Genomic DNA, 57,671 nt, shown 5'->3' with positions numbered 1-57,671 from the left:
GCTGGACGACCGGCTCCGGCCGGTGCCGCCGGGACGGGTCGGCGCCATCTACGTGGCCGGCGAGCAGGTGTCCCTCGGCTACCTGGGCCGGCCCGGTCTCACCGCCGCACGGTTCGTCGCCGACCCCTTCGCGAACGACGGCTCCCGGATGTACCACACGGGCGACCTCGCCCGCCGCACCCTCGACGGGGAGCTGGAGTTCGCCGGGCGCGCCGACGACCAGGTGCAGCTCAAGGGCTTCCGCATCGAACTCGGCGAGGTCGAGGCGGCGGTCAGAGAGCTCGACGGTGTGGTCGACGTGGCCGTCACCCCGGCCGACGGCGGTGACCACCTCGTCGCACACGTCGTGGGCCGGGCCCCCACCGGCCTCGCCGCGCTGCTCCGCGAGAAGCTGCCCGCGCACATGGTGCCCGGCCAGGTGCTGACGGTCGGCGCACTGCCCCTCACGGTCAACGGCAAACTGGACCGCAAGGCGCTGGCGGCGCACGCCGCCGCACGTCAGGACGAGGCTCCGGTGGCGGCGGACGGGTCCGCGCGGGCCCGGCTGACCGCGATCTTCGCCGAGGCGCTGCCGGGCACCGCCGTGGACGAGGACACCGACTTCTTCATGGCCGGCGGCGACAGCATCGTCGCGATCACCGTGATCAACCGGGCCAGGGCATCCGGTCTGGCCATCGCGCCCCGGGACGTGTTCCTGTTCAAGACCCCGCGCGCCATCGCCGAGGAGCTGCGCTCGCGTGCGCCCCGGACCGCCGCACCGCAGCGGGAACGCCGCGAGGACGGCCCGTTCGCGCCGACGCCCATCATGCTGCGCCGGCGTGAACTGGGCGGCTCGCTCGCCCGGTTCGCCCAGGCCAGGGTTCTGGTGACGGCCGAGGGCACCACCCTCTCCGACGTCGAACGCGCCGCGAACGCCCTCGTGGCCGCACACCCCGCCCTGCGGCTGTGGCTGGACACCACCCACGGCGTCTGGACCCCGCGCACCGAACCCTTCCACGAGGTCACCGTCACACCGTCGGACAGCGACGACCCCACGGCCGCCGCCGAAGGGGCGGCCGGGCGCCTGGACCCCGAGTCCGGCGTCGTCGTCGCGTTCACCTGGCTGCCGGCCACCCGCACCCTCGTGGTCACCGCGCACCACCTCGCGGTCGACGCCGTGTCCTGGCTGATCGTCCTCGACGACCTGGCCACCGCCCTGCGCGGGGAACCCCTCGCACCCGGAACCACCCCCTACGCCGAGTACGCCGACGCGCTCACCGCCCGGGCCGCCCGCACGACCGGGAGCCTGGGCGACTGGATCACGGTGCTCGAAGCGCCCGCGCCGCTGCCCGGGCCCGCACCGGGGAAGCTGCGCGGGACCACCGTCGTCCTGGCCCCCGAGGTGAGCGACCGGGTGACGCGCACCGCACCCGCCGCGCTCGGCATCGGCCTCACCGAGCTGCTGTGCGGCGCCCTGCGCACCGCGCTGACCCGCGTCCAGCCCGTGCCCACCGATCTCGCGATCGACCTGGAGCGGCACGGCCGGGTGCCGGCCCTGGAACACCACGACTACACCCGCACGGTCGGCTGGTTCACCTCCATCGCCCCCGTACGGCTCACCGCCCACACCGACCCCGTCGCGGCCGCCCGGGAGGTCACCGAGCGCCGGCCCGACGAATCCGGGCACGTCGCCTACGGTTGGCTCAGGTACCTCAACCCGCAGACGGCCCCCCTACTCACCGCCCACCCACAGGTCCTCTTCAACTACCTCGGCAGGGGCGGCGAGTCCGACGTCCCGCACCTCACCGGCGGCGAGGGCGACAGCCCGTACGCCGTCGAGGTCAACGCCTGGACCGACGCGGCCACCGGCAGCCTGCACGCCGCGTTCACCCTCGCCGACGGCATCCCCGACGCCCTCACCGGGCACTGGCGGGCCGCGCTCGAACACATCGCGGACACCGCCGCGACCGCCGAGCGCACGGCCCCGGTCACCCCTCTCCAGCGCGGCCTGTACTTCCAGGCCCAGCTGGCCGGCACCGCCGGGCACTACGTCGCGCAGAGCTACTTCACCTTCGACCGGCGCCTCGACACCGACGCACTCGCCGAGGCCATGGCGTACGTCATCGCCCGGCACCCCGTCGCCGGGGCCGGGTTCACCACCGACGACGACGGCAACCCGGTCCAGATCCTGAAGGCCGGCACCCGGGTCGGTGTCCGCACCGTCCACCTGGCCACGGACGCCGAGGCCGACGCGCTGCGCGCCCGGGACCGCGACACCGGCTTCGACCCCGGCGAGCCGCCGCTGATCCGGCTGACCGTCGTGCGGCTGCCCGGCGACCGCGACGGCCTGCTGCTCAGCTACCACCTGTTGCTGTGGGACGGCTGGTCCCGCGAGATCCTCCTGCGGGACCTCTTCGACGCCTACCGGGCCGTCGTGGCGGGGGAGCGACCGGACGACCCGACGCCGCGCACGCCCGGCTTCGAGGACTACGCCCGCACCCTCGCGGCCAGGGACCCCGCCGCGTCGGAACGCTTCTGGGCGGAGCACCTGAGCGGCCTCACCGGCCCGACGCTGCTCGCCGGACCCCGGCCCGCGCAGACCGACGCCCTGCCGCACGCGCTCGTGCACACCCTGTCCGCCGAAGAGTCCGAGCGGCTACGGGAAGCCGCGCGGGTGCACGGCGTCACGCTGAACACCGTGCTCACCGGGGCGTTCGGCCTGCTGCTCGGCGCCCACACCGGCCGCGGCGACGCCGTGTTCGGCGTGACCGTCTCCGGACGCGAGGGCGAGGGCCTCGCCGGCATCGTCGGCGTGCTCCTCAACACCGTGCCCATGTGGACCCGCGCCCGGCCGCACGACACCGCCGCGGAGTACCTCGCGGCCGTCCAGACCGCCCGGGTCGAGGCGATGGACCACGAGCATCTCGGGCTCGGCGAGATCCAGCGGGCCGCCGGCCACGACACCCTGTTCGACAATCTCTTCGTGCTCCAGAACTTCCTGGACCTGGACGCACTCGCCGAGATGAACGCCACCCACGGCATCACATCGGTCGCGGCCGACGACTCGACGCACTACCCGTTCACCTGGGTCGTCACGCCCGGCGAGCGGCTCACCGTCAAGCTGGAACACCGCGACGACGACCCCGCCGGCGCCCGCCGCCTCCTCGACGGCTACCTGCGGGTGCTGCGGGACCTGGCCGGGGCCACGGGACCGCTGGGCGCCCTGCCCGGCCTCGAACCGGCACCCGCACCCGCCGCCCGCACGGATATCGGCACGGACACCGTCGTCGACCGTTTCGACCGGGCCGCGGACCGCCATCCCGAGCGCGTCGCCCTCGTCGCCGACGGCTCGGCCCTGACCTTCGGTGAACTGCGCGACCGCAGCCGCGCGGTGGCCGGGGTGCTCGCCGGGCGCGGCATCGGACCGGAGAGGTCCGTGGGCCTCGCCGTCCCCCGCTCCCTCGACTCGATCGTGGCGCTGTTCGCCGTGCTGCGCACCGGGGCCGCCTACGTGCCGCTGGAGCTGGACCATCCCGACGAACGGATCGGGGCCATCGTCGCGGACGCCCGGCCCGAGGTGATCCTCACCGTGAGCGCCGTCGCGCCCCGGCTGACCGGTGAACTGATCGAGCTGGACCGCCCGTTGCCGGCCGCCGGGCCGTACACCACGTTCGCGCCCGACGACCCCGGCCGCCTGCGGCACCCCGCGTACACGATCTACACCTCTGGCTCGACCGGGCGGCCCAAGGGCGTCGTGACCGAGTACGCCGGGCTCACCAACATGCTCGTCAACCACCAGCGGCGGATCTTCGAACCGGTCCTCGCGGAGCACGGCCACCGCACCTTCCGGATCGCGCACACCGTGTCCTTCGCGTTCGACATGTCGTGGGAGGAACTGCTGTGGCTGGCCGACGGCCACGAGGTGCACATCTGTGACGAGGAACTGCGCCGCGACGCGCCCCGGCTGGTCGCGTACTGCCTCGCGCACGGCATCGACGTCGTCAACGTCACCCCGACCTACGCCCAGCAACTGGTGGCGGAGGGGCTGCTCGACAGCCCGGAGCGGCGCCCGGCCCTGGTGCTGCTGGGCGGTGAGGCCGTCACCCCGGGGCTGTGGCGGCGGCTCGCGGAGACGGAGGGGACGGCCGGCTACAACCTCTACGGGCCCACCGAGTACACCATCAACACACTCGGCGTCGGCACCTTCGAGTGCCAGGACCCGGTCGTGGGCGTGGCCATCGACAACACCGATGTGTACGTCCTGGACCCGTGGCTGCGCCCGCTGCCCGACAACGTCCCCGGCGAGCTGTACGTCTCGGGCATCGGCATCGCCCGCGGATACCTCGGGCAGCCCGCCCAGACCTCCCACCGGTTCGTCGCCTGCCCCTTCGGTGCGCCCGGCGAGCGGATGTACCGGACCGGGGACCTGGTGGTGCGGCGGCCGGACGGGGATCTGGCGTACCTGGGCCGCACCGACCAGCAGGTCAAGATCCGCGGCCACCGGGTCGAACCCGGCGAGGTCGAGGCCGCGTTCGCCGCGCACCCGGCGGTACGGTTCGCCGCCGCGGTCGCCCAGCGCGACCCCCAGGCCGACGGGGCGTACCGGCTGGCCGCCTACCTCGTGCTGGACGGTGCCGGCCTGGCCGCCGTCGCCGCCGAAGTGGGCGCCGCGCTCCCCGACTTCCTGCGCCCCTCGCACTACGCCGAGGTCGACAGCATCCCGCTGACCGTCAACGGCAAGGCCGACACCAGGGCGCTGCCCGAGCCCAAGCCCCTGGGCGTGCTGACCGGGGCGGGGGAGCGCGCACCGGAGACCGGCACGGAGATCACGGTGTGCGAGTTCTTCGCCGAGGCGCTGGACCTGGACGACGACGAGGTGAGCGCGGTCAGCGACTTCGTGTCCCTCGGCGGTCACTCCATGCTGGCGGTCCGGCTGACCGGGCTGCTGAGACGGGAGTACGGTCCAGTGATCACCATCCGCGACCTGCTGACCCTGCGAACCCCCGAAGCGATTGCCGGCCACCTCGATGAACACTCCTGACACCCAGCGGCCCCGCCGGGGCGCCGACATCCTGCGCACCGCCCTGCGGCGCAACGTCGGCGCCATGGCCCGGGGCACCGTCCTCATGGGCCTGTACCAGGCCGGTGAGACCGCCTTCCCCATCGCACTCGGCCTGATCGTCGAGCACACCCTGCAACACCGCAGCCTCGGTTCGCTCGGGGTGTCGATCGGCGCCCTGGCCGTGATCATCACGACGGTCTCGCTGTCCTGGCGGTTCGGGATGCGAGCCCTGCAGAAGGCCAACACCACCGAGGCACACCGCTGGCGGGTGCGGGTCGCGGCCTGCGGCCTCCAGCCGGTGGCCCGGGACGTGGACCTGAAGTCGGGCGAGGTGCTGACCATCGCCACCGAGGACGCCGACCAGACCGCCGACATCATCGAGGTGGTGCCGCTGCTGATCAGCTCGATGGTCGCGGTCCTGGTCGCCGCCGTCGCTCTCGGTCTGGCCGACCTGCGGCTCGGACTGCTGGTGATCGTGGGCACCGTCGCGATCCTGTCGGTGCTGAGCGTGATGTCCCGGCGGATCGGCGCCAGTACCCAGGAACAGCAGGCCCGGGTGGCGCGGGCCGGAGCCAAGGTCGCCGACCTGATCACCGGCCTGCGCCCGCTGCACGGCTTCGGCGGCAACCACGCCGCGTTCCGCTCCTACCGCCGCGTCAGCGCCGAGGCGAAGCAGCAGTCGGTCACCGTCGCCCGCGTCAACGGGGTGTACGCGGGCACCGCGCTCGCCCTCAACGCGGGCCTGGCCACCGCCGTCACCCTGACCGCCGGTTACCTGGCCTTCGACGGCCGGATCAACATCGGGGAACTCGTCATGGCGGTCGGCCTCGCGCAGTTCATCATGGAGCCGCTCAAGATGTTCTCCGAGATGCCCAAGTACGTGATGATGGCGCGTGCTTCGGCCGAGCGCATGGCGCTGGTCCTCGCCGCCCCGCCGGTCGGCACCCCCGGGTCCGGACGTCCGGCTCCGGGCGGGCCGCTGGAGATCGACTGCGTCCGGTACGGGGAGCTGCGCCGGCTGAAGTTCGAGGTGGCCGCGGGGGAGTTCGTGGCCGTCACCGCCTACCGGCCGCGCGCGGCGGCCGACTTCGCGGCGATCCTCGCCGTACGCGTCCCGCCCGGGGCGTACGAGGGAGTGGTGCGGGTCGGCGGGCAGGACCTCGCGGAGCTGTCGGCCGAGGCGATCCGGGAGCACCTGCTGGTGAACCCGTACGACGGGGAGATCTTCGCCGGCACCCTGCGGACCAACATCGACCCGTCGGGCACCAGCCGCACGGTCCCCGAGGCCGTCGAGGCGTCCATGCTGACCGATGTCGTCGCCCTCCACCGCGAGGGGCTCGACTACGCGATCCGCGACCGCGGGGCCAACCTCTCCGGGGGACAGCGCCAGCGCCTCTCCCTGGCGCGCGCCCTCGCGGCCGATACGGATGTCCTGGTGCTGCACAACCCGACCACCGCCGTGGACGCGGTGACCGAGCAGCTCATCGCGCGCAACATCGCGAAGCTCCGCCGGGGCCGTACCACCGTGGTGATCACCAGCAGCCCGGCCGTCCTGGACGCCGCCGACCGGGTCCTCGTGCTGGACGACGGCGTCATCACGGCCGAGGACACCCACCGCAACCTGCTGGCCACCGACGAGGCGTACTGCCTGGCGGTGGCCAGATGACATGACCTCAGGCCAGCGCCCAGGCGACGTCCCGCAGCAGGGCGTGCCGCCAGCCCGCACGGTCGTGGCCGGACGCGGACCGCGACACCCGTACGGTCGCACCGGCCCGCTCCGTCAGGGCCTCGACCACCTCGCAGTGGGGGAGCATCCGCGTCTCGTGCTCGCCCACGTCGAAGGCGATCCGCAGGCCCGGGAGGCCGGGGCCCTCCCGCAGCCGGGCGGCGGCGGCGCCGCCCGCCGGGCCGTCCAGCGGGTCCGTACGGTGCGCGAGGCCGGGGGCCCACCAGAACGACCCCGACTGGCAGGCCACCCGCGACACCAGGCCGGGGAACTCCAGGGCGGCGTACAGGGCGCTCAGCCCGCCGAGGCTCTGCCCGGCGACCACCAGCCGGTCCGGGTCCGAGGGCTCCCCGCACCCCGCGACCAGCGGCAGGAGTTCGTCCCGGACCGCCTCCCACAGCTCGGGCCGCCACGCGAACTCGGCCGCCCGGTCCTTGGCCGGCAGGAAGACGAGCGTGACCGGCTCCATGGCGCCGCCCGCGACGGCCGCCTCGAACGCCGTCATGGCGGGGTGCAGATACAGCCAGTCGTCCCCGTCGAGGAGCAGCACCACGGGCCCGCCACCGCCCACCGGATGGACCCGCACGGTGCGGCGCCCGCCGAGCCGCGCGGACGTCCAGCGCAGCCGGGTGGCCGGCACCGGCAGGATGTCGTCCACGCCGACGAGGGGCCAGTACGGCTGCGCCGGGGCGTCCGGGGTGGCGGCGATCGAGCGGTCGCCCCCGGCTGCGGAGGGATTGAGCGGGTCCGCGTGCGCTCCCTCGTCCGTGATGAACCGGTAGGTCACCCGCAGGCGCGCGGGCATCGGCACCTCGGCGTACCAGCAGTCCGTGGCACCCCACCGGCGCAGGGGCACCGGCTGCGACCAGCTCTCGAAGGCGATGTCGGCAGGGGAGCCGCGCCGGAGGAACAGCGTCACCCAGCCGCCGCCCTCGGCGCGCCGGGGCACCGGGCTCCGGGCCGCCGCCCAGAACGCGTCGGTGCCGGGCTCGCCGGGCAGTCCGAATCCGGCGAAGGGGCCTGTCGCGCCGGCCGCGAGGCCGGTCATGACCGGATCCGTTCGGTCACCGGGAGGCATGAGGGGTCTCCTTGTGCTGAGGGAAAGGGAGAGGCTAAGCTCACGATTTATTAGGCGAGCCTAACCTAAGCTATTTTTCTCCTGACGAACTGACGCGCACTCTCGACGCGGCCGTCACCGGCCCGTTGGCCCGAGGAGGTACCGCCCGTATGAGCACCAACCCGTTCGACGACCCCGAAGGCCGTTTCCTGGTCCTGGTGAACGACGAGGGCCAGCACTCCCTGTGGCCGTCCTTCGCCGAGGTGCCCGGGGGCTGGACGGTCGCCTTCGATGAGAACACGCGCGAGGCGTGCCTCGCCTACGTCGAGGCCAACTGGACCGATCTGCGGCCCCGTTCGCTCTCCGCGATGATGGACGCCTGACCTCCCGTTCCTGACGCGCTCCGGCGGCCGGCCCGCCGGAGCGCTCCCGTTTCGTGGAACCGAGGAAGGACAGCCTTGACCACGGCCACGCCGAGCCCCCTCCCGCCACCCTGCCCGCCGGCGGCCCGCGCGCCGGCACTCCGTATCCGTACGGCCGGAGCCGATGACGCCGCCGGGCTCGCGGAACTCTCCCGGCCCTTCGCGCGGTCGGGGGAGCTGCGCGAGCGGCCGGACGCCCTGTATGCCGCCCGCGTGGCGGAATTCCTCGTCGCGGCCGGTCCCGGCGGCGGGCTGGAGGGCTGTGCGGGCCTGCGGGTGTACGCGGACGGGCCGGCGGGGGAGCCGGCCCCCACGGGTGTCCTGTACAACTTCTGCGTGGCCGGGCACCGGCAGGGGCGCGGCGTGGGAGCGGCGCTCCTGCGGACCGCGCTGGCCCTGGCGCACACCCAGTCGCTCGGCGCCCTGTTCACCGCGACCACCGGGGACGGCCGGCTGTTTCGCCGGTACGGCTTCACGCCGGTGACGGCACGTCAGGCACCCCGCGTCTGGGCGGAATCCCTGGACCCCCGGCGCAACGCGCTGATTCTCGCCCGCACTCTGTGAGCGGGGGCGCCGGGCCGGACGCGCGGGAGCGTCCGGCCCGGCGCCGCTCGCGTCAGACCGTGCTCGTGACGTGGTCCGCCGAGGTGCCGGGGACCACGGTCGTGCCGGCGCCGTTGTCGCCCAGGACGCCCCGCAGCACCGCGTGCGGCACCCGGCCGTCGAGGATGTCCGCCCGGCCCACCCCGCCCCGCACGGCCCGCAGGCAGCCCTCCATCTTGGGCAGCATGCCGCTCGCCAGACCCGGCAGCAGCCCGTCCAGCGCGTCCGCCGTCAGCCGCCCGATCACCTCGGTGCTGCGCGGCCAGTCGGCGTACAGCCCCGCCACGTCCGTGAGGATCACGAGCCGCTCGGCCCCCAGCGCCACGGCCAGGGCGGACGCGGCGAGATCGGCGTTGACGTTGTAGACCTGCCCGTCGGCACCCCTCGCCACGGGGGAGACCACCGGTATGTGACCGCGCGTCAGGAGGGTGCGCACCATGTCCGGGTTCACCTCCACGATGTCCCCGACCTGGCCGATGTCCACCGCCACGCCGTCCACCCAGGCGGGCCGCCGTACGGCCGTCAAGGTGTGCGCGTCCTCGCCGGTCATGCCCACCGCGTAGGGGCCGTGGCTGTTGATGTGGCCCACCAGTTCGCGCTGGACCCGGCCGGAGAGCACCATGCGCACGACGTCCATGGTCTCCGCCGTGGTCACCCGCAGACCCGCCTCGAAACGGCTCTCCAGGCCGAGGCGGTCGAGCATCGCGCTGATCTGCGGGCCGCCCCCGTGCACGACGACCGGGCGCAGACCCTCGCACCACAACTCCACGACATCCTGGGCGAACGCCTGTTGCAGGCTCGCGTCGACCATGGCGTTGCCGCCGAACTTGATGACGACGGCCGGTCTCAGATCCTCTTCCATTTAGCTTAGCCTAACCTTAATTGGCTCGGCGTTGGTGGCGAAAAGGCCCGCCGGCGGAGCTGTCGCCCCGACGGCGGGCCGGGCCGGGTGGAACCCGGCGAAGGCTCAGCCGATCTCGATGAGCAGATCGCCCGCCTCGACCTGCTGGACCCGGCCGATGGCGAGGCGGCGCACCACCCCGGCGGACTGGGCGGTGATCGAGGCCTCCATCTTCATCGCCTCGATGGTGGCCACGGTCTGACCCGCCGACACCGAAGCGCCCTCCTCCACCTGGAGCGTGACCACCCCGGCGAACGGCGCCGCGACATGACCGGCGTTGGCGCGGTCCGCCTTCTCCGCCGCCTTCACCTCGGTCGCCACCGACCTGTCCCGCACCGACACCGGACGCAACTGGCCGTTGAGCGTGGCCAGTACGCTGCGGAAACCGCGCTCGTCCGGTTCGGACACGGCCTCCAGCTCGATCAGCAGCGTGACCCCGCGATCGAGCGTGACGGTGTGCTCGGTCTCCGTCTCCAGCCCGTACAGGAAGTCCGGTGTCGGCAGCACCGAGGTGTCGCCGTACGCCTCCCGGTGGGCGTTGAACTCCTTGGTCGGGCCGGGGAACAGCAGCCGGTTCAGCGTCGCGCGCGGCGTCTCGCGCAGCGCCGCGCGGTCCTCGTCCGACAGGTACGGCGTCTGCGCCCTCGTAGGACGGCCCTGCAGGGCCCTGGTGCGGAACGGCTCGGGCCAGCCGCCGGGCGGGTCGCCCAGCTCACCGCGGAGGAAACCGATCACCGAGTCCGGCACGTCGAACCTGCCCGGGTCCGACTCGAAGTCCGAGGCCTCGACACCCGCGCCCACCAGGTGCAGCGCCAGGTCACCCACCACCTTCGACGACGGCGTCACCTTCACCAGCCGGCCCAGCATGCGGTCGGCCGCCGCGTAGCAGTCCTCGATGAGCTCGAAGCGGTCGCCGAGGCCCAGCGCGATGGCCTGCTGGCGCAGGTTGGACAGCTGACCGCCCGGGATCTCGTGGTGGTAGATCCGGCCGGTCGGAGACGCGAGCCCCGACTCGAAGGGGGCGTACACCTTGCGGGTCGCCTCCCAGTACGGCTCCAGGTCGCCGACCGCCTGGAGCGAGAGGCCCGTCGCGCGCTCCGTGTGATCCGTGGCGGCCACCAGCGCGGACAGCGGGGGCTGGCTGGTGGTGCCGGCCATCGACGCGACGGCCGCGTCCACCGCGTCCACCCCCGCGTCGATCGCGGCGATCAGCGTGCCCAGCTGCCCGCCGGCCGTGTCATGGGTGTGCAGGTGGACCGGCAGGTCGAACCGCTCGCGCAACGCGGTGACCAGGGTGCGCGCGGCGGGCGGGCGCAGCAGCCCGGCCATGTCCTTGATGGCGAGCACATGCGCGCCCGCCTCGACGATCTGCTCCGCGAGCCGCAGGTAGTAGTCCAGCGTGTACAGCGTCTCGCCGGGGTCGGACAGATCGGCGGTGTAGCACAGGGCCACCTCGGCGAGCGAGGTGCCGGTGGCGCGCACCGCGTCGATCGCCGGACGCATCTGCGACACGTCGTTGAGGGCGTCGAAGATCCGGAAGATGTCCATCCCGGCCGACGCCGCCTCGGAGACGAACGCCTCGGTGACCTCGGTCGGGTAGGGCGTGTACCCGACCGTGTTGCGGCCGCGCAGCAGCATCTGCGTACAGATGTTGGGCACCGCCTCACGGAGCTTGACCAGCCGCTCCCACGGGTCCTCGGCGAGGAACCGCAGCGCCACGTCGTAGGTGGCGCCGCCCCAGCACTCCAGGCTCAGCAACTGCGGGACGGTGTGCGCGACATGCGGCGCGACGGCCAGCAGGTCGCGGGTGCGCACCCGGGTGGCGAGCAGGGACTGATGGGCGTCGCGGAACGTGGTGTCGGTGACCGCGACGGCCGGCTGGGCGCGCAGCTCGGCGGCGAACGCCTCCGGGCCCAGCTCGGCGAGGCGCTGACGCGAGCCGGGCGGCGGCGTGCCCGGCGGCAGCGCGGGCAGCTTCCCGGCCGGGTCGATGACCGAGGGGCGGGGGCCGTAGGGCCGGTTGACCGTGGTCTCGGCGAGGTAGCTGAGCATCCGGCTGCCGCGGTCCGCGGAGGGCCGGGCCCGGATCAGCTCGGGATGGGTGTCGATGAAGCTGGTCGTGACGCGCCCCGCCCGGAAGTCCGGGTGGTCGAGCACGGCGCCCAGGAACGGCAGGTTGGTCGCCACCCCGCGGATGCGGAACTCGGCGATCGCCCGGCGTGCCCGGCGCGCCGCGTTGGCGAAGTCGTGGCCGTGGCAGGTGAGCTTGACCAGCATCGAGTCGAAGTGGGCGGACACCTCCGCACCCGTGTGGACCGTGCCGCCGTCCAGCCGGACGCCGGGGCCGCCGGGGGAGCGGTAGGCGGAGATCGTGCCGGTGTCCGGACGGAACCCGTTGGCCGGGTCCTCCGTCGTGATCCGGCACTGCATCGCGGTGCCGGTGAGTGTGATGTCGTCCTGGGAGAGGTGCAGTTGGGGCAGCGTCAGGCCGGCGGCGATCCGCAGCTGCGCGATCACCAGGTCGCGCCCGGTGACCTGCTCGGTCACCGTGTGCTCGACCTGGATGCGCGGATTCATCTCGATGAAGACGTGGTTGCCGCGCTCGTCGACGAGGAATTCGACGGTGCCCGCGTTGACGTACCCGATGTGCCGGGCGAAGGCGACCGCGTCCGCGCAGATCCGCTCGCGCAGGGCCGGGTCCAGATTCGGGGCGGGCGCGATCTCCACCACCTTCTGGTGGCGGCGCTGGAGCGAACAGTCCCGCTCGTAGAGGTGTACGACGTTGCCCTCGGCGTCGGCGAGGATCTGCACCTCGATGTGGCGCGGGTTGATCACCGCCTGTTCCAGGAAGACCGTCGCGTCACCGAACGCGGACCGCGCCTCGCGCATCGCCGCGTCGATCGCCTCGCGCAGCTCCGCCGGCTCGGCCACCCGGCGCATGCCGCGCCCGCCGCCACCGGCGACCGCCTTGACGAAGACGGGAAAGCCGATGTCCTCGGAGGCCGCGACGAGGGTGTCCACGTCCTCGGACGGTTCGGACGACTTCAGCACCGGAACACCGGCCTCCCGGGCCGCCGCCACCGCACGGGACTTGTTGCCCGTCAGGTTCAGCACCGACGCCGGAGGCCCCACGAAGGTGATCCCGGCCGCCGAGCACGCCGCCGCCAGGTCCGGGTTCTCCGACAGGAAGCCGTAACCCGGGTAGATCGCGTCCGCCCCCGCCCTGCGCGCGGCCTCGACCACCTCGTCCACCGACAGGTACGCCCGCACCGGGTGCCCGGGCTCCCCGATCCGGTAGGCCTCGTCGGCCTTGGCCCGGTGGAGGGAGTTGCGGTCCTCGTACGGGAACACGGCCACGGTGGAGACGCCGAGCTCGAACGCCGCGCGGAACGCGCGGATGGCGATCTCCCCGCGGTTGGCGACCAATACCTTGTCGAACATCAAACTCCCCAGTCGTGTCACGAGCGAGTGGCGTCAGGAGGGACGGAAGCACGGGCGGTCCGGCTCGGGCACGCGAAGCCGCGTCGCGGGGCCGCGAGGCGGCGGCGAGGGGCTCCGTGACTCTCCGGGACCGAAGTGTTCGTCACCGTACCCGAGACTTCCCCGGAGATCGCGGGCACAAAAGATGGCCTGTGTCACGTCCCGGAAACCTTGCCCGGGTGCGGCCACCGGGGAGCGGGGCCATGCTGGGGTCATGGCCGACCACGCCGGCTCCGAGCCCGTCGCCGCAGTCCGGCGCGCACTGCGGCTCCTGGAGGCCGCCGGAGAACACGAGGGCGACGCCACCGGGGAGCAGTTGGCCCGGGAGGCGGGAATCGCCCCGGCCGAAGCCGGCGCACTGCTGCCCATGCTGGTGCGGGACGGCTATCTGACGGAGCCGGACGACCACACGTACGCCCTCGCCGGCACCGCCTCCGGCCCCCCGGCCGGACATGGCGCCAAGGAACTTCCCGGGCGCGTCCGGCCCGTCCTCAGTGCCCTGCGCGACGAACTCTCGGCCGCCTCCTACCTCACCCTGTACGAGGACGGCGAGATCCGGATCATGGAGATCGCGGACAGCGCGCGGACCCCCCGCGTGGACCTCTGGGTGGGGGTCGAGGAGGCCGGACACGCCACGGCCCTCGGCAAGAGCGTGCTGCGCGAACTGGACGAGGAGGCGCGCGCCGACTACCTCTCCCGGCACGCCCTGACCGGCCTCACACCCCGGACCATCACGCACCCGGACGAGCTGATCGCGCAGCTCGACGGCTCACCCGCCCCGGTCGTCATGGACCGCGAGGAGTACGTGCGCGGCACCACCTGCGTGGCGGTGCCGGTCTACAACGGCGAGCAGGTCGGCTCCCTCGGCATCTCGTTCCGGTCGGACCGGATGTACCGGACCACCCGCGTCCGGGAGGGCCTGCTGGCGGCCGCCCTGCGGGTGTCCAGGGACCTCTCGCTGCCCGGCTGAGCGGGCCGGGCTCACCCCAGCCGGGTCAGATCCGGCCGCAGCCGCTGCCACACCGGATGACGCAGGCGGCCGGCGGCGGTCCACTGCGAAGCGCTGACCTCAGCGACCAGCCGCGGCTCCACCCAGTGCGCTCCGGCCACATCGACCGGGCCGGCGAACGGGGACCCCGGGCGGCCGATCACCTCCAGATACGACCTCAGCTCCGCCAGCTCCCGGTCGGACATCCCCGACCCGACGGAGCCCGCGTACCGCAGACCGGCCGGGTCGTCCACACCGACCAGCACCGCCCCCGGCACACCCGCGGGCGCCCCGTTCCGCTGGGTCCAGCCGCCGATGACCACATCATGCGTCTCGACCCGCTTCGTCTTGCGCCAGTCGGGTGAACGGACACCCGGCATGTACGGCGAGGACAGCCGCTTGGCGACGACCCCCTCCAGGCCCCCGCGCACGACGGTCTCCCACGCTTTGGCGCCGTGCCCGTGCACATAGGACGGCACCGACCAGTGCGGACCGGCGGACAGCAGGGCGGACAGCGCCGCGCGGCGCTCCTCGTAGGCCAGGGCCGACAGCGGGCGGCCGTCGAGGAACATCACGTCGAACACCACCAGATGCGCGGGGAAGTCCAGCGCCAGCCGGGCGGCGCGGCGCGCGTTCATGATGCCCATCCGGCGCTGGAGCAGCCCGAAGTCGGACCGCCCCGACGCGTCCAGGGCCACGATCTCGCCGTCCAGGACCGCGCTGTGCCCCCGCAGCACGTCGCCCAGGGCATGCAGCTCCGGATAGGTGGGCGTGACGTCGTTGTGCGCCCGGGAGGTCAGCCGGAGCGTGCCGTCGCCCGGGGTCGAGACGACACAGCGGGCACCGTCCCACTTCGCCTCGAACGCCCACCCCGTGTCGGGCACGGGCAGGGGACCGGGAACAGCCAGCATCGGTGCGATCGACGGGGGCGCCCCGGCTGCGTCCGGGGGGTGGGGGGCCATAGTCTCCATGATCGAACGCCCGGCGGATCTTCGCAGTCCGGGACGCGCCCGGCACCGCCCCGCCCGGCCCCACCGTCTCAGGCCGTCAGGGCCGACACCCTGAGCGTCCCCGCGAGCACCCGCCACAGCGCCCAGGCGCCGGCACGGCTCGCCGCCCCGCAGACCGTGCTGCGGGTGCACGAGGTCTCCCGGTCCTGCCAGGCGGCGACGTCCAGGTAGTGGAAGCCGAGGGTACGGCTGAAGGTGAACCGGATGTGCAGCCCCTCGCCCAGATCGTGGCCCGCCAGCGTGGCGATCCGCAGATGGTCGCCGGCGGCGGACTCCACCCGCACGGGATTGCCGCCCAGCAGGTCGCACGCGTCGCCGGTACGGACACGGTCCGGGCAGTCCCCGCTCACCGGGAACAGCTGGAAGTGTTCGGTCAGCTGCCTGCGGACATCCTCCGGGGCGGTGAACGGGTGCAGACCCAGCGAGTAGCCGTACCAGTACAGCATCGCGCTTCTGTCCGGGCAGGCGCGACGGTCCGGCTCACAGACCCCGGCCGGGTGCCGCGGGCCGTCCGGGGCGGCGGCCCGCCGGACGGCCCCGGACGACCCGGTGTACGCGTACGCGGGCACCGCCGACACGGCGAGAGCCAGGGCCAGACAGGGCGCCGCCCCGCGCACCAGGGCGCGCCGTCCGCCCCGCCGCTCACCGGACACGGCTCAGCCCGGGGACTCGTCCGGCACCGGGTGCTCGGGGTGCACCCCGGCATTGCGCGGTGCGCCCCGGCCCGAACCGGACTCGTCCGGGTCGGGCGCCCCGTGCGCGTCGTCCTTGCCGCGGCCCGCGGAGGGCGGCGGCGGCACGTCCATCGGGTCCTCGCCCTCCTGGACCTGCTGGTCGGGCAGGTCGGCGGGCACCGGAGGCGGGCTCGGCGACGCACCGGAGTGGACGGGTCCCTCTGCTCTGCGGTCGGTCATGAAGATCCTCCGTCGTTTGTCCCCGCGGGCGGGCGGCGGGGCATCGGTCGCCTCGCGCGAGCGGGTACCCACGGCACGTCGGACAATTCATTGTGGGCCGGTCGGCGCCCGACGGCACCTCTGCCGCCCTCTGCCGCCCCCGGGCGGGCCCGGCGACCGACGCCCTCTCAGCGCCGCCGGGCGAGCAGGAACATCTGGGGTTCGGGGACGGCCGCCGGAAGGGCCGGGACGAACATGCTGCTCTCCCGGGACAGGACCGTGAAGCCGGCCCCCTCCACCATCGTCGTGAACTCGTCCTCGCCGAAGCTGGTCACCTCCACCGGCTGGCCCATGAACGTCCCGCTGACCCCCTCCACGTCCAGCGGCACCGTCGCCACGGCCAGATGGCCCCCGGGCCGCAGCACCCGCCCGGCCACCCGGAACACCTCCGCCTGCTCCTCGCGCGACATCTGCAAGAGGGCGAAGTACACGCACACCGCGTCGAAACCGCCCTCCTCCAGCGGGAGTTCCCGGACGTCGGCGCAGCGGAACTCGGCGGCCGGCACCTGCCGGGCCGCGATGTCCACCATGACCGGCGACACGTCGACACCCAGCACCGTGTGGCCGGCCTCGGCGAGCGTCTGGGCGGTCGGCCGGCCCGTGCCGCTGCCGATGTCCAGCACCCGGCTGTGCGGAGGCAGGACCTCCAGCAACTGCTCCAGCGAGGCGCGGTGCGCGGCCGAGCCGGCGAACGCCTCCTCGTATTCGGTCCCCAGTGCGTCGAACACCGCCGCCGCGGTGCGAGGTTCTCCCGCTGACATGGCCCATTCCTTCCTGCTCCGGTACTGCTCCGGCGCTCTCCTACTTCTACTGCAACGCGTGTACCGCCGCACCGAAAACGCGCGGTGCGAGGTGGGCGCCCGGCACGATCAGCCGGGCCGTGGCGGGCCGCCGGGCCGCCGCCAGCAGCCCCGCCGTCAGCAACCGGTGGCGCAGGGTCAGCCGCTGCCAGCGTGCGGGGTAGGCCTGCGGCCGGCCGGCGGCGAGTGCTTCCACCGCGGCGGAGGCCGTCGCCACGGCCAGCGCGACCCCCTCACCGGTCAGCGCGTCCAGATACCCCGCCGCGTCCCCGACCAGCAGCACCCGGCCGGCCCGCCGCGCCCGCGCCCGCCGCCGCAGCGGCCCGGCACCCCGTACGGGGCCTGCCTCCCGGCCGCGCAGAGAGGCGGCCAGGCGGGGGAAGGCGGCCAGATGCCCCGCGTACGGCAGCCGCTCGCGGCTGAGCACGGCCACCCCCACCGAACCGTCCCCGAGCGGCGTCACGTACGCCTCGCCGTGCCGGGACCAGTGGACCTCCACGAACCCGGTCCACGGGGCGACGCGGTAGTGCCGGCGCAGCCCGTACCGGCGGACCGGCGCCGCGGGCCCGTCGAGGCCCAGCTCCCGGCGCAGCGGCGAGTGCAGCCCGTCGGCGGCGATCAGCCAGCGGGCCGTCAGGCCGGCCGCCTCCACCCGGTCCCCGCCCTGCCGCACCCCGGCGACCTTGCCCGGGACGATCCGGACGCCCAGTTCCAGGGCCCGCAGGTGCAGCGCGGCGTGCAGCGCGGTGCGCCGGACCCCCAGCCCCGTCCCGCCACGGAAGGGCGCGACCGCGCTGCGGGGCCCCTCCACATACCGGATGCCGTGCAACGGATGCCCGGCCACCGGGACGCCCAGGGCCTTCAGCGCCGCCACACCACTCGGCATGATGCCCTCACCGCACGCCTTGTCGATGGGAGCGGTCCTCGGCTCCACGACCACCGTCTCCATGCCGAGCCCGGCGGCCCGGATCGCCGCCGCCAGCCCCGCCGGGCCGCCGCCCGCGACCAGCAGGTCGATCATGCCGGTGCGCCCGCCGGGGACACGGAGGCGAGCGCGGTCTCCTCGCACCGCACCCGCACGGCCATCAGAAGGGCGTTGAGCACGGTGAACACCACGGCCGTCACCCACGCGCCGTGGACCAGCGGCAGGGCGACTCCCTCAGCGGCGACGGCCACGTAATTGGGGTGGCGCAGCAGGCGGTACGGTCCGCCCGTCACCAGCGGCAGGCCGGGTACGACGACGACCCGGGTGTTCCAGCGGGGCCCGAGCGTACGGACGCACCACCAGCGCAGCGCCTGCGCGGCCAGGACCACCGCCACCATCGCCCAGCCGAGCAGCGGAACGAACGGCCTGCCCGCCGTCCCCGCCTCCACCAGGCAGCCTGCCAGCAGCGCCGTGTGCAGGGCGACCATCGCCGGATAGTGGCCCCGACCCGACTCCACACCGCCCCTGGCCCGCGCCCAGCGGGTGTGGCGCACGGCGAGGGCGAGTTCGGCGACGCGCTCACCGGCCACGGCCAGCACCAGCGCGGCGTACCAGATCATGAGTCCTCCGACCTACCAGCGCAGCAGCACCAGTTCGCAGCAGAATCCCGGGCCCATCGCCATCAGCAGACCCGGCGAACCACGCTCGGGCCGGCGCTGCTCCAGCGTGTCGCGCAGCACGTGCAGCACCGAGGAGGAGGACAGGTTGCCCACCTCGGCCAGCGACCGCCAGGTGACGTCGAGCGCCCCCTCCGGGAGCGAGAGGACATCGGACACGGCCTCCAGGACCTTCGGCCCGCCCGGGTGGCACACCCAGTGCGCCACATCCTTCGGCTTCAGCCCGTGCTCCGCGAGGAAGCCACGCACATCGTCCGCCAGATAGCGGCGCACCACGTCCGGCACACCGGGGTCGAGCAGCACCTTGAAGCCCGAATCGCGGATGTCCCAGCCCATCACGTGCTCGGTGTCCGGATACATCCGGCTGCGCGTGGCCACCACCTCCGGCCCGTCGCCGGGGCCCCGGCCCGCGCCGAGTGCGACCACGGCCGCCGCCCCGTCACCGAACAGCGCGGTCGCCACCAGGTTCGCGGGCGTCGCGTCCCGCCGCTGGAAGGTGAGCGAGCACAGTTCGACGGAGAGCAGGACCGCGACGTCCTCGGGCCGGCCGAGGAGGTAGTCGTGCAGCCGGGCCACCCCGGCCGCCCCGGCCACACAGCCGAGGCCGAACACCGGCAGCCGCTTCACATCGGGGCGCAGCCCGAGCCGCCCCACCAGCCGGGCGTCCACGGAGGGTGCCGCCACCCCCGTCACGGACGTGAACATCAGCAGGTCCACGTCCTCGGGACGCAGCCCGGCCGTCCGCAGCGCCCCGCGCAGCGCGTCGGCGCCCAGGTCCACCGCCGCGCCGATGAACACGTCATTGGCGTCCCCGAAGCCGTCCAGCTCCCCGTACCGCTCCAGGGGCAGCACCATGTTCCGGGTCCGCACCCGCGCGTTCGCGTGCAGCCGGTCCAGGACACGCCGGTCGGCACCGGGGGGCAGACAGGTACGGGCCACCATGTCGGTGACCTCCCGCTGGGTGTGGCGGTACGGGGCGAGAGTGCCGTGCACGGCTGCGATCCGGGTCATCCCGGGTCCCGCTGAGGAGGCGTCATGCGCTCATCCCTGCCCCGGGAGTTGGACGAACCACCGCAAACAACCCGTGCGGGTGTCATCCTCCGGCCGCTCCCGGTGCCTACGATCACGGCATGGGCACCCCCGACCCCCCGCGCTCCTGCGCCGCGCCCGCGTGGCCGTTCCCGCGCACGCTCGCGCTGGCCCGCTCGTGCCACCCGGGCCCGGCGGCCGCGGTGACCGTGATCGCGGCGGTCCTCGGCACGGGGGCGGGCCTGGACGGCGCCCGCACCGCCCTGCTCGTCGCGGCGGTGCTGAGCGGCCAGCTGTCGGTGGGGTGGTGCAACGACGCGTACGACGCCCGGCGGGACGCCGCGGCCGGCCGCGGCGGCAAACCGGTGGCCGACGGGTCGGTGAGCCGGCGGACGGTGTGGGCGGCGGCCTTCACCGCGGCACTGCTGTGCGTTCCCCTCTCCCTGGCCTGCGGCCCGCTCGCCGGAACCGTGCACCTGACGGCGGTGGCCGCCGCCTGGTCCTACAACCTGAAGCTGAAGGCCACGGTCCTGTCCTGGCTGCCGTACGCGATCGGCTTCGCCGCCCTGCCGGCCCTGGCCGCGCTGACCGTGCCCGGCGGCCCCGGGCCCGCCTGGTGGCTGGTGACCGCCGGCGCCCTGCTCGGAGTGGCCGCCCATTTCGCCGACGTCCTCCCCGACATCGAGGACGACCTGCGCGGCGGCGTACGCGGACTGCCGCAGCGCCTCGGCCCCACCGCCACCCGCCTCCTGCTCCCCGTCCCCCTCCTGGCGGCATCGGCAATCCTCGCCCTCGCCCCGCCGGGCCCACCCGGCCCCGCCGGCACACTGACACTCGCCCTGGCAATCCCGGCACTCCTGGCAGGCCTCCTCCTCGCCCGCCACCGCCGCAAGGCCCCCCTGGCCGCCGCCGCCCTCATCGCACTGGCCGACGTGGCGCTCCTGGCGGCGCGGGGGTCGGGCCGGGCGTGAGGGGGCTTCACACCGCCCGCAGCCACGCGCCGATCCGCCGGAGGCCCGCGCCGGTCAGCCCGGCGGCGGGGTCGACGCGGTGCAGCAGGGCCGGGCCGGTGCGACGGGCGGCCACCCAGCGCCGGTCCGTCGCGGTGATCTCGTCGTCGACCCAGACGAAGGGGCGTCCGGCCGCCCGGTCCACCAGCGTGCGCGTCTTCCAGTGCAGCCCGGCCCGCGCGTCCCGCTCCTCCTGCTCCGGTGACTCGGGCCAGGCGACCACGTCGAGGTCCGGCAGCCCGAGCCGTGGCGAGACGACCGTGTTCGCCTCGTCCGCCCACGTCGTCGCCCAGACGAGCTGACAGGGCAGCGCGGCGAGCAGCGGTCCGAGCGCGGGATCGATCCGGGCGAGCAGCGGATGCGTGCCCGCCCCGGGCGGAAGCGGGACCTGCGGGTACGTCCGGTGACCGCCGGCGCGCGGGCCGAACGGGATGAGAGGGCCGTCGACGTCGAGGAAGAGCAGCGGCAACGCGTCCGGGGCGGTCACCGGGGCACCGTACCCGCGACCGGTCAGCGTCCGCCCGCCACGCGCAGGACCGTTCCCGTCGCGTACGACGCGTCGTCCGAGAGCAGCCAGGCGACGGCGCCCGCGATCTCCTCGGGCTGTCCGGGGCGGCCCAGGGGGATGCCGGGGCCGAGCTTGTCGGGGCGTTCGGGGTCCGCGTGGAATTCGGTGCGGATCACTCCGGGCGCCACCGCGTTGACGCGGATGCCCGCCGGGCCGGTCTCCTTGGACAGGCCGACGGTCATCGTGTCGACGGCCCCCTTGGCGGCGGCGTAGTGCACGTACTCGCCGGGGCTGCCCAAGGTGGCGGCGGCCGAGGACACGTTCACGATCGCCCCGCCGCCCGTACGCGTCATGTCGCGCACCGCACGCCGCGCGCAGAGCAGGTAGCCGAGGACGTTGACCTCCAGGGCGCGCCGCATCCCCGCCGCGTCGGCGTCGGCGAGCGGGCCCACCGGGCCGCTCACGCCCGCGTTGTTGACCAGGCCGGTGACCGGGCCCAGCTCGGCGGCGGCCGTGTCGAAGAGCCGGTCGACGTCCGCCTCGTCGGCGGTGTCCGTCCGGACCGTCACGCAACGCCGGCCGCTCGCGCGCACCGCGTCGGCGACGGACTCGGCGGCCGCGGAGTCGGAGCGGTAGGCCAGGGCGATGTCGTGGCCCTCGTCCGCCAGTCGTACGCAGACCGCCGCACCGATGCCGCGGCTGCCGCCGGTGACCACGGTGACACGCTGGCTGTTCATGGCAGGCTCCTCGCTTCGCGCCGTCGTGCGGCCATCGTAGGCGGGATGATCAAGCCGCCGGCCACGGGGCCGGGCCGCCCCGGGAACGCGGCGGTGGACTGCCACCCACTCATGGAAGAGTGACAGTCCACCGGTCTGTGTGCGGTGCCGCTACACGGGGAGGCCGCTGTTCTCCCGGCCGTCCTGCTGCTCGCTCCGCTCCCGCAGCTTCCGGGCCTTCTCCTGGAGCCGGCGGCGCTGCTCCGGGTCGCTGGTGCGCTCGGCGGCCTCGGCCATGTGCCGGGCGCGCTCGTTGTCTCGTGCGGCGCTCATCGTCACTCCTCGGGACGGTAGGGAAGAGCGGGCACCTTCAGAGAAGCAGCGCACCGTGAGCAGCGCACGACGAAGCGTCACACGCCGTGATGGGCGCAGGTGGGGGAGGGTGGCGGAGCCGGCCCCCGGCGCTGGCATGATCGGGGGTATGAACGAGCGCATGATCGCCGCGTGTGACGGGGCGTCGAAGGGTAATCCGGGGCCCGCGGCCTGGGCCTATGTGGTGGCCGACGCCGAGGGTGTACCGCGGCGGTGGGAGGCGGGGCCGCTCGGCACCGCCACGAACAACGTCGCCGAGCTCACCGCCCTGCGGGAACTGCTGGAGTCGGTCGGCACGGCCGCGTCGCTCGAAGTGCGGATGGACTCGCAGTACGCGATGAACGCCGTCACCAAGTGGCTGCCCGGCTGGAAGCGCAACGGCTGGAAGACCTCGGCAGGGAAGCCCGTCGCCAACCGCGAGCTGGTGACCCGCATCGACGAACTCCTCGGCGAGCGGACCGTGCGGTTCGTCTACGTGCCCGCCCACCAGGTGGACGGCGACCCGCTGAACGCGATCGCCGACCAGGCCGCCAGCGAAGCGGCCGTCGGCCAGTGCGCCGCCGGCACCTCGCACGGCTCGGCCACGCCCGTCCCCGCGCCCTCCCGCGCCACCGAGGGCCGGCGGACCGGTGCCGCGGTGAAGCGGACCGGGAGCACGGCGAAGAAGGCCGGGAGCACGGGGCGCGCGGGTGCCACCATCCGCGCCAAGTTCGCCGGCCGGTGCCACTGCGGAAAGCCGTACGCCGCCAAGGACATGATCGCGAAGAACGACCACGGCTGGGGCCACCCGGAGTGCCGGACCGCCCCCGCCTGACCGCCCGCCGCACGCCGGGGAGGCCCGGCGTGCGGCGCGCAGGGGCCAACTCCCCCCGTACACACACCGGGTGGCGTGAACCCGCCCGCGCGGGGGCCGGGCCGTGCCATGATGCGGCTGCGGTGGGGAACGCCGACACGCTGGGGGGCGGATGGAACGCACGTCGACGGTGCTGCGGGAACTGCGCGGGGCGCAGAAACCGGCCAAGGGGGTGTCGCTCTACTCGCGGTACGTCAACCGGCCCGCCGGGCGGATCCTCGCCGCCGCCGCGTTCAGGCTGAGGATGACGCCCAATCAGGTCACGCTCGTCAGCGCGGCGTTCACCTTCGCGGCCCTGGCCGGTGTGGCGCTGGCCCGCCCGGGTCCGTGGACGGGTGTGCTGGTCTACCTGGGGCTCGCCGTGGGCTTCGCCCTGGACTCGGCCGACGGGCAGCTCGCCCGGCTGACCGGGCGCGGCGGGCCCGACGGCGAATGGCTGGACCACGTCGTGGACTGCGCCAAGATGATCCTCGTCCACACCGCCGTACTGATCTCGTTCCACCGCGGCTTCGCGCTGCCCTCCGACGGCTGGCTGCTGCTGCCGCTCGGCTTCCTGTTCGTCGCCGTGCTGACCTTCTGCGCCGGTCTCCTGCGCGAACAGCTCGGCAGGGCGGCGGCCCGGGGCGGCTCCAAGGGCCCGCACGGCTCCGCGCCGGCCTCCCGGCTGCGGGCGGTGGCCCTGCTGCCCGCCGACTACGGGGTGTTCTGCCTGGTGTTCCTGCTGCTCGGCGACGAGACGGCCTTCCGGACCGGCTACGCCGTGCTCGCCGCCGTGCACGCGGTGTTCCTCGCGCTGTTCCTCGGCAAGTGGTTCAGGGAGCTGAGAGCGCTCCGGGCGTACTGACCAGGGTGTCCAGCGCCCGGCGCAGCTGGGTACTGGACGTGTGCACGGTGTACGGGAAGTAGACGACCTCCACGCCCACCTCGGCGAAGTCGCGTTCGAGCCGCCTGCCCTTGTCCGTGTCCCGCCAGTCGTCCCCCTTGAAGATGACGTCGAACCTGACCTGCTGCCACGTCTCGACCTTGTCCGGGACGGTCTCGACGAACGCCGCGTCCACGTACCGCACGCTCCGTACGATCTCCAGCCGCTCCGGCAGCGGGATCACCGGCCGGTGTCCCTTCGCGAGCACGGCCATCTCGTCCGACACGACCCCCGCCACCAGGTAGTCGCACTGGCTGCGGGCATGCCGGAGGATATTGAGGTGACCCACGTGGAACAGGTCGTAGACCCCCGGCGCGTAGCCGACCCTGTGCACCATCCGTTCTCTCCCCCCACGCGGACGTGACGTCCGCTGCCCACCGGAAGGTTTCCGGACATGGCATCCGGTCCGGTGGGATTTCGGTATCGGTGTTGATGGTGCAACGACCTTACTGTGGAGACCACTTGCTCATCTCGTGAACGGATAAGCTCGCTTTTGGGGCTGTTCCTCGGTGGAACACACGTGGCTCCGGGGGGAAGGGCGAACGTCCGGTGGCAGACGAAGAGCACCGCAGACCGTTGGAGCACCGCCGCCTGCTGGTGGTCTCCACCAACTACGCGCCGGAACTGACCGGCATCGGCCCGTACGCCGCCCAGCTCGCCGAGCACTGGGCCGCGCGCGGCGCCGACACCCATGTGCTGACGGGCATGCCGCACTACCCGTCCTGGCGCACCGAGGAGCCCTACCGGGGGGTGTGGCGGACCGAGGAGCACCGCGCGGGCGTCACCGTCCACCGGCGCCGCCACTACGTGCCGCCCCGGCAGAGCGCGTTACGCAGGGCCGCGTTCGAGGCGAGCGTCCTCGCGCACGGCCTTGCCGCACCGCCCAGGCAGCGGCCCGACGCGGTGATCTCCCAGATGCCGAGCCTCGCCGGCGGTGTCATCGGCGCCCGGCTCGCCCGCCGCCACCGGGTGCCCTACCTCCCCGTCGTCCAGGACCTGATGGGCGCTGCCGCCGCCCAGAGCGGCATCCGGGGCGGCGGCCGGGCGGCGGCCCTCGCCTCCCGGGCCGAGCGGTACGCCCTGGGCGCCGCCACCCTCGTCGGCGTCATCCACGAGAGCTTCGTCCCCCGTGTCACCGCCTACGGGGTCGACCCCGGGCGCATCCGCCTCGTCCCCAACTGGAGCCATGTGCGGGCGCCTTCGGCCGACCGGGCGGCCACCAGGGCCAGGCTCGGCTGGCGCGAGGGGACGCCCGTCGTCCTGCACTCCGGCAACATGGGCCTCAAACAGGGCCTGGAGGTCCTGGTCGACGCGGCCCGGCTCGCCCCGGAGATCCGCATCGTCCTGATGGGCGACGGCAACCAGCGCGACACCCTGTGGGCCCGCGCGGCCGGGCTGCCCAACCTCGACTTCCTCCCGCCCGCCGACGCCGAGGAGTTCACGGACATCCTGGCCGCCGCCGACGTCCTCGCCGTCACCCAGCGCGCCTCGGTGCTCGACATGAGCGTGCCCTCCAAGCTGACCTCCTACTTCGTCTCGGGACGCCCCGTCGTCGCCTCCGTCGCCGACGAGGGCGGCACCGCCCAGGAGGTGCGCCGCTCCGGGGCCGGGCTCCTCGTCGCCCCCGAGGACCCGGCCGCGGTGCTCGGCGCCGTCCGCAAGCTCGTCGAGTCACCCGCCGAGGCCGACGGACTCGGCGCCCACGGACCGCGGTACGTGGCACGCCACCTCGGCCGGGAGGCCGCGCTCGCCCGCTTCGACGCCCTGCTCACCGAGGCCCTTCAGGACGACCGAGGGAGACCACGCCCGTGACCCACCCCATCCGCGCGCTCGACGACCAGGACGAACCCGCGCTGCTCAGGGACCAGTTCCGCCAGCTCCTGCGCTACCGGGCCCTCCTCGTCATCGGTGTGCTCGTGGGCCTCCTCGGCAGTGCCTGGCTCGGCCTGGGCGGCGAGGACACCTACGCCGCGACCGGTGAGGTCTCCGTGCGCTCCGCCACCTCCGACCCCTTCGCCGCGGGCGCCTCCGCCGACAAGGGCATCAACATCGGCTCCGAACGCCAGACCGCCGTCAGCGACGCCGTCGGCACGGTGGCGTCCGGCACTCTCACCAAACTGGGCGACACCGTGGAGGTCGGGGAACTGCTCTCCGGGCTCCAGGTCACCAACCCGCCCAACACCCTCGTCCTCAAGTTCTCCTACACCGCCCGCACCCCCGAACAGGCCAGGGCCAGGGCCGAGGCGCTCGCCGAGGCCTACCTGGAGATCCGCAGGGAGCGCACCGAGGACAGCATCGACAACATGATCGACGGCTACCGCGCCCAGCTCAAACCGCTCACCGAGCAGCGCGACCGGCTCGCCGCGCAGGAGACCGGCACCGGGGGCGACGACGTCACCAGCGCACGCGCCAACCTCATCGTCGCCATCTCCGCGCTCAACCAGAAGATCTCCGAACTGCGCGCGCTGGACACCACACCCGGCTACCTCAACAAGAAGCCCGTCGCCCCGACGCACCCCACCGGGGCCGGGCTCCCCCTGCTGCTCGGACTCGGCGCTGTCGTCGGACTCGCCCTCGGCCTGCTGATGTCCTGGGTGCGCCTCGTCTTCGACCCGGCGGTCCGCTCCACCAGGGAACTCGTCCGCTCGCTCGGGGCCCCGCTGCTCGGCACCCTGCCCAGGGAGCGCGCGGCGGCCCGCGCCCTGCTCGCGATCGGGCGCCCCGGCAGCAGGCTCGCCGAGGAGTACCGGGCGGTCGCCTTCCGGCTCGCGTACGACACCTCCTTCGCCGAACGCCGCCGCCTCCTGGTCACCACCCCCCGCGGCGACAACGACACCGCCAAGGCGGCCGCCGTCAATCTGGCCGCCGCCTTCGCCGAGATGGGCCGGGACGTCCTGCTGGTCGAGGCCGATCTGCGGACCCCGTCCCTGGCCGGCGAACTCGCCGCCGCGGCCCCCGGCCCGGGGCCGCGCTGGGCGACGGGACAGGAGAACCACAACTGGCCCGCCGACAGCCGGGCCAACGTGGACGTACCGGGCTCGGGCGCCTTCACCCTGGTCGCCGGCCGCCGCACCGACAACGTGCCGCGCGCCCTGACCTCCACACCCGTCACCCGCATCCTCGCCGAGGGAGGCAGACCCGGGGCCGTCGTCATCGTGCTCGCCCCGCCCGTCCTCTCGTACGCCGACGCCGTCGCGCTCGTCGACCGCGTCGAAGACGTCGTGGTCGTCTGCCGGCCGCGCGAGGTGCACCGCAGCGACCTGGAACGTATCCGCGAGATCATCGGCGCCGCGGGCGGCTCGGTGCTCGGCACCCTGCTCCACCCCGGATACGGCCGGCCGGTTCGGCGGGCCCGCCGCAAGGCCGCCGTACGCCCGGCCGGGCAGCCGGCCGGGCAGGAACACGCCGACCGGAGGCGGTACGGGGAGCCCGACCCGTCGGGCCGCACCGGCGACCCTGCCGAAACGATGGGCCTGCGCGCCCTGGACGGCGGCCCCGGCGGCCCCGGACGCGGCGGCGGCCGCAACAGCGCCGCAGGACGCAGATGAGGGCCCGCACCGCGATCGCCTGCTCGGTCGCGGACCAGGGGGTGGCGGCCCTCACCAACATCCTGGTCCTGGTGGTCGCCGCCCGGCTCTCCTCCGTCTCCGGCTTCGCCCGCTTCTCCGCCGTCTACCTCGTCTTCACCGTCCTCCTGGGCGTGTCCGGCGCCTACACCGGCCAGCCCCTCGTCCTGCGCCGGGGGGACGGCGAGGAGACCCGCGGCGCCTGCCGGTCCGCCGCCGGATTCACCCTGCTCGCCGCCACCGCCATCGGCTGGCCGCTCGCCGCCGTCTGCGCCCTGCTGCCGGGCGCCACCGCCCAGGCCCTGATGGCGCTGGGACTCGTGCTGCCCGTCGTCCTCGGGCAGGACACCGCCCGCTACGTCTTCGCCACCCTGCACGCCCAGCACCTCGCCCTGGCCGCCGACACCCTCCGGCTCGTCTGCGTCATCGGCGCGCTGGCCGTCCAGCCGCACGGGGCACCGGCCGCCCGGCTGATCGCCGTGTGGGGGCTCTCCGCGCTGCCCGCGCTCCTGCTGTCGGCGGCCGCACTGCACCGCAGGACCGCCGGGAGCCCCGTGTCGCTGAGGCCGCTGCTGCGCAAGGGGCACCTCGGCCGCCGGTTCGTCGTCGAGTTCGGCGTGGGCAACGCCACCTCCCAGCTCTCCGTGCTCGGCCTCGGAGCGGTCGGCAACCCGCTCGTCGTCGGTGCCCTGCGCGGCGCCACCACCCTCTTCGGACCGCTCAACGTGCTGTTCACCTCCGCCACCGGCTTCGGCCCCCCGCTCCTGGGACGGCTCGACACCGACCGGCTCCGGGTGCGCGCCACCGCCGCCCTGGCCGTCGCCCTGGCCCTGACCGCGGCCGCCTGGGCGACCGTCCTCGCCCTGCTGCCCGGTTCCGTCGGCCGCCACCTGCTCGGCGAGACCTGGCCCACCGCCGCGGCGCTGCTCCCGGCCACCGGCAGCCAGTACGCGGCGATGGCCGTCGGCACCTGCGGGCTGCTCGCCCTCAGGCTCCTCGACCCGCGCACCACGCTCGCCATCCAGATCGTCTTCTCGCTCGCCGCGGTCGTCTTCCTCGCCGGCGGCTACCTGCTGGGCGGGGTGCTGGGCGCCGCCTGGGGCCTGTGTCTGGGGTCCGTGTGCAAGGCGGTCGCCACCTGGACCCGGGTGGCCCGGCTGGCCCGCGACGGCGCTCGGGCCGGGGCGCCCGTCAGCGCGGGCGCCGCCCCGGCCGGAAACTCGTGACCAGCGCCAGGCACAGGGCCGCGATGGCCAGCTTGCCCGCCGCCTGCAACAGCGGGCCGCGCAGGAGGATGAAGGTGTATCCGGCGATCAGCGGCGCCGCGACCGCCAGCACACTGCCCGGTCCCGGCCCGTCCCGGGAGACCGCCCGCGCGTAACGGCGGTCGGTGCGCGCCGCCCCGTACCCCGTCAGCGCCAGACCGCCGATCATCCCGGCCGCCCCGAAGTCCACCCACAGCTCCGTCCACAGCGGCGCGGAGAGGTTGGTCATGTTCATCCCCATCCACTGCCCGACGCGCACCCCCGTGTCCTCCGGCTTGCCGCTCCACGCCGCCCGGGGCACGAAGAAGAAGGCGGAGCCGGCGAGCTGCCGGCCGTAGGTGTGCCCACGGGTGCCGACCCAGGAGATGGTGTTGGCGAACATGACCGTCTGGTCGTAGTCCTTGGTGGCCAGCGGCTCGAAGACCGACGAGGACTGGACCGGCCGGTACCCCTCGTCGTCGTAACGGAACCGGTCCGCGTACGGGAACAGCACCAGCGCGCCGGCCACCCCCAGCGCCAGCACCGACCGGTACATCGCCGCGCTGCTCGGGAACGCCGTGAACAGCAGCGAGATCAGCACCGTCAGGAACCAGTAACGGGCGTTGGAGACCGGGTTGTTCACGACCAGGTTGACGAGCGCGAGGGCGCACCAGACCAGCACGGTGGACGGCGAGCGCCGTGCCCGGCGCGAGGTCACCAGACGACGGGTGTAGAACAGCAGCGCCAGCAGGGCGGGCACCGTGCCGAAGCCCTTCAGGAACGCCGAGCCCACCTGGGACCCGCCCGCCGCCACCCCGCTCTCGGCGACCGAGGCGCTGATCTCCTGCCTGCTGGAGAAGAAGACGGCGGGCCCGCCGAGCTTCAGCACGTAGTACCCGCTCGCCGCGAACGCGACCAGTACGAGCAGCCGCAGCCGCGCCGGATGCGCGATGGCCCCGGCGCCACCGCCACCGCGCGGCGCGGTCCGCCGGCGCAGCGGGCGCCGGGACGCCAGCAGCGCGCCCAGGTCGAAGGCGGCACACCCCACGAGGACCAGCGCCACCGCCGTCACCAGGTCGGCGCGCGGCCCGACCAGCGGCGTCGGCGTCTGACCGATCACCGCCTGGGCGAACGGCGCCACCCCCATCGCGATGTACACGAACATCCAGAAGACGCCCTGGAGCAGCCGGCGGCGGGTGGAAAGGATCATCGTGGCGAGCCGGGCGCCGGAGTAGCACGTCAGGACGAGCTGGAGCCAGTACGCGGTGTCCCGCGCCCCGGTGCCGGGCTGGGCGGCGATCAGCGCGGGCAGGAAGCACACCAGACCCAGGATCAGTGGCAGGGCCAGCGCCCGCGAGAGCATCGCCCAGGACAGCGGCGCGGCGGGCGGCTCGACGGGAGGACGCGAACCGCCCTCCCGTACCGGCGCGGCCGGCGGCCCCTCGTGCACGGACGCCATGGGTTCCCCGTTCGTCGAGCAGGTGTGCCGCCGGTCAACACCTTAACGAATCACCACACTTGAGGAGATGTGGCGACTAGTCTGTGCGGGGTCGGACGAGGGCGAGGGGGACCCTGGTGAAGATCCTGCACATCGTCACGCTGCACACCCCGGACCACGCGTTCGGCGGTCCGACCCGGGTGGCCCTGAACCTCTCCAAGGTCCAGCGCGCGGGCGGCGACGACGCCCGGATCATGGCCCTGGGCGACGGATTCGAAGGCCCGCTGCCCGACGAGGTGGAGGGGGTGCCCGTCCATCTCTTCCGCGCCCGCCACCTGCTGCCGATGTTCGAGGTCAGCGGCATCACCTCCGGCGCCCTGCTGAGGACCGCGCGCCGCATGATGCGCGGCGCCGACCTCGTCCATGTCCACCTGATGCGCGATCTGGTGACGCTGCCCGCCGCCCTGCTCGCCCTGGCCTCCGGCACACCCCTCGTCGTGCAGACGCACGGCATGGTGGACCCCACCGAGAAGCGGGTCGCCCAGCTGACCGATCTGCTGGGTGTGCGCAAGGTCCTGCGTGGCGCCGACGCGGTGCTCCACCTCACCGAGGCCGAGCGGATCGACGTCAACGCCGTCGCCGCCCCCGTGGCGCTCACCCGGACCGTACGCCTGGTCAACGGGGTGCGCCCGCAGGAGTTCAAGCCCGCCCGCGAGCAGGGGCGCCCGCCGACCGTGCTCTTCCTCGCCCGGATCCAGGAGCGCAAGCGCCCGCAGGACTTCGTCGCCGCGATGCCCACCGTCCTCGCCGAGCACCCGGACGCCCGCTTCGTCCTGGCCGGCCCGGACACCGGCGCCCTGCCCGGCACCCTCGGACTGGCCCGGGGACTCGGCGTCCTGGACGCGCTGGACCACGTCGGACCGCTCGGCCACGAGGAGGTGCTGGCGGCGGGACGGGAGGCCGATGTCTATGTGCTGCCGTCGATCGAGGAACCTCTCGGCGTCTCCGTGCTCGAAGCGATGTCCGTCGGCACCCCGGCGGTCATCACCCGCACCTGCGGGCTGGGCCCCGATGTGGCGCGGGCCGGGGCCGGCCGGGTGATCGACAGCCGGGTCGGCGAGGACGAGGACAACGCCCGCAAGGTCGCGCGTGCGGTCCTGGAACTGCTGGAGCCCGAGGCCAACGCGCGGGCCGGACGGGCCGCCTGGGAGCTGGTCAACGAGCACTTCACCATCGGGGTGGTGACGGACACCCTCCGGCGGACCTATGAGGACGTGGTCCGCCGAAGGGCCGGGCGCCGCCTCAACCGGCCGGTCGCTCCCGTGACTTGAGCGCGATCTGCCACCGGTAGAAGCTCATCGCCAGGGCGAAGTCGAAGCCCGCCCGCCCGTCGAGGAAGCCCCGCCGGTACACATACATGTACAGGAACGACACCAGTGGTTTGAACGGCGCCTTGTGGAACAGCTGCCCCTGCCGGGACTTGGCCCGGCGCACCTGTTCCTTGACCTCCGGATGGTGCTCCAGCCACGCCTCCCAGTCCGAGTACCGGTTGTGCCGCTCGAACCAGGCGGTCACCGGGTCCAGGTCCTGGTGCTCGATCGGGTGGCGCAGGGCCGCCGTGCTCTGCGCGACCGGCTGGTAGTGCCCCTCCACCTCGCCGATCCCGGGCGCGTCCAGATCGCCCACCTCCGGGTAGTGGCAGCGGGTGCGGTCGGTCAGTGAGCGTTTGCGGATGGTGTAGCCGTGCCGCAGCCGCTTCCCCGAGAACCAGTACCCGAGCGGGATGTCGTACGCCGCCGGTTTCGGGCTGTCCGGATCGGCGAAGATCTCCCGCAGTTCGGCCAGCAGCCCGGGGCTGAGCCGCTCGTCCCCGTCGAGCAGCAGGATCCACCCCAGGTCCGTGCGCACATGGTCCAGGCACCACTGCTTCTTCCGGGGGTGGCCGCCGTCCCAGGTGTACAGGACGACCTCGGCGCCGCACTCCGCGGCGATCTTCGCGGTGTCGTCGGCGCTGTGCGAGTCGACGACGACGACCGCCTCGAAGTGGTCGATGACCGACCTCACCGCCTCCGCGATGTTGAGCCCCTCGTTCTTGGTGGGGATGGCCACGGCTATGGGCAGCTTGTTCATCCGTTGTCCCCTTCGGGCAGCCAGGCGTAGCAGCCTGTGGAGGTGAATGCGACGGCCGCCTCCGGGAGGGTGACCGTGCTCCGCTTCCCGCCGGCGGACGAGCCGGACGCCAGGTCCTTGCCCCCGGGCCCGGTCACCTCCCAGGTGCAGCTCGCGGTGGGGGAGACGTCGCGGTAGCGGCCGGGTCGCAGTTCCTTGCCCCGGTGGGTGCCGTCGGCGTACCCGTGCGCGGCCCGCTCCACCAGCTCCCGGTGCTGGGTGCACAGGTGGGCGGCCGCGGGCTCCGCTCCGGAGACCTCGCCCGCCACGACGGCGCCGGCCGCGAGGTCCGGGTCCACCTTGACGAGGTAGGCCAGCCGGTCGCAGGTCTCCTGCCCGGTCTGGAGCACCGCCGCCGGGTCCGTGCCCACGGGCACCCGGTCGGTCAGATACTCCTTCTGCTTCTTCGTGAACGTGCCGGTGGCCGGCGTCAGCCGGTCGCTGGGGATCCTGGGCGGCTCGCTGCCGCGGGAGGCCAGCGGCCCGGCCGGTGTGGACCCCTGGGAACCAGCCTCGGAACCGGCCACGGGCGCGGAGGGCGCCGCGGGGCCGGCTTCCGGCGTCCTCTCCGCGCCTGGGCCGGAGGAGGACGAGCCGCAGGCGGCCAGCGCCGCCGCCGTGAGCACGGCGACGGCGCAGGCCGGGAACGGGTTCCTCATCAACCCGTCCTCAGCGCGTAGTGGGCACTGACCTGGGCGGCGGTCAGCGCGGCCGGATACACGGCGGTCTCGTCGATCTGGCCGGCGAAGAAGTTGCTCGTCGGACGGTTCGGCCAGGTCGCGAGGTTGTCCCCGCCCACCCGCCAGTAGCCGGTGTAGCTCTCGTTCGTGGTGTACTGCGCGTTGGAGGCGCGCAGCTGTCCGTCCACGTACAGGGCCATGCCGCCGGAACCCTGGGTGGCGACGACATGGTGCCAGGCGCCGTTGTTGTACGCCCCGGTCGTGGTGACGGTCTGGCCACCGCCGCCGCCCTTGTGGGTGCCGAAGGCCAGACGCCCGTTGTTGAGCATGTACACATGCTTGTCGTACTTGCCGCTCAGTTCCATGGTGTTGGTCCCGAAGCCGATGATCTTCCCTCCCCGGGTCGTCGTCGTCTTGATCCAGGTCTCCACGGAGAACCTCGCCGTGTCGGACCGGCTCCGGTTGCTGTACGCGTACTGGGTGCTCCCGTTGAACCCGATGGCGGTCGAGGGCCCGGACACCGCTGCCGGGGTCTGCCGGTAGGAGGGAGCGTTGCGCAGGAAGCCGTTGTCCAGCCGCGCGCCCGTGTCGGCGGCGAAGGTGGACGTGCCTTCGTCGTAGCGCCAGTACAGGGCCGCTCCGTCGGAGAGCACCCTGGCCGGATAGCTCTCCGCCTTGGACGCCACGGTCGCGCTCACCGCGGGGGACTTGGCGCTGGTGTTGACGCCGTCGCTCGCGGTGATCCGGTAGGTGTGCGTCTCACCGGGCGCGACGTCGGTGTCCGTCCACCGCAGCTGCGGACGGTCCCAGAACACGGAGTAGCCCGTCGTCGTGTGGACGGGGGTGGTCGCCCCGTCCTTGTAGATCCGGTACGTGAGGGTCCCGTCGTCGGTGTCGAAGCTGGTCTGCCAGTTCACGTCCACCTTGTTCGGGGCGACCGTGGAGACGCTGACGTTGGGCACCCAGGGCGCCCCCGTGTCGGGCCCGTCGGCGAACCGGGTCAGCGCCTGCTGCGCCTTGCTGTTGACCGTGGTGAACTCGCCGCCCACCCACAGGTAGTGGTGGCCGCCCTTGTCCGTCTGCGCCATCACGCGCGGACCGACCGGCTCCCCGATCCCGTCGTTGGTGTCCGGGAACCACGGCAGCAGCTTCGGGTCGTCCACCGACTGGGCCAGCAGGTGCTTGCGCGGCTGGTCGGGGAACTCGCCCATGGACGCGCAGTCGTGGGCGTGACTTCCGCTGTACAGCACCCCGTTGTGGACGAGCAGGGCCTGTGTCGCGCCCAGGCAGGTGTCGCGCCACACCTGGTCGAAGGTGGTGAGGTCGAGCGCGATCCGTCCGTCGAACACCCCGCCGCCCGTGCCCTCGTTGGCGGTGTAGAACTGCCTGGCGTCGCTGGTGAGGTCCTGCACGGTGGAGGTGTTCGGGATGAAGCCCGGATAGCTCCTGGTCAGCGCGCCCGTGGTCGCGTCCACCACCGCCAGCGCGTGCGAGGAGGTCTTGTTCACGGTGAAGAAGTCCCCGCCGATCACGACGTGCCGGCCGTCCGGTGTGACCTCGACGGCCCGGCCGGCCTCGTCGGCGTTGGCCGTCCACGGCTTCAGCGCGGCGCCGGTCGTGACGGCGGCGAACTTGTTGCGGGTCTGCCCCGCGACGGAGTTGAAGTCACCCCCGAGATACACCGTGTCGTCGGTCACCGCGAGCGCCCGCACGGTGGCCGAGACGGCGACCTTGAAGTTCTGGCGCGGGGTGCAGGTGGCGGTGTCGATGGCGGCGATATTGCTCACCCCGACACCACTCACCGCCCCGAACTGGCCGCCCGCGTACAGGGTTTTGCCGTCCGGCGACAGAGCGAGCGCGCGCACGGTCGCCGTCCCGGAGGAGAGCGTGAACGACAGGGAGCAGCCGGTGGGCGCCCCGGTCGCGGCGTCGAACGCGGCGAAGTTCACCGCCGGCTGCTCGGACGTGCCGGAGGCGGCGCCCGGCGGCCGTACGGTGGAGAAGGTGCCGCCCGTGTAGACCACACCGTCGTCGGACGCGGCCATCGCCCAGACGATGCCGTTGGTCTGCCAGGTGGACAGGTCGTCCGCGGTGATCGAGATGGGTGGGGTGAGGGCGGCGGCCGGTGAGTTGCCCGCTGCGGCGGCGCTCAGGGCCCCGGCGAGCAGGCCGAGCGCCGCGGCCGCGGCCCGCACCCGGCCGCGCCGGCGCCCCGTGGTTGCGTTCATCATTCAGCTCCGAAGGTGAGAACGAGCTGCGGCCGGTGGGCCGCGGTTACTGAGGGGGCGGGGCCCAGTGGCCCGCCCCGTACCGGCGCGTCCGGTCCCACCGTGTGTCCGGTGGGGCGGGGGTGTGCGCCGGAGTCCGTTGCCCGGCCCGTCGCGGGGAGCGACGTCCGGGAGTGGGCGCCTGTCCGACGCCCGGGGCGCCTCACCGGTCCACCCGCACGGCGGCCCCGGCGAGCTGGTCGGCCAGCTGGCGGACATCGGCGTCGACCATGATCCTGGCCAGCTCCCGCGCCCGCACGGCCGGTTTCCAGCCCAGCAGCCGTGCGGCCTTGGAGGCGTCCCCGATGAGTGCGTCGACCTCGCTGGGGCGCTCGTACTTCGCGTCGTAGCGCACGTGTTCGCGCCAGTCGAGGCCCGCGTGCGCGAAGGCGTACTCCAGGAACTGCCGGACGCTGACCCCCTCACCGGTGGCCACCACGTAGTCGTCCGGGGTGTCGCACTGGAGCATCCGCCACATCGCGTCCACGTACTCGGGGGCGTAACCCCAGTCGCGCACCGCGTCCAGGTTTCCCAGGTGCAGCCGGCTCTGCAGGCCCGCCTTGATCCGGGCCACCCCACGGGTGATCTTCCGGGTCACGAAGGTCTCCCCGCGGCGCGGCGACTCATGGTTGAACAGAATCCCGTTCACCGCGAACATCCCGTACGCCTCGCGGTAGTTGACCGTCGCCCAGTACGAGTAGACCTTGGCGACGCTGTACGGGCTGCGCGGGTGGAACGGGGTCAGCTCGTTCTGCGGCGGCGGGTTCGCGCCGAACATCTCCGAGGACGAGGCCTGGTAGACACGGGTGTCGATACCGCTGGCCCGTACCGCCTCCAGCAGCCGGATCGTGCCGAGCCCGGTGACGTCGCCCGTGTACAGCGGGGCGTCGAAGGAGACCCGCACATGCGACTGGGCCCCCAGGTTGTAGACCTCGTCGGGCCGGATGTCCCGCAGCAGGTTCACCAGCGCGACCCCGTCGGCCAGATCGGCGTGGTGCAGCACGAAGGACCGGTCCTCCTGCTCCGGGCCCTGGTAGATGTGGTCGATCCGCTCGGTGTTGAAGCTCGACGAGCGGCGGATCAGGCCGTGGACCGTGTATCCCTTCTGGAGCAGCAGCTCCGACAGGTACGAACCGTCCTGTCCGGTCACGCCGGTGATGAGCGCGGTCTTCGCCACGTTTCCCCCTTCTCTGGTCGCCCGAGGGGCAGTTGGTCACGAAATTTCGATGTCTGAGCGATCTGCGGCAAACCGGCACCGCGTGTCCCGGCTGCTGGCACAATCCGAAAACATGACGACTGATCTCCCCGGCCCTCCTCAGGAACCCGTCCCGTCCCTGTTACGTCCGGGCGCCCGTGTGTTCGTCGCCGGCCACCGCGGTCTGGTGGGTTCCGCGGTGGCCCGACGCCTCACCGCCGAAGGTCATGACGTGATCACGTGCGGCCGTGACCGCCTCGATCTGCGGGACGCCGAGCGGACCGCCGCCTTTCTGCGCCGGACACACCCGGACGCCGTCGTGCTCGCCGCCGCCCGGGTCGGCGGGATCATGGCCAACAGCACGTATCCCGTGCAGTTCATCGAGGACAACCTGCGCATCCAGCTGAGCGTGATCGCGGGCGCGCACGCGGCGGGCACCGAACGGCTGCTCTTCCTCGGCTCGTCCTGCATCTACCCGAAGCTGGCCCCGCAGCCGATCCCCGAGAGCGCCCTGCTCACCGGCCCGCTGGAGCCGACCAATGAGGCGTACGCCCTCGCGAAGATCGCCGGCATCGTGCAGATCCAGTCCTACCGCCACCAGTACGGCGCCTCCTACATCAGTGCCATGCCGACCAATCTCTACGGTCCCGGCGACAGCTTCGACCTGGAGACCTCGCACGTCCTGCCCGCCCTGATACGCCGCTTCCACGAGGCCCGGCACCGCGGCGCCCCGGCCGTCACGCTCTGGGGCTCCGGGAACCCCCGCCGCGAGTTCCTGCACGTCGACGACCTGGCGGCAGCCTGCGTCCTGCTGCTGGAGCGCTACGACGAGGACGCGCCCGTCAACGTCGGCTCCGGCGAGGACCTGACGATCCGCGAACTGGCCTCTGTGGTCGGCGATGTGACGTCGTATCAGGGCGAGGTCGTCTGGGACACGGCGAAGCCGGACGGCACCCCGCGCAAGCTCCTGGACGTCTCCCGGCTGGCCGCGCTCGGCTTCAAGCCGCGGATCGCGCTGCGCGAGGGCATCGCGGGCACCTACTCCTGGTGGCTCCGGCAGCGGGGAGCGTAGCCCACGGCCCGCGGCCGGGCGGCCCGTCCCCGACGGGCGGACCACCCGGCGCTTTCCCCTGACGCGCATCGGCCCCCGCCCTCAGTACGCCCCGCGGCCGTCGGTGACGGCGCGCAGCGTACGGGCCATGAGCCCCATGTCCGTGGCCACCGACCAGTTGTCGACGTACCAGAGGTCGAGCGAGACGGTCTCCTGCCAGGACAGGTCGGACCGGCCGCTGACCTGCCACAGGCCGGTCAGCCCGGGTTTCACCGCGAGCCGCCTCAGCTCGCGCTCGTCGTAGCGGGACACCTCGTCCGGCAGCGGCGGACGCGGGCCGACCAGGGACATGTCACCCTTGAGTACGTTGATGAGCTGGGGCAACTCGTCGAGCGACGAGCGGCGCAGCAGCCGGCCGAGACGGGTGACCCGGGGATCGCGGCGCATCTTGAACATGGGGCCGTCGTTCTCGTTCACCGCGGCCAGCCGCGCCTTGCGCTGCTCGGCGTCCGCCACCATCGTGCGGAACTTCCACATGGTGAACGGGCGGTTGTGCTGCCCCTGACGGATCTGCCGGTGGAAGACCGGCCCCTTGGAGGTGACCCGGACCGCCGCCGCGATCAGCACCAGCAGCGGGGCCAGCGCGACCAGACCGCACACCGCGCCGGCCCGGTCCACCGTCGCCTTCAGGGCCGGCTGGAGCCCCCGGCGCAGCGGCGGCACGATGTGCAGCAGGGTCAGCCCGGCGGCCGAGGACGGTCGGACCCGGTCCGCCGCCGTCTCCGAGAGGTGCGAGAGCACGGACAGTTCCAGCCCGCCGTCGTGCAGCCCCCAGGTCAGCCGGCGTAATCGCTCCTCGGCGAACTGCGGGCCCGGGACCACCAGCGCCAGGTCCGCCTCGTGGGCGAAGGCCGCGCCCAGCACCGTGGAGACGTCGTCGTCGGCGGGGGCCGGTGCGAGCCGCCCCGGCACCGGGGCCTCGCAGCTCAGCGTCGCCGCGCCCACCGGCAGGGCCGCCACGACGCGATAGCCGTGGTCCTCCCGGGAGGTGAGCACCCCCACCGCCCGGTCCACCCCCGTGGCCTCGCCCACCACCAGCACCCGGCGCTCGGTTCTCCGCCGTCCCGACCGGGTGAGCCTGCGCGCCCAGGAGGCGGCCGCCGCCGTCAGAAGTCCGGGGATCAGCGCCACGACGGCCGCCGCCGGGTCGATGGACGCGTCGAGCACCGTCCAGAGCACCGCCAGCAGGCCGATGAGCAGTAACCAGTCGCCGGGCGTGGTCAGCGCCCCCGGCGGACGGCCCGGGGCCCGTAACGCGTACCGTCCCCGCCCGGCCCGGACCCCGCACCACACCACGGTGGCCGCGACCGCGCCGGCCAGGGCCTTCGGCTGTCCGTCGGCGCGCAGGACGAGCCAGCCGGGTAACCCCAGGCCCAGTAACTCGACGCAGACGACCAGGGGCAGCAGCCGGCCGGGACCGGTGTGGGGCGCCCCGGCGCCACGTCCGCGCGAAACGGCCGGGACCTGCTCCGGCCGGTCGAAGCCCCGGCCGCGCGCCGGGCCGGAAGCGGTCCGCGGACGCGGCGCTCCCGCCAGTCCCACGGTTCTCGATATGCCGGATTCGGGTAGCTCGACATGCCCCATGAACCCCCCAGTCACAGTTGCATCGTCACAAACGGGGCGCATCCGTCGATCCTGTGGACAGACGGATGCGCCCTCGCTCGGTGCACGATATCCACACACATGGCATTTCGCTGGAGTTCCGGTGAAGTTCAGACAGTCACGGTGATCCCGGACCTGTCCCGTTCCGTACCTGATCTCAGGTTCTGTGCGCATCTGTTGGTATGCGGGCGTGCTCCAATCGGCCGGTGTGCGGATATGTACCGCGGCTGTGCCAGCTACGGTACGTGGTTGCGCGGTCGCGGGCACGGTATATGGTCCGCTCGCTTCCGGTGGGCGCGGTGCCGTCTGGGAGAATGCGGTGCCCGGGAGCACCTGCCCGGCCACGAGTGGAAGAGGGACGCACGGTGACCCCCGCGGAGATGAACTGGGCCGGCAACATCACCTTCGGCGCGAGGCGGCTGTGCACACCGCGGTCGGTCGCCGAACTGCGCGAGACGGTGGCCGCGTCCGACGCGGTACGCGCCCTGGGCACCCGGCACTCCTTCAACGCGGTCGCCGACACCCACGGGGACCTCGTCTCGGTCGCGGGGCTTCCGCGCGTCGTCGACATCGACCCGGCCCGGCGCACGGTCCGGCTGAGCGCGGGACTGCGCTTCGGCGAGTTCGCCGCCGAACTGCACGAGCGCGGCTTCGCCCTGCACAACCTGGGCTCGCTGCCCCACATCTCGGCCGCCGGGGCCTGCGCGACGGGGACACACGGCTCGGGCGTGGGCAACCGCTCGCTCGCGGGCTGCGTCCGTGCCCTGGACCTGGTGACGGCCGACGGCGGGACGCGGACCCTGCGCCGCGGGGAGCCGGACTTCGCCGGAGCGGTGGTGTCCCTGGGCGCGCTGGGTGTGGTGACCGCTCTGGAATTGGACGTCGTGCCCGCCTTCGACATCCAGCAGTGGGTGTACGAGGACCTGCCCGAGGCGGCCCTGACCGAGGGCTTCGACGAGGTGATGGCGGCCGCCTACAGCGTCAGTGTCTTCACCGACTGGAGCCCGGGACCGGTCGGCCAGGTGTGGCTGAAACAGCGGGTGGGGGACGAGGGGCCGCGGCCGATGCCGGCCGAGTGGCTCGGAGCCCGGCTCGCCGACGGTTCCCGGCACCCGATCCCCGGCGTCCCGGCCGGGAACTGCACCCGCCAGCAGGGCGTACCAGGGCCCTGGCACCGCCGGCTGCCGCACTTCCGGCTGGAGTTCACCCCGAGCAACGGCGACGAGCTCCAGTCGGAGTACTTCGTGGCCCGCCGGGACGCGGCCGCCGCGTACGAGGCCCTGGCCCGGCTCAGGAAGCGGATCGCGCCGGTGCTCCAGATCTCCGAGATCCGCGGGGTCGCGGGCGACGACCTGTGGCTGAGCCCCGCGTACGGCCGGGACTCGGTGGCGTTCCACTTCACCTGGGTGCCCGACGCGGCGGCCGTCGCGCCGGTACTCGCCGGGATCGAGGAGGCCCTCGCGCCCTTCGGCGCCCGCCCGCACTGGGGCAAGGTCTTCGGCACGGCCCCCGAGGTCCTGCGCACGCTGTACCCGCGCTACGGGGACTTCGAAGAGCTGATGGCCCGTCTCGACCCGTCCGGCACCTTCCGCAACGACTTCCTGGACCGGCACTTCCCGGGCTGACCCGCACGCTCAGCGGCGGTCGCGCTCGTCCTTCGCCCGGGACGGCCAGGCAGCCGCCGACCTGCCGGGCGCGAGCTGGTCCACCACTTCGGCCAGCTCCTCGCAGGCGCGCTCGATCCGGAGCCTGATGTGCCGCTGCTCCGCGACGATCGCGGCCAGCAGGAGCGAGGTGAGGGCGACGGCCCCGTTCAGAACGGTGAGGTTGATCATGACCTCCACGATGGTGTGGCCCGCGAACGGACCGACCCGGTCCGTCCCCGCCACGATCGCCAGCACGGACACCAGCAGGGCACAGGGCGCACTGCCCGCGAGCTGGAAGCGCAGGGCGGCCCAGACGATGATCGGGAACACCAGGTAGAGCATCGACAGCGTGCTGTGGGTGGCCACCATCGTCCCCACGACCGCGACGACCGCCAGCGCCCCGGCCTCCGCCCAGCGGTCCGGGAGCCGCGGCATCCGCGCCCGGCACAGCACCAGCAGGAGGGGGGTGACCACGAGCACCCCCATGACGTCACCGGCCCACCAGGCGGCCCAGACCGACCAGAAGTCGCCGGCGGGCAGCTTCCCGTCCACCACGAGCATCGAGGTCCCCGCCGTGGGGCTGATCACCATGCCGGCCATCGCCCCGAGAAAGACCAGGACCACCCCGTCGCGCAGCCGGTCCAGCTCCTTGCGGAAGCCGGCCCGGCGCAGCAGCAGGTACGCGCACAGCGGTGCGAGCGTGCTGCCCGCCACGACGGCGACGGAGGACGGCGTCACCGCCCCGCCGAGTTCGCCGACGACGAGCAGCGCGCCGAGCGCGATCCCCGGCCAGATACGCGGCCCCAGCCAGAGCAGGCAGCTCAGGGAGATGCCGGTCGGCGGCCACAGCGGCGTGACCATCGCACCGTGCACGGTCACCTGCCGCAGCAGCCCCACCCGGGCCGATCCGTAGTAGACGGCCGCGACCGCCAGGACACGCAGGGCCGCCACGGCATACCGGCGGGACCTCTCACTGCGGATCACGGTCCTCATGAGACACCGGCCCCGTGGCGGACGGCGGTGTGACACGCACGGGCGACCCCTTATCCCGGGGCGGCCGCGACAGCCTCGTGCCGCAGCACGAGCACCGCGGCGTCGTCCTCGTGCCCGGTGCGCTCGGCGGAGCCCAGGACCGCGTCGGCCAGCACGTCCGCGTCCTCACCCACCCGGGCGCGCACCAGCTCCACCACCTCGTCCAGCCCCTCGTCCAGGGGGTACGCCGGACCCTCCACCACTCCGTCGGTCAGGAGCACGAAGGCGCCGTCCGACGCGAGCCGGCGGGTGGTGACCGGATACTCCTCGCCGGGCTGGACCCCCAGCGGCAGCCCGCCCTCGTCGTCGGTGACCCCGCCCCGGCCGTCCGCGGTGGCCCACACCGATGCCACATGACCGGCCCGTGCGCTCTGCAACTCCCGGGTGCCCGGGTCGAGACGGACGAAGGTGCAGGTGGCGAGCAGACTGGAGTCCGCCGCGAGCAGCAGGTCGTTGGTGCGCCGCACGACCTCGCCGGGATCGGCCGCCGCCACCGCGAGGGCGCGCATCGCGATGCGGATCTGGCCCATGAAGGCGGCCGCCTCGACGTCATGGCCCTGTACGTCGCCGATCGCGAAGGCGAGTGAACCGTCGGGGAGCACGAACCCGTCGTACCAGTCGCCACCGATGTCCAGACCGTTGCGCGCGGGTGTGTACCGGGCGGCGGTGCGCAGACCGGGCAGCGAGGGCAGGGTGGGCGGCAGCATCTCGCGTTGCAGCGCCTCCGCGAGCTCCACCCGAGCCTGGTGCAGCTCCACCTCGCGGCGGGCCCGGGAGGTGAGGTCCTGGAGGGTGGTGAGCAGCTCCTCGGAGCTGGCCGACCGGAACGGATGCCGCCGGTTCATGGGCCGCTCCCCAGGGGCTCGGTATGAGTGATCCGCACCCCGAGGCCGTCGTCGGGGTGCGGACGGGCCGGGGCCGGCGGCACGGGCGGCCGGCAGTCGCGGTCGTCGCTGTCCGCATCCTATTTCGGCGGGGGACCGCGCGCAGTCCGGGGCGGCGGGCGGGCAGCGGCGGCCGGTTGGGTGGATGCTGGAGGTGGACCCGTGCGGCGGCCCGCGCCCGCCGGCCGGCGCGGGCCGGGAGGTATGCGATGAACCGCACGCTGGAATGGACGGTGCGTGTCGAGCTGTCCGAGCAGGACGGGACGACCAGGGCGGAAGCGGTGCTGGACACGGGGTCGGCGAAACTCACCGGCCAGGGGATCGCCCGTTGCAGCCCGCAGGACCCGGACGTGCCCGCCATCGGTGACGAGGTCGCGGCCAGCCGCGCGATGCACGACGTCGCCGGTCAGCTGATGAGCGTGGCCGACCGCGCGCTGGGCCAGGCCGGAGCCGGCCGCGCGGACGAGCCCGCACAGCCGCCCTACGCCTGGTCGGACGCCTCGCCCTGACCCACGTGGGCGGGGAGTTCCCGTACCGTGAACGCGGAGACGGCGGGCGTGGTGCCGGCCGGCGGAGACGACCCCGGGTGGCCCCATGTGCTGGAGCGCGACCGCCGACCTGGTCGCCGGTGGCGCGGTGGCCGCGATCGGGGTGGCCTGCGTGGCGCGTGCGCGACGGGCCCGGGACCTGCCGCTGGCGGCCCTGCCTCTGCTCCTCGGCGCGCACCAGATCATCGAGTCCGCGGTCTGGCACGCGGACGGCGGCAGCGGCCCCGCCACCGTCGCCTGGGCGGTCATCGCCCTGCCGCTGCTGCCGCTGTGGGTGCCGCTCGGTGTGCTGTGCGCCGCCCCGGCCCACGCGCGGCGGCGCCTCGCCGTACCCCTTGCGTTCGGGGCGGCGACGAGCGCGTTCCTCGCGTACGCCCTGGCGACCCGGACGGTGACCGCGCAGGTGCGCGGCCACACCCTCGGCTACGCGCTGGACCTGCCGCATCCGCCGCTGCTGGTGGCGGGCTACCTGCTGGCCACCATCGGCTCCCTGCTCCTGTCCGGCGACCGCGGGCTGGTCCTGCTCGGCGTGCTCGTCGCGGGCGGGGCGGTGGTGTGCGCGGCGCTGTGGCGGCTGGAGTTCATCTCCACCTGGTGCGCGCTGGCCGCCGTGTGCTCGGTGGTCCTGCTCGGCTGGTCCGGCCGGCCCCGAGCGGCCGGACCGCGGCCGGCGGAGGGCGGCTGAGACCGGTACGGCCCGGCGGCTGAGACCGGTACGGCCCGGTCAGGACCCGCCGTACGGCTGCCGCCCGCGCCGTGCGGCGCGCGGAGCGGGGCGCGGGCGGTGCCGGGCCGTCAGGCGTCCTCGTCCGCCGGGATCTCCTGCTCGGTCCACAGGGCCTTGCCGTCGGTGCTGTAGCGGGTGCCCCAGTGGTTGGCGAGCTGCGAGACGATGAACAGGCCGCGCCCGCCCTCGTCGACCGTCCGCGCGTGGCGCAGATGCGGGGCCACCGGGCTGGTGTCGTGGACCTCGCAGGTCAGGGTGCGGTCCAGCATGACCCGCAGTTGCAGCGGCGGTGTGCCGTAGCGGACGGCGTTGGTGATCAGTTCGCTCACGATCAGTTCGGTCGCCTCGATGGTGTCCTCGTCCAGGTCCCAGCCCTCCAGCCGGTCCCTGACCAGGGTGCGGGCGACGGCCGGTGTGGTCCGGTCGTGGGCCAGCTCCCAGGTCGCCACCCGGTCCGGCGGCACCACCCCGGTCCGGGCGAGCAGCAGCGCCGCCCCCTCCGGATCGGGCCCGGCCGGCAGGTTGTACACGATGGCGTCGCACAGTTCCCGCAGCGGGCGGTCCGGGAACGCCAGCGCGTCGTGGACCCGCTCCACCGACCGCTCCCCGGCCAGCAGCGACCCCGTGAGGAACGCCAGCACACTGCCCTCGTCCAGCAGGACCGAGCCGGTCGCGAAGGGGGCGCTGTCCTCGGAGAAGATCGCGGGCCCCTCCGGGACGTCGAGCGCGAGCGGCCGGCCGTCGGGTGCGACGACGACCGGGGCGGGATGTCCGGCCCGTGCCACCGTGCAGACCCGGGTGAACGGGTCGTAGACCGCGTACAGGCAGGTCGCCGTCAGCGGCTGGTGGTGCAGCGAGTCGCCGGGCGGCAGCGACCTGCGCTCCTCCACCAGCCGGTCGGCCGTGTCGTTGAGCCGGGCCAGCACCTCGTCGGGCTCCAGGTCGAGCCCCGCCAGCGCGTGGATGACGGTGCGCAACTGGCCCATGGTGATGGCGGTCTGCAGCCCGTGCCCGGCCACGTTGCCGATGATCAGCGCGGTCCGCGCGCCGGAGAGCGCGATGGTGTCGAACCAGCAGCCGCTGTTGCGTCCCGGCAGCAGGACGTGCGCGGTCTCGATGGCGACCCGGGCGCCGTCGTGCTGGGGGAGCAGCCGGCGCTGGACGGTCGAGGCGATCACGTGCTCGCGGGCGTAGCGCAGCGCGTTCTCGATGCTCAGCGCGGCGTGGGCGGCCGCTGTCAGCGCGAGGGTGAGGTCGCGCTCGTCGTACGGATTGCCCTGGTGCCGGTACAGGCTCAGCAGGCCGAGCACGGCGCCGTGCAGCTTCAGCGGGGCCACGATCAGGGAATGCGCCCCGGTCTCCTCGATCCTGCGCCGCGTGGCCGGGTCCGCTTCCAGCCACGGGGTGTCCGGGCCCAGCTCGACGAGCCGGGGCCGCAGATCGGTGACGGCGAGGGCGAACGGGGTGGCCTCGGGCAGCCGGCGCAACTCGCCGACCACGCTGTCCGGGTTCGTTCCCGTCCCCCGCACGGCGGCCCGGCGCAGCGGGACGTCCCGGCGCAGCGGGCCGAGCGGCGGATCGGCCCCGCGCAGTACCTCGTCGACCACCTCGACCACGGCCAGATCGGCGAAGTCGGGCACCAGAGCCGCGACGAGCCCCTCGCAGGTCGCCGCCACATCGAGGGAATGGCCCACCCCCCGGCGCACGGCCGCGAGCACGTCCGCCCGGACGTGTGCCCTCTCCCGTTCATCGACGTCGACCACGGCCGCCAGCACCCCGATCGGCCGCCCGTCGGAGGCGTCCAGGCGGTGCAGGGTGACCGTCAGGACGCGGGAGGGGCCGGAGGACTGCGCGAGGCGCCCCTGGGCGACGTAGTCGAGCACGGGTGTTCCGGTCTTCAGGACCCGGCGCAGCATCCGTTCGGACGCCTCCGGATTGTCCATGTGGTACGCCTCGGTGAAGTGCAGGCCCACGATCCGCTCGGGGTTCGCCGCCTCCGTCAGGGCGTTGACCCGCACCACCCGCAGGTCCGTGTCCAGGACGTGCAGGCCGACCGCGGACTGGCTGAAGAGCGTGTCCAGGAGCGCCCCCGCCATGCCGTCGTCCGAGTCCGGCCCAGAGGCCGTTGTACCGGTGTCCGACACGTCGCACCCCCAACGGGATCCGCCACCCCTGCCGAGCGGCAGCTCTGACGGACAGCCTGCGGGACCCCGGACCCGGCCCGCCACCGAGGAGCGCCGAACGGGTGAGGCGCCGGCCGCGGGGGACGCGGGGGAGGCGGCAACCTTTCCCGGACCGGCGGCCACTGAGAGGTAGCCCACCCGTCCCCACTCCGGAAGGCACGTACCGTGGCACTCGGTCATCCCCGAACCATCCGCAGACGCCGTCCCACCCGGACCCGCACCCTGCTCGGCGCCGTCACCGCGGGCCTGCTCGCCACGACGGCCCTGATCGTCACCGGCCAGACCTCGCAGGCCGCCACCGCACGTCAGGCCGAGGCGCTGGACCGAGGGGTCGTCAGCGTCCACACCGAAGGCGGCAACCTGATCAGCTGGCGCTGGCTCGCCACCGACGCCGACTCCGTCGCCTTCAACGTCTACCGCGCCGGCACCAAGGTCAACGGCTCACCCGTCACCGGCTCCACGAACTACTTCCACACCGGCGCCCCCGACTCGGCCGACTACACCGTGCGCGCGGTCGTCGGCGGCGTCGAACAGGGCGACTCCGTGCACGCGGTCCAGTTCCGCGGCGGCTACAAGGACGTGCCCATCAGCCCGCCCCCGGGCGGCACGACCCCCGACGGCGTCGCCTACACCTACGAGGCCAACGACGCCTCCGTCGGCGACCTCGACGGGGACGGCGCCCTCGACTTCGTACTGAAATGGCAGCCCACCAACGCCAAGGACAACTCCCAGTCCGGCTACACGGGCAACACCGTCGTGGACGGCGTCAAGCTCGACGGCACCCGGCTCTGGCGGATCGACCTGGGCCGCAACATCCGCTCCGGCGCGCACTACACGCAGTTCCAGGTGTACGACTACGACGGCGACGGCCGGGCCGAGGTGGCGATGAAGACCGCCGACGGCAGCACCGACGGCAGGGGCACGGTCATCGGCAGCGCGTCGGCCGACCACCGCAACTCCTCCGGCTACGTCCTGTCCGGCCCCGAGTACCTGACGATGTTCAACGGCCTGACGGGCGCGGCCATGGGCACGGTCGACTACGTCCCCGCGCGCGGCACCGTCTCCTCGTGGGGCGACAGCTACGGCAACCGCGTCGACCGCTTCCTCGCCGGCACCGCCTACCTGGACGGCTCCCGGCCGTCCCTGATCATGGCCCGCGGCTACTACACGCGTACGGTGATCGCCGCCTGGGACTGGCGCGACGGGGCCTTCACCCGGCGCTGGACCTTCGACACCAACAGCTCGACCAACACCGGCCGCGGATACGACGGCCAGGGCAACCACCAGCTGTCGGTGGCGGACGTGGACGGCGACGGCAAGGACGAGATCGTCTACGGCGCCATGGCCGTGGACGACGACGGCCGCGCCCTGTGGACCACGGGCAACGGCCACGGCGACGCCATGCACGTCGGCGATCTGGACCCCGCGCGCCCGGGTCTTGAGGAGTTCAAGGTGGACGAGGACGGCTCGAAGCCCTCGTCGTGGATGGCGGACGCCGCGACCGGCCGGATCCTCTGGTCGACGCCCGCGGGCGGTGACAACGGCCGGGGTGTCAGCGGCGACATCTGGGCGGGCAGTCCGGGCGCCGAGTCCTGGTCGTCGGCGGCCGACGGGATACGCGACCCCCGGGGCAACGTCGTCGCGAGCCGCAAGCCCTCCAGCACCAACTTCCTGGTCTGGTGGGACGGCGACACGACCAGGGAGCTGCTGGACGGCACCCATATCGACAAGTACGGCACCTCCGGCGACACCCGGCTGCTGACCGGCGCTTCGGTCCACTCCAACAACGGCACCAAGGCCACCCCGGTGATCTCCGGCGACCTGCTGGGCGACTGGCGCGAGGAAGTGGTCTGGGCGACCACGAACAACACCGCGCTACGGATCTACTCCACGCCGTACGAGACCAGCACGAAGATCACCACACTGCTCCACGACACCACCTACCGCACCGCGCTGGCCTGGCAGAACACCGCCTACAACCAGCCGCCGCACCCCGGTTTCCTCATCGGGAGCGGCATGGGGACCGCTCCGAGGCCCACGGTCTCCACACCCTGACCGCGAGCCCGTCCCCCGGCGCACCGCACCGGGGGACGGGCCCACGGGTCACGCCTTCAGCGCCGCCGAGACCACGGCCTCGGCCTCCTCCTGGACCTGGCCCAGGTGCTCGGCGCCCTTGAAGGACTCCGCGTAGATCTTGTAGACGTCCTCGGTGCCCGAGGGGCGGGCCGCGAACCAGGCGTTCTGCGTGGTCACCTTGATCCCGCCGATCGGGGCCCCGTTGCCCGGCGCCGAGGTGAGCACGGCGGTGACCGGCTCGCCGGCGAGGGTGTCGGCGCCGACCTGCTCGGGGGAGAGGCGGGCCAGCACCGCCTTCTGCTCGCGGTCCGCGGGCGCGTCGATCCGCGCGTAGGCCGGTTCGCCGAACCGGGCGGTCAGTGCCGCGTAGTGCTGGGACGGCGACTCGCCGGTGACCGCGAGGATCTCGGAGGCGAGCAGGGCGAGCAGGATGCCGTCCTTGTCGGTCGTCCACACCGAGCCGTCGCGGCGCAGGAACGAGGCACCGGCCGACTCCTCGCCGCCGAAGCCCAGCGATCCGTCGGCCAGCCCGTCCACGAACCACTTGAAGCCGACCGGCACTTCGACCAGCTTCCGGCCGAGATCGGCGGCGACCCGGTCGATCATCCCGGACGACACCAGGGTCTTGCCGACGCCCGCCCCCGACGGCCAGTGGTCCCGGTGCGCGTACAGGTAGTTGATGGCGACGGCGAGGTAGTGGTTCGGGTTCATCAGCCCGGCGTCCGGGGTGACGATGCCGTGCCGGTCGGCGTCGGCGTCGTTGCCGGTGGCGATCCGGAAGCGGTCGCTCTGCCCGATGAGCGAGGCCATCGCGTACGGCGAGGAGCAGTCCATCCGGATCTTTCCGTCCCAGTCCAGCGTCATGAACCGCCAGGTGGGGTCGGTCAGCGGGTTGACCACCGTCAGGTCGAGCCGGTGCTGCTCGGCGATCCGGCCCCAGTAGGCGACCGAGGCCCCGCCGAGCGGGTCGGCGCCGATCCGTACACCGGCCTCGCGCACCGCGTCCAGGTCGAGCACGGACGGCAGGTCCGACACATAACCGCCCAGGAAGTCGTACCGGCCGGTCGTGGCGGCGGCCAGCGCCCGGGTGTACGGGACGCGGCGGACGTCCCCCAGGCCGCCGGCGATGATCTCGTTCGCCCGGTCCTGGATCCAGCCGGTCGCCTCCGACCCGGCCGGGCCGCCGCTCGGCGGGTTGTACTTGAAGCCGCCGTCGCCCGGCGGGTTGTGGGACGGGGTGACCACCACCCCGTCGGCCGGCCGCGAGGCGTGGCCCCGGTTGTACGTGAGGATGGCGTGCGAGACCGCGGGCGTGGGCGTGTAGCCGTCCCCGGAGTCGATGAGCACGCTCACGTCGTTGGCGGCGAACACCTCCAGGGCGGTGACCCGGGCGGGTTCCGACAGGGCGTGGGTGTCGGCGCCCAGGAACAGCGGGCCGTCGGTGCCCTGCCGGGCCCGGTACTCGCTGATGGCCTGGCTCGTCGCCGCGATGTGGTCCTCGTTGAAGGCGGTGGCCGTGGACGAGCCGCGATGCCCGGAGGTGCCGAACGCCACCCGCTGGCCCGGCTCGGCCGGATCGGGGTGCAGCGCGTAGTACGCCGTCACCAGCCGTGCCACATCGGTCAGGTCCTCGGGGCGCGCCTGCTGTCCGGCTCGTGCGTGCGGCATCTGCCACTCCTCCGTATCGGTCGGTCGGTGCGATCTGCCCGTGCGGTCATTTTCGCCGGTCGTGGCCGTGGGCGGGTGCCCGCCCCGCCGTGCCGACGGCCACCGCCGCCGCGTATCCGGCGGGGACGGCGACATCGGTCACGTCCCAGCCCGGCGGGCCCAGGGGGCGCGGTCCCGTGCCGACGTGCTCGCGGTGCAGACCGCCCGCCAGGCCGACGCCCTGACCCTTCAGGTACGCCTCCTTGCGGGTCCACACCCGGGCGAACGCGGCGGGCCTCTCCGCCTCCGGCAGCGCGGCCAGCTCCTCGGCCTCGGCCGGATGCAGCTGCCCGGAGATCTCGGCCACGATCCGGGCCTCGGGGACGTGTTCGACGTCCACCCCGACCGGCGTACCGGCGAAGGCCAGCAGGGCGGTGCCCCGGGTGTGCGAGAGCGAGAAGTGCACCCCGCCGCCGGTCGCGGGCCTGCCGTGCGGGCCGTCGCAGGTCGGGCAGGGCTCCCGCGTCAGCCGTACGGCCCTGGGGGCGACCCCCTGCAGTGCGCCGAGGAGCATCCGCAGTGCCACATGGGCGGCCCGGTAGCAGTCGCGGTCGGGCGGGAAGGCCAGCTTCTCCACCCGGGCGAGTTCCGAGTCGTCCAGGACGCCGGGTGCCAGCCGGCGGACGGCCCCGGCGGACCGGTCCGTGTCCACGAGCCAGAGGGAGAGGCCGCCGGGCCGCCAGGACGGGGCAGGTCCCCGGTAGCCGTCCTCGGTCAGTGTGAACTCGTGGGGCTGGTACACCGTTACGTCGATTCCTCGGCAGGGGGCGGGCGCCGTGAGCGGGCCACGACGTCGGAGGGGCGCTCTTATCCTATGGAGATCAGGACTGGGCCCGACATATGTTCGACCACCGTGCGGCCGCGCCCCGGGGCGCGGCCCTTCGGACAGGAGAACGACGCATGCCGACGGAGAGTCACCCGGTCCAGCTGCGGGAGGCCCGCGTGGAGGACGCGGTCCCCCTCACCCGCCTCATGCTCGCCTCCCGCGCCGCCGCCATGCCGTATCTGGCCCGGGTCCACAGCGACGAGGCGACCCTTGCCTGGATGACCCATGTGCTGCTGCCCGGCGCCGAGGTGCTGGTGGCGGAGTTCCCGGCGTCCCCGGAGGGCGGGGGAGCGGCGGAGCCGGCCGGCTTCGCCGCGCTCGACGGGACGGAGCTGGAGCAGCTCTACATCGCCCCCGGGCTGCGACGCCGCGGCATCGGCTCGCTCCTGCTGGACGCGGCCAAGCGCGGTGGCCGCGACGAGCTGACCCTCTACACCTTCCAGCGCAACACCGGCGCTCGGGCCTTCTACGAGCGCCACGGGTTCACCGCCGTGGCCTTCGACGACGGCAGCCGCAACGAGGAGAAGGAGCCGGACGTGCGCTACCGGTGGCGTCGCTCCGGGTGAGCCCTTCCGGCGGAGCCGGAACGCGCACGGAGCACAGGCGCAACGGTCAGGGGCGGGGCCCGCGGTCAGGGGCCCCGCCCTTCGCCGTGCCCGGCCCCCACATGCCGGGCGCCCGCCGCGAGAGCGATCACCCCTCCCAACTGGCACCTTTCAGCGGCTTGCGCGGGTACGCACATTCCTTGCGCAAACCGAGCCGTGCGGCTTGCGTGGGCGATGTTTCGTCAAATGCCCTGGTTCTTAGGCGTGTTGGTGGAGGAGATGAGGGTACTCCGGGCCGCCTTCTTCTGCCGGAACGGTGGACTCCCCGTCAATTCTCTGCAACTCTCTGACCGCAAAACGCAAAAGGTCATCCTGTCGGTGCAGGAATTCGTGTACTGGCGGGTTCGCAGTCTGAGCCGCGCCTCGGCCCCCTGCGCCGAGGCAGCAGATCGGGGACACATGAGAACGCGACGATGGAGATGGCGGGTCCTTTCCGCGACCGTCTCCACCAGCCTGATGATGGTCGCCTGGCCGGCGTTGAACGCCTCGGCCGCCGGCGGCCCGAACATCGCCGCCGGCCAGCGCGCGGCCGCGAGCAGCGGGAAGTCCGCCGGGAACATCGCCGACGGGCAGCAGTCGACCTACTGGGAGGGGTCGGGGAAGTCCCTGCCCCAGTGGGTGCAGAGCGACCTGGGCAAGGTCACCCGCATCGACCAGGTCACGCTGAAGCTGCCCGCCGACTGGGCGACCCGCCGCCAGACGCTCTCCCTCCAGGGCAGCGTCGACGGCACCAGCTTCGCCACGCTGAAGACCTCGGCCGCCTACACCTTCGCCCCGGGCAGCTCCAACAAGGTCACCATCAGCTTCCCGGCCGCCCAGGCCCGGTTCGTACGGGCCGACATCACCGCGAACACCGCGTCCAAGAACGGCCAGCTCGCCGAGCTGGAGGTCCGGGCGGCGGCGGAGTCCTCGGTGAACCTCGCCGCCGGGCGCACGCTCACGGCCAGCAGCTACACCGAGACGTACGTCGCCGCCCACGCCAACGACGGCAACCCGGCCAGCTACTGGGAGAGCCGCAACAACGAACTGCCGCAGTGGATCCAGGCCGATCTCGGCTCGTCCGTACGGGTCGACCGCGTGGTGCTGCGCCTGCCGGACGGCTGGGAGACCCGCAGCCAGACGCTGAAGATCCAGGGCAGCGCCAACGGCACGGACTTCACCGACCTGACCCAGGCCCAGGCGTACACCTTCAGCCCCACGGCCGGTGAGAAGGCGACGATCACCTTCGACGCCACCACCACCCGCTATGTGCGCGTCCTGGTCAGCGCCAACAGCGTCCAGCCCGGCGCCCAGGTCTCCGAGCTGGAGATCTACGGCCCCGAGTCCGGTGACACCCAGGCACCGAGCGCGCCGGCCCAGCTGGCGTACACCGAACCGGCCACCGGACAGATCCGGCTGACCTGGAAGGCCTCGACGGACGACACCGCCGTCACCGGCTACGACATCTACGCCGACAACACCCTGCTGACCAGCGTGGCCGGTGACGTCACCACGTACACCGACACCCGCCCGGCCGGCACCACCGTGTCCTACTACGTCCGGGCCAAGGACGCGGCGGGCAACGTCTCGGGCAACAGCAACACCGTCACCCGCAGCGGGGGGACCGGCGACACCCAGGCGCCCACCGCACCGGCGAACCTGAGCTTCACCGAGCCGGCCTCCGGGCAGATCAAGCTGGTCTGGCAGGCCTCCAGCGACAACAAGGCCGTCACCGGCTACGACATCTACGCCAACAACGTGCTGCGCGAGAGCGTCGCGGGCGATGTCACCACCTACACCGACACCCAGCCCGCAGGCACCACCGTGTCGTACTTCGTCCGGGCCAAGGACGCGGCGGGCAACGTCTCGGGCGACAGCAACACCGTCACCCGCAACGGCAGCACCGGCGCCGCCTCCGACCTCGCCGTCGGCAAGCCCATCGCCGCCTCCTCCGTGGTCCACATGTTCGTCGCGGAGAACGCCAACGACAACCAGCTCTCCACCTACTGGGAGGGCGCGGGCGGCAGCTACCCCAACACCCTCACGGTCAAGCTGGGCGCCAACGCCGACACCCAGAGCGTCGTCGTCAAGCTCAACCCGGACAGCAGCTGGGGCGCCAGGACGCAGAACATCCAGGTGCTCGGCCGTGAGCAGAGCGCCTCGTCCTTCACCGGCCTGGTCGCCGCCAAGGACTACGCCTTCAGCCCCGGCAGCGGCAACACGGTGACCATTCCGGTCGACGCCCGGGTCGCCGACGTCCAGCTGAAGTTCACCTCCAACACCGGCTCGTCCGCCGGACAGGTCGCGGAGTTCCAGGTCCTGGGCGCCCCGGCCCCCAACCCGAACCTCCAGGTCAGCGCCCTGACCGCGGACCCGTCCGCGCCGGTCGAGTCGGACCCGGTGAAGCTCACCGCGACGGTGCGCAACAGCGGCGCCGTCGCCGCTCCGGCGGGCAAGCTCGAATTCCGGCTCGGCGACTCCAAGGTGGCCACCGCCTCCGTGGGCGCGCTCGCCGCCGGGGCCTCTACGCAGGTGAGCGCGGACATCGGGGCGCTCGACGCGGGGACGTACACCCTCAGCGCCGTGGCCGACCCGGACAACGAGATCATCGAGCAGAATGAGACCGACAACACCTACACCAGCGCGGCCGGGCTGGTCGTCAAGCCGGTCGACAGCTCCGACCTGGTGCTCTCGGCGGTCACCACCTCGCCGTCCGCCCCGGCCGAGGGCGACAACGTCACCTTCTCCGCGGCCATCAGGAACCAGGGCACGGTCGCGTCCGCCTCGGGCAGCCACGCCGTCACCCTGACCCTGCTCGACTCCAAGGGCGCCACGGTGAAGACCCTCACCGGCAGCTACAGCGGCGCGATAGCCGCGGGTGCCACGACCGCCCCGGTGAACCTGGGCTCGTGGACGGCGGCCAACGGCTCGTACACCGTGAAGACGGTGATCGCGGACGACGCCAACGAGCTTCCGGTCAAGCGCGGGAACAACACCGCGAGCAGCTCGTTCTTCGTCGGGCGCGGTGCCGACATGCCGTACGACACCTACGAGGCGGAGGACGCGGTCACCGGCGGCGGCGCGAAGGTCGTCGGACCGAACAGGACCGTCGGCGACCTCGCGGGCGAGGCGTCGGGCCGCAAGGCCGTCACGCTCAACGACACCGGCAACTACGTCGAGTTCACCACGAGGGCCAGCACCAACAGCCTGGTGGCCCGCTACTCCATCCCGGACTCCGCGGGCGGCGGCGGCATCGACTCCAAGCTGAACATCTACGTCGACGGCACGTTCCTCAAGGCGATCGACCTCACCTCGAAGTACGCGTGGCTGTACGGCGCCGAGACCGGCCCAGGCAACTCCCCGGGCGCGGGCTCGCCGCGGCACATCTACGACGAGGCGAACGTGCTGCTGGGCACGACCGTCCCGGCAGGCAGCAAGATCCGGCTCCAGAAGGACGCGGCGAACACCAGCACCTACGCGATCGACTTCATCAGCCTGGAGCAGGCCACCCAGACCGCCAACCCGGACCCGGCCGCCTACGCCGTTCCCGCCGGCTTCACCCACCAGGACGTCCAGAACGCCCTGGACAAGGTGCGGATGGACACCACGGGCAAGCTGGTGGGCGTCTACCTGCCGGCCGGTGACTACGAGACCGCCAGCAAGTTCCAGGTCTACGGCAAGGCCGTCCGGATCATCGGGGCGGGGCCCTGGTACACCAGGTTCCACGCGCCCTCGGCCCAGGAGAACACCGACATCGGCTTCCGGGCCGAGGCCAGCGCCAACGGCTCGACGTTCGCGAACTTCGCGTACTTCGGCAACTACACCTCGCGCATCGACGGACCGGGCAAGGTGTTCGACTTCTCCAACGTCTCCGACATGGTGATCGACAACATCTGGAACGAGCACACGGTGTGCCTCTACTGGGGCGCCAACACCGACAGCATCACCATCAAGAACTCCCGCATCCGGGACACGTTCGCCGACGGCATCAACATGACCAACGGCTCGACCGACAACCACGTCGTCAACATCGAGTCGCGGGCCACCGGGGACGACAGTTTCGCGCTGTTCTCGGCGATCGACTCCGGCGGCTCGGACATGAAGAACAACGTCTACGAGAACCTCACCTCGCTCCTGACCTGGCGCGCGGCCGGTCTCGCCGTCTACGGCGGCTACGACAACACCTTCCGCAACATCCGCATCGAGGACACCCTGGTCTACTCCGGGATCACGGTCAGCTCGCTGGACTTCGGCTACCCGATGAACGGCTTCGGGACCGGTCCGACGACGGTCGAGAACGTCTCCGTGGTCCGCTCGGGCGGTCATTTCTGGGGTACGCAGACCTTCCCCGGCATCTGGCTGTTCTCCGCCTCCAAGGTCTTCCAGGGCATCCGCATCAACCACGTCGACATCGTCGACCCGACGTACAGCGGCATCATGTTCCAGACCAACTACGTGGGGGGTCAGCCGCAGTTCCCGATCAAGGACACGATCCTGACCGACATCTCCATCTCCGGCGCCCGCAAGAGCGGTGACGCCTTCGACGCCAAGTCCGGCTTCGGACTGTGGGCCAACGAGATGCCGGAGGCCGGCCAGGGGCCCGCCGTCGGTGAGGTCACCTTCAACGGGCTCAAGCTCAGCGGCAACGCCCAGGACGTGAAGAACACGACGTCCACCATGAAGATCAACATCAACCCGTAACAAGCACCGCATACAGGGGCGCCGTCCGGCATGCCGGACGGCGCTCCGTGCTGCGCGCACGCCGAATCCCGCATGCCGCGTGCGGAGCACTGTCAAACTTTTACGAAAACTGCGCGAGATATTGCGTTCACATGTCGACGCTGGTTGAGTGTGCCTCGCCCCGGCAGTCAGTCGGCCGAGGGCCATCCACGCTCATGCCCAAAGGGGATCATCGATGAGAAGTGCTGGGTTGCGCCGCACACGCCGTATCAGCCGTGCCTCCGCGGCTGCCCTTGTCACCGCACTTGCCCTGACCTCGCTCGCCTCCTGCGGCACGAGCAGCAGCAAGGACGACGATTCGAGCAGCTCGTCCAAGGGGTCGTCCGACCCTTCGGCTCCGCTGGACCCGAAGACGAAGGTGACGATCTCGATCGACTGCATGCCGCCGGCGGCCAAGGCCGCGGAGCTGCGTGAGTGGAACGAGGACATCAAGACGTTCAACGAGAAGTACCCGAACGTCACGATCAACGGGAAGTCGACCCCGGGCCAGTGCAACGAGCCGCCCCGCTTCACCGCCATGCTGAAGGGGAAGTCGCAGCCCGACGTCTTCTACGCGTACTTCAGTGACCTCCAGCAGGTCCTGGACAACGACGGGGCCGAGGACATCTCCGCGTACGTCACCGACAAGACGGTGCCCGCGCTGAAGGACATCCAGACCCAGGTCGTCGACGTGGCCCGCAAGGACGGCAAGCTCTACGGCCTGCCGACCAGCAACTACACCATGGGCCTGATGATCAACCGGAAGCTCTTCACCGAGGCCGGTCTCGACCCGAACAAGCCGCCGGCCACCTGGGAGGAGGTCCGCACCGCCGCCAAGAAGATCGCGGGCCTGGGCAAGGGCATCTCCGGCTACGGCGAGTACAGCGCCGGCAACAACGGCGGGTGGCACTTCGCCGCGACCCAGTTCGGCCTCGGCGGGGACGTCGTCGACGCCTCCGGCAAGAAGGCGGCCTTCAACGACGCCAACGGCAAGCAGGTCCTCCAGCAGCTGCACGACATGCGCTGGGAGGACGACAGCATGGGCAAGACCCAGCTGCTGAAGTGGGGCGACCTCCAGAAGCAGATAGCCAGCGACAAGCTCGGCATGTTCCTCGCCGCGCCCGACGACATCGCCTACATGGTGCAGCAGCTCGGTGCCGAGTACGAGACCTTCGGCCTGGGCCCGATCCCCGGCGCCGAGGGAACCCTCTTCGGCGGCAACAACTACCTGATCAAGAAGGGCAGCTCGCCCGACCAGATCAAGGCCGCCATCGCCTGGCTCAACTTCAAGAACCTCACCCCCGGCAAGGGCCAGTTCGACTGGGCCCGCACCAAGGCCGACAAGCTCCCCGTCGGCCTCCCGCAGCCGAACTTCTTCCTCGGTGAGAGCAAGACCAAGGACGACGCCGCACGCGCCGAGAACGCGACGATGCCCGTCGAGAACTTCAAGGCCTTCATGGACAACCCCGTCCCC

General features: G+C 73.0%; 45 protein-coding genes (2 of these 45 running past the window's edge). 20 read left to right on the top strand and 25 right to left on the bottom strand.

Features of this window, described 5'->3' with window-relative positions; translation table 11 throughout:
- On the top strand, nucleotides 1-5,020 hold the final stretch of the coding sequence (locus P8A18_RS01595; protein WP_306051023.1) for a non-ribosomal peptide synthetase. It extends 5,882 nt beyond the left edge of the window; 5,020 of the gene's 10,902 nt are visible here — the last part of the coding sequence; its start codon lies off the left edge, out of view; the stop codon is at nucleotides 5,018-5,020.
- A complete protein-coding gene (locus P8A18_RS01590; RefSeq protein WP_306051021.1) occupies nucleotides 5,007-6,707 on the top strand; it encodes an ABC transporter ATP-binding protein in 1,701 nt (566 codons plus the stop codon). The genes P8A18_RS01595 and P8A18_RS01590 overlap by 14 nt, the downstream gene beginning before the upstream one ends.
- 7 nt (nucleotides 6,708-6,714) lie before the next feature.
- Here the strand turns inward: P8A18_RS01590 and P8A18_RS01585 are convergent, their stop codons facing one another.
- Complete coding sequence (locus P8A18_RS01585; RefSeq protein ID WP_371933628.1) at nucleotides 6,715-7,845, bottom strand: alpha/beta hydrolase-fold protein; 1,131 nt, start codon at nucleotides 7,843-7,845, stop codon at nucleotides 6,715-6,717.
- A gap of 149 nt (nucleotides 7,846-7,994) precedes the next feature.
- On the opposite strand from P8A18_RS01585, the gene P8A18_RS01580 reads away from it, so the two are divergent.
- Together P8A18_RS01580 and P8A18_RS01575 are read left to right on the top strand one after the other, a co-directional pair.
- A complete protein-coding gene (locus P8A18_RS01580; protein WP_306051017.1) occupies nucleotides 7,995-8,207 on the top strand; it encodes an MbtH family protein in 213 nt (70 codons plus the stop codon).
- Between the two features lie 75 nt (nucleotides 8,208-8,282).
- Nucleotides 8,283-8,810 carry a GNAT family N-acetyltransferase gene (locus P8A18_RS01575; protein ID WP_306051015.1) on the top strand — a complete coding sequence of 176 codons (528 nt, stop codon included), beginning with the start codon at nucleotides 8,283-8,285 and terminating at the stop codon, nucleotides 8,808-8,810.
- A 52-nt stretch (nucleotides 8,811-8,862) separates the two neighbouring features.
- Here the strand turns inward: P8A18_RS01575 and argB are convergent, their stop codons facing one another.
- Both argB and P8A18_RS01565 read right to left on the bottom strand, forming a co-directional pair.
- Nucleotides 8,863-9,711, bottom strand: coding sequence for an acetylglutamate kinase (argB, locus tag P8A18_RS01570; RefSeq protein ID WP_306051013.1), 849 nt, complete (start codon nucleotides 9,709-9,711; stop codon nucleotides 8,863-8,865).
- Nucleotides 9,712-9,816: 105 nt separating this feature from the next.
- The gene (locus P8A18_RS01565) at nucleotides 9,817-13,191 is read right to left on the bottom strand and encodes a pyruvate carboxylase (RefSeq protein ID WP_306051011.1); all 3,375 of its coding nucleotides are present in this window, start codon (nucleotides 13,189-13,191) and stop codon (nucleotides 9,817-9,819) included.
- A gap of 253 nt (nucleotides 13,192-13,444) precedes the next feature.
- On the opposite strand from P8A18_RS01565, the gene P8A18_RS01560 reads away from it, so the two are divergent.
- On the top strand, nucleotides 13,445-14,200 hold the full coding sequence (locus P8A18_RS01560) for an IclR family transcriptional regulator (RefSeq protein ID WP_306051009.1): 756 nt from the start codon (nucleotides 13,445-13,447) through the stop codon (nucleotides 14,198-14,200).
- 11 nt (nucleotides 14,201-14,211) lie between these two features.
- Here P8A18_RS01560 and ligD read toward each other — a convergent pair whose 3' ends face one another.
- The 7 genes from ligD to P8A18_RS01525 all read right to left on the bottom strand — a co-directional run bounded on the left by ligD (nucleotide 14,212) and on the right by P8A18_RS01525 (nucleotide 19,594).
- Nucleotides 14,212-15,180, bottom strand: a complete 969-nt coding sequence (gene ligD, locus P8A18_RS01555) for a non-homologous end-joining DNA ligase (RefSeq protein ID WP_306051007.1) — start codon at nucleotides 15,178-15,180, stop codon at nucleotides 14,212-14,214.
- 77 nt (nucleotides 15,181-15,257) lie between these two features.
- A complete protein-coding gene (locus P8A18_RS01550) occupies nucleotides 15,258-15,881 on the bottom strand; it encodes a hypothetical protein (protein WP_306051005.1) in 624 nt (207 codons plus the stop codon).
- Between the two features lie 3 nt (nucleotides 15,882-15,884).
- Nucleotides 15,885-16,142: a hypothetical protein gene (locus P8A18_RS01545; RefSeq protein ID WP_306051003.1), complete on the bottom strand. Its 258-nt coding sequence runs from the start codon at nucleotides 16,140-16,142 to the stop codon at nucleotides 15,885-15,887.
- 167 nt (nucleotides 16,143-16,309) lie between these two features.
- Nucleotides 16,310-16,942, bottom strand: a complete 633-nt coding sequence (locus P8A18_RS01540) for a class I SAM-dependent methyltransferase (RefSeq protein ID WP_306051001.1) — start codon at nucleotides 16,940-16,942, stop codon at nucleotides 16,310-16,312.
- A 46-nt stretch (nucleotides 16,943-16,988) separates the two neighbouring features.
- Nucleotides 16,989-18,002 (bottom strand): NAD(P)/FAD-dependent oxidoreductase, encoded by a 1,014-nt coding sequence (locus P8A18_RS01535; protein WP_306050999.1) that lies wholly within the window; start codon nucleotides 18,000-18,002, stop codon nucleotides 16,989-16,991.
- On the bottom strand, nucleotides 17,999-18,526 hold the full coding sequence (locus P8A18_RS01530) for an isoprenylcysteine carboxyl methyltransferase family protein (protein WP_306050997.1): 528 nt from the start codon (nucleotides 18,524-18,526) through the stop codon (nucleotides 17,999-18,001). Before P8A18_RS01530 ends, P8A18_RS01535 begins: the two co-directional genes overlap by 4 nt.
- A gap of 12 nt (nucleotides 18,527-18,538) precedes the next feature.
- Nucleotides 18,539-19,594, bottom strand: coding sequence for a type III polyketide synthase (locus tag P8A18_RS01525; protein WP_018550994.1), 1,056 nt, complete (start codon nucleotides 19,592-19,594; stop codon nucleotides 18,539-18,541).
- Between the two features lie 119 nt (nucleotides 19,595-19,713).
- On the opposite strand from P8A18_RS01525, the gene P8A18_RS01520 reads away from it, so the two are divergent.
- Entirely contained in the window at nucleotides 19,714-20,583 is an 870-nt protein-coding gene (locus P8A18_RS01520) for a UbiA family prenyltransferase (protein ID WP_306050995.1), read from the top strand.
- Nucleotides 20,584-20,590: 7 nt separating this feature from the next.
- Here P8A18_RS01520 and P8A18_RS01515 read toward each other — a convergent pair whose 3' ends face one another.
- From P8A18_RS01515 to P8A18_RS01505, 3 genes are all read right to left on the bottom strand, one after another.
- Nucleotides 20,591-21,109, bottom strand: a complete 519-nt coding sequence (locus tag P8A18_RS01515; protein WP_306050993.1) for an HAD domain-containing protein — start codon at nucleotides 21,107-21,109, stop codon at nucleotides 20,591-20,593.
- 23 nt (nucleotides 21,110-21,132) lie between these two features.
- Nucleotides 21,133-21,867 (bottom strand): SDR family NAD(P)-dependent oxidoreductase, encoded by a 735-nt coding sequence (locus P8A18_RS01510; RefSeq protein ID WP_306050991.1) that lies wholly within the window; start codon nucleotides 21,865-21,867, stop codon nucleotides 21,133-21,135.
- Between the two features lie 150 nt (nucleotides 21,868-22,017).
- Nucleotides 22,018-22,179, bottom strand: coding sequence for a DUF6381 family protein (locus P8A18_RS01505; protein WP_306050989.1), 162 nt, complete (start codon nucleotides 22,177-22,179; stop codon nucleotides 22,018-22,020).
- Between the two features lie 148 nt (nucleotides 22,180-22,327).
- On the opposite strand from P8A18_RS01505, the gene P8A18_RS01500 reads away from it, so the two are divergent.
- Together P8A18_RS01500 and P8A18_RS01495 are read left to right on the top strand one after the other, a co-directional pair.
- Nucleotides 22,328-23,032, top strand: a complete 705-nt coding sequence (locus P8A18_RS01500; RefSeq protein ID WP_306050987.1) for a ribonuclease H family protein — start codon at nucleotides 22,328-22,330, stop codon at nucleotides 23,030-23,032.
- Between the two features lie 151 nt (nucleotides 23,033-23,183).
- Complete coding sequence (locus P8A18_RS01495; protein ID WP_306050986.1) at nucleotides 23,184-23,915, top strand: CDP-alcohol phosphatidyltransferase family protein; 732 nt, start codon at nucleotides 23,184-23,186, stop codon at nucleotides 23,913-23,915.
- Here the strand turns inward: P8A18_RS01495 and P8A18_RS01490 are convergent.
- Nucleotides 23,884-24,330 (bottom strand): FAD synthase family protein, encoded by a 447-nt coding sequence (locus P8A18_RS01490; protein ID WP_018551000.1) that lies wholly within the window; start codon nucleotides 24,328-24,330, stop codon nucleotides 23,884-23,886. The two genes, P8A18_RS01495 and P8A18_RS01490, sit on opposite strands and share 32 nt — an antisense overlap.
- A 212-nt stretch (nucleotides 24,331-24,542) precedes the next feature.
- Between P8A18_RS01490 and P8A18_RS01485 the strand changes: the two genes are divergently transcribed.
- The 3 genes from P8A18_RS01485 to P8A18_RS01475 are packed head-to-tail and all read left to right on the top strand — an operon-like array spanning nucleotide 24,543 to nucleotide 28,785.
- Complete coding sequence (locus P8A18_RS01485) at nucleotides 24,543-25,805, top strand: glycosyltransferase (RefSeq protein WP_306050984.1); 1,263 nt, start codon at nucleotides 24,543-24,545, stop codon at nucleotides 25,803-25,805.
- On the top strand, nucleotides 25,802-27,541 hold the full coding sequence (locus P8A18_RS01480) for a lipopolysaccharide biosynthesis protein (protein ID WP_306050982.1): 1,740 nt from the start codon (nucleotides 25,802-25,804) through the stop codon (nucleotides 27,539-27,541). Before P8A18_RS01485 ends, P8A18_RS01480 begins: the two co-directional genes overlap by 4 nt.
- Nucleotides 27,538-28,785, top strand: coding sequence for an MATE family efflux transporter (locus P8A18_RS01475; protein ID WP_306050980.1), 1,248 nt, complete (start codon nucleotides 27,538-27,540; stop codon nucleotides 28,783-28,785). Before P8A18_RS01480 ends, P8A18_RS01475 begins: the two co-directional genes overlap by 4 nt.
- Here P8A18_RS01475 and P8A18_RS01470 read toward each other — a convergent pair.
- Complete coding sequence (locus P8A18_RS01470) at nucleotides 28,751-30,262, bottom strand: hypothetical protein (RefSeq protein ID WP_306050978.1); 1,512 nt, start codon at nucleotides 30,260-30,262, stop codon at nucleotides 28,751-28,753. The genes P8A18_RS01475 and P8A18_RS01470 overlap by 35 nt on opposite strands.
- Nucleotides 30,263-30,378: 116 nt before the next feature.
- Here P8A18_RS01470 and P8A18_RS01465 point away from each other — a divergent pair, with 116 nt between their 5' ends.
- Nucleotides 30,379-31,572: a glycosyltransferase gene (locus tag P8A18_RS01465; RefSeq protein WP_306050976.1), complete on the top strand. Its 1,194-nt coding sequence runs from the start codon at nucleotides 30,379-30,381 to the stop codon at nucleotides 31,570-31,572.
- Here the strand turns inward: P8A18_RS01465 and P8A18_RS01460 are convergent.
- From P8A18_RS01460 to gmd, 4 genes are all read right to left on the bottom strand, one after another.
- Nucleotides 31,544-32,371, bottom strand: a complete 828-nt coding sequence (locus tag P8A18_RS01460; protein WP_306050974.1) for a glycosyltransferase family 2 protein — start codon at nucleotides 32,369-32,371, stop codon at nucleotides 31,544-31,546. The genes P8A18_RS01465 and P8A18_RS01460 overlap by 29 nt on opposite strands.
- Nucleotides 32,368-33,069 carry an Rv1352/Rv1906c domain-containing protein gene (locus tag P8A18_RS01455; protein ID WP_306050972.1) on the bottom strand — a complete coding sequence of 234 codons (702 nt, stop codon included), beginning with the start codon at nucleotides 33,067-33,069 and terminating at the stop codon, nucleotides 32,368-32,370. Before P8A18_RS01455 ends, P8A18_RS01460 begins: the two co-directional genes overlap by 4 nt.
- Nucleotides 33,069-35,321, bottom strand: coding sequence for a LamG-like jellyroll fold domain-containing protein (locus tag P8A18_RS01450; protein WP_306050970.1), 2,253 nt, complete (start codon nucleotides 35,319-35,321; stop codon nucleotides 33,069-33,071). The genes P8A18_RS01455 and P8A18_RS01450 overlap by 1 nt, the downstream gene beginning before the upstream one ends.
- A 199-nt stretch (nucleotides 35,322-35,520) precedes the next feature.
- A complete protein-coding gene (gene gmd / locus P8A18_RS01445) occupies nucleotides 35,521-36,534 on the bottom strand; it encodes a GDP-mannose 4,6-dehydratase (protein WP_018551009.1) in 1,014 nt (337 codons plus the stop codon).
- Nucleotides 36,535-36,646: 112 nt separating this feature from the next.
- Here gmd and P8A18_RS01440 point away from each other — a divergent pair, with 112 nt between their 5' ends.
- The gene (locus tag P8A18_RS01440) at nucleotides 36,647-37,624 is read left to right on the top strand and encodes a GDP-L-fucose synthase family protein (protein WP_306050968.1); all 978 of its coding nucleotides are present in this window, start codon (nucleotides 36,647-36,649) and stop codon (nucleotides 37,622-37,624) included.
- Nucleotides 37,625-37,705: 81 nt separating this feature from the next.
- Here the strand turns inward: P8A18_RS01440 and P8A18_RS01435 are convergent, their stop codons facing one another.
- Nucleotides 37,706-39,205, bottom strand: a complete 1,500-nt coding sequence (locus P8A18_RS01435) for a sugar transferase (RefSeq protein ID WP_306050967.1) — start codon at nucleotides 39,203-39,205, stop codon at nucleotides 37,706-37,708.
- A gap of 425 nt (nucleotides 39,206-39,630) precedes the next feature.
- Here P8A18_RS01435 and P8A18_RS01430 point away from each other — a divergent pair, with 425 nt between their 5' ends.
- The gene (locus P8A18_RS01430) at nucleotides 39,631-40,890 is read left to right on the top strand and encodes an FAD-binding protein (protein WP_306050965.1); all 1,260 of its coding nucleotides are present in this window, start codon (nucleotides 39,631-39,633) and stop codon (nucleotides 40,888-40,890) included.
- A gap of 9 nt (nucleotides 40,891-40,899) precedes the next feature.
- Here P8A18_RS01430 and P8A18_RS01425 read toward each other — a convergent pair whose 3' ends face one another.
- Both P8A18_RS01425 and P8A18_RS01420 read right to left on the bottom strand, forming a co-directional pair.
- The gene (locus P8A18_RS01425; protein ID WP_306050963.1) at nucleotides 40,900-41,895 is read right to left on the bottom strand and encodes an MASE1 domain-containing protein; all 996 of its coding nucleotides are present in this window, start codon (nucleotides 41,893-41,895) and stop codon (nucleotides 40,900-40,902) included.
- A 59-nt stretch (nucleotides 41,896-41,954) separates the two neighbouring features.
- Nucleotides 41,955-42,788 (bottom strand): PP2C family protein-serine/threonine phosphatase, encoded by an 834-nt coding sequence (locus P8A18_RS01420; protein WP_306050961.1) that lies wholly within the window; start codon nucleotides 42,786-42,788, stop codon nucleotides 41,955-41,957.
- A 248-nt stretch (nucleotides 42,789-43,036) separates the two neighbouring features.
- Between P8A18_RS01420 and P8A18_RS01415 the strand changes: the two genes are divergently transcribed.
- Together P8A18_RS01415 and P8A18_RS01410 are read left to right on the top strand one after the other, a co-directional pair.
- A complete protein-coding gene (locus P8A18_RS01415; RefSeq protein ID WP_306050959.1) occupies nucleotides 43,037-43,336 on the top strand; it encodes a DUF1876 domain-containing protein in 300 nt (99 codons plus the stop codon).
- Between the two features lie 85 nt (nucleotides 43,337-43,421).
- Nucleotides 43,422-44,060, top strand: a complete 639-nt coding sequence (locus P8A18_RS01410; protein ID WP_306050957.1) for a DUF6629 family protein — start codon at nucleotides 43,422-43,424, stop codon at nucleotides 44,058-44,060.
- A 110-nt stretch (nucleotides 44,061-44,170) separates the two neighbouring features.
- Here the strand turns inward: P8A18_RS01410 and P8A18_RS01405 are convergent, their stop codons facing one another.
- Nucleotides 44,171-46,246, bottom strand: coding sequence for a SpoIIE family protein phosphatase (locus P8A18_RS01405; RefSeq protein ID WP_306050955.1), 2,076 nt, complete (start codon nucleotides 46,244-46,246; stop codon nucleotides 44,171-44,173).
- Between the two features lie 204 nt (nucleotides 46,247-46,450).
- Here P8A18_RS01405 and P8A18_RS01400 point away from each other — a divergent pair, with 204 nt between their 5' ends.
- Nucleotides 46,451-48,340: a rhamnogalacturonan lyase gene (locus P8A18_RS01400; RefSeq protein ID WP_306050953.1), complete on the top strand. Its 1,890-nt coding sequence runs from the start codon at nucleotides 46,451-46,453 to the stop codon at nucleotides 48,338-48,340.
- Nucleotides 48,341-48,388: 48 nt separating this feature from the next.
- On the opposite strand, the gene pgm is transcribed toward P8A18_RS01400, so the two are convergent.
- The gene (gene pgm, locus P8A18_RS01395) at nucleotides 48,389-50,029 is read right to left on the bottom strand and encodes a phosphoglucomutase (alpha-D-glucose-1,6-bisphosphate-dependent) (protein ID WP_306050952.1); all 1,641 of its coding nucleotides are present in this window, start codon (nucleotides 50,027-50,029) and stop codon (nucleotides 48,389-48,391) included.
- Nucleotides 50,030-50,075: 46 nt separating this feature from the next.
- Entirely contained in the window at nucleotides 50,076-50,810 is a 735-nt protein-coding gene (locus tag P8A18_RS01390; protein WP_306050950.1) for a 4'-phosphopantetheinyl transferase family protein, read from the bottom strand.
- Nucleotides 50,811-50,968: 158 nt separating this feature from the next.
- On the opposite strand from P8A18_RS01390, the gene P8A18_RS01385 reads away from it, so the two are divergent.
- The 3 genes from P8A18_RS01385 to P8A18_RS01375 all read left to right on the top strand — a co-directional run.
- Nucleotides 50,969-51,460, top strand: coding sequence for a GNAT family N-acetyltransferase (locus P8A18_RS01385; RefSeq protein WP_306050948.1), 492 nt, complete (start codon nucleotides 50,969-50,971; stop codon nucleotides 51,458-51,460).
- A 438-nt stretch (nucleotides 51,461-51,898) separates the two neighbouring features.
- Entirely contained in the window at nucleotides 51,899-56,179 is a 4,281-nt protein-coding gene (locus P8A18_RS01380) for a galactose-binding domain-containing protein (protein ID WP_306050946.1), read from the top strand.
- Nucleotides 56,180-56,393: 214 nt separating this feature from the next.
- On the top strand, nucleotides 56,394-57,671 hold the 5' portion of the coding sequence (locus P8A18_RS01375; RefSeq protein WP_306050944.1) for an extracellular solute-binding protein. It continues 147 nt past the right edge of the window; the window shows 1,278 of its 1,425 coding nt (coding positions 1-1,278); the start codon lies at nucleotides 56,394-56,396; its stop codon lies off the right edge, out of view.

It is taken from the genome of Streptomyces sp. Mut1, from assembly GCF_030719295.1.
GTDB classification, from domain to species: domain Bacteria; phylum Actinomycetota; class Actinomycetes; order Streptomycetales; family Streptomycetaceae; genus Streptomyces; species Streptomyces castrisilvae.
The sequence above is the reverse complement of the archived record's forward strand: the minus strand, read 5'-3'. Positions and strand labels throughout refer to the sequence as shown.

What these genes read in the sequence shown, in the direction of transcription:
- P8A18_RS01590 (WP_306051021.1), top strand. Translation starts at nt 5,007, where the DNA reads ATGAACACTCCTGACACCCAGCGGCCCCGCCGGGGCGCCGACATCCTG.
- P8A18_RS01585 (WP_371933628.1), bottom strand. Translation starts at nt 7,845, where the DNA reads ATGCCTCCCGGTGACCGAACGGATCCGGTCATGACCGGCCTCGCGGCC.
- P8A18_RS01580 (WP_306051017.1), top strand. Translation starts at nt 7,995, where the DNA reads ATGAGCACCAACCCGTTCGACGACCCCGAAGGCCGTTTCCTGGTCCTG.
- argB (WP_306051013.1), bottom strand. Translation starts at nt 9,711, where the DNA reads ATGGAAGAGGATCTGAGACCGGCCGTCGTCATCAAGTTCGGCGGCAAC.
- P8A18_RS01565 (WP_306051011.1), bottom strand. Translation starts at nt 13,191, where the DNA reads ATGTTCGACAAGGTATTGGTCGCCAACCGCGGGGAGATCGCCATCCGC.
- P8A18_RS01560 (WP_306051009.1), top strand. Translation starts at nt 13,445, where the DNA reads ATGGCCGACCACGCCGGCTCCGAGCCCGTCGCCGCAGTCCGGCGCGCA.
- ligD (WP_306051007.1), bottom strand. Translation starts at nt 15,180, where the DNA reads ATGGCCCCCCACCCCCCGGACGCAGCCGGGGCGCCCCCGTCGATCGCA.
- P8A18_RS01545 (WP_306051003.1), bottom strand. Translation starts at nt 16,142, where the DNA reads ATGACCGACCGCAGAGCAGAGGGACCCGTCCACTCCGGTGCGTCGCCG.
- P8A18_RS01540 (WP_306051001.1), bottom strand. Translation starts at nt 16,942, where the DNA reads ATGTCAGCGGGAGAACCTCGCACCGCGGCGGCGGTGTTCGACGCACTG.
- P8A18_RS01535 (WP_306050999.1), bottom strand. Translation starts at nt 18,002, where the DNA reads ATGATCGACCTGCTGGTCGCGGGCGGCGGCCCGGCGGGGCTGGCGGCG.
- P8A18_RS01530 (WP_306050997.1), bottom strand. Translation starts at nt 18,526, where the DNA reads ATGATCTGGTACGCCGCGCTGGTGCTGGCCGTGGCCGGTGAGCGCGTC.
- P8A18_RS01525 (WP_018550994.1), bottom strand. Translation starts at nt 19,594, where the DNA reads ATGACCCGGATCGCAGCCGTGCACGGCACTCTCGCCCCGTACCGCCAC.
- P8A18_RS01520 (WP_306050995.1), top strand. Translation starts at nt 19,714, where the DNA reads ATGGGCACCCCCGACCCCCCGCGCTCCTGCGCCGCGCCCGCGTGGCCG.
- P8A18_RS01510 (WP_306050991.1), bottom strand. Translation starts at nt 21,867, where the DNA reads ATGAACAGCCAGCGTGTCACCGTGGTCACCGGCGGCAGCCGCGGCATC.
- P8A18_RS01505 (WP_306050989.1), bottom strand. Translation starts at nt 22,179, where the DNA reads ATGAGCGCCGCACGAGACAACGAGCGCGCCCGGCACATGGCCGAGGCC.
- P8A18_RS01500 (WP_306050987.1), top strand. Translation starts at nt 22,328, where the DNA reads ATGAACGAGCGCATGATCGCCGCGTGTGACGGGGCGTCGAAGGGTAAT.
- P8A18_RS01495 (WP_306050986.1), top strand. Translation starts at nt 23,184, where the DNA reads ATGGAACGCACGTCGACGGTGCTGCGGGAACTGCGCGGGGCGCAGAAA.
- P8A18_RS01490 (WP_018551000.1), bottom strand. Translation starts at nt 24,330, where the DNA reads ATGGTGCACAGGGTCGGCTACGCGCCGGGGGTCTACGACCTGTTCCAC.
- P8A18_RS01475 (WP_306050980.1), top strand. Translation starts at nt 27,538, where the DNA reads ATGAGGGCCCGCACCGCGATCGCCTGCTCGGTCGCGGACCAGGGGGTG.
- P8A18_RS01470 (WP_306050978.1), bottom strand. Translation starts at nt 30,262, where the DNA reads ATGGCGTCCGTGCACGAGGGGCCGCCGGCCGCGCCGGTACGGGAGGGC.
- P8A18_RS01460 (WP_306050974.1), bottom strand. Translation starts at nt 32,371, where the DNA reads ATGAACAAGCTGCCCATAGCCGTGGCCATCCCCACCAAGAACGAGGGG.
- P8A18_RS01455 (WP_306050972.1), bottom strand. Translation starts at nt 33,069, where the DNA reads ATGAGGAACCCGTTCCCGGCCTGCGCCGTCGCCGTGCTCACGGCGGCG.
- P8A18_RS01450 (WP_306050970.1), bottom strand. Translation starts at nt 35,321, where the DNA reads ATGATGAACGCAACCACGGGGCGCCGGCGCGGCCGGGTGCGGGCCGCG.
- P8A18_RS01440 (WP_306050968.1), top strand. Translation starts at nt 36,647, where the DNA reads ATGACGACTGATCTCCCCGGCCCTCCTCAGGAACCCGTCCCGTCCCTG.
- P8A18_RS01420 (WP_306050961.1), bottom strand. Translation starts at nt 42,788, where the DNA reads ATGAACCGGCGGCATCCGTTCCGGTCGGCCAGCTCCGAGGAGCTGCTC.
- P8A18_RS01415 (WP_306050959.1), top strand. Translation starts at nt 43,037, where the DNA reads ATGAACCGCACGCTGGAATGGACGGTGCGTGTCGAGCTGTCCGAGCAG.
- P8A18_RS01410 (WP_306050957.1), top strand. Translation starts at nt 43,422, where the DNA reads ATGTGCTGGAGCGCGACCGCCGACCTGGTCGCCGGTGGCGCGGTGGCC.
- pgm (WP_306050952.1), bottom strand. Translation starts at nt 50,029, where the DNA reads ATGCCGCACGCACGAGCCGGACAGCAGGCGCGCCCCGAGGACCTGACC.
- P8A18_RS01385 (WP_306050948.1), top strand. Translation starts at nt 50,969, where the DNA reads ATGCCGACGGAGAGTCACCCGGTCCAGCTGCGGGAGGCCCGCGTGGAG.
- P8A18_RS01380 (WP_306050946.1), top strand. Translation starts at nt 51,899, where the DNA reads ATGAGAACGCGACGATGGAGATGGCGGGTCCTTTCCGCGACCGTCTCC.